Origin of the sequence: Achromobacter sp. Marseille-Q4954 (assembly GCF_943737025.1) — a bacterium.
GTDB classification, from domain to species: Bacteria; Pseudomonadota; Gammaproteobacteria; order Burkholderiales; family Burkholderiaceae_B; genus Achromobacter; species Achromobacter bronchisepticus_A.
On sequence record NZ_CALSFQ010000001.1, the window covers coordinates 1,191,793 to 1,248,845 of the forward strand.

The window sequence follows — 57,053 nt, forward strand, 5'->3', positions numbered from 1 at the left end:
CTCAAGGAATTAAAGCGCACAGAGTTCACGCTAGACGGACGACCAACGACGCTTCTCGATGAGGTTTCAATCGTCAGCGGCGTCTCGGGAGGAAGTATTCTCGCAGCGCACTACGCTGCCTTTGGTGATCAAACCTTAGAGCGATTTGAACCAGACTTTTTGTTGAAGCCCTTCGAGTCGACCCTGCTCAAACAAGTCTTTTATCCAAATAACTTGTTCAACCTCACCTCTCCTTGGTTCGGACGCACGCACATATTGGCACACCGGTTCGACGAACTATACGAAGGCATGACATTTGGTGATGTCCGCAAGAATCCGAAAGCGCCGAGCTTACTGATCACGGCGACGGACCTAACAACCGGCGCACCTTTCGACTTCACCCCAGAGCAGTTTTCGCTAATCTGTTCGGATCTGAACAGTGTGCCATTGTCCTTTGCTGTGGCGTCGTCATCGGCCGTTCCGATCATCCTGTCCCCGATGACGCTACGCAATTTTTCCGACCGATGCGGTAAAGCGCTTTTCCCACCGGATGGCGAAGCATCCAGTAGCACTGATTTTCGTATTCAGCTGCTGCGGCAAAGCACAGATGGCTACCTAGATGCCAAGGCGCGCCCTTACATTCATTTGGTAGATGGCGGGGTCAGTGACAACCTAGGCATACGATTGATGATCGATAGGCTAATGGCTAATGGCTCAATCTATAACTCTTTTTCTGGTGTGCCTCGACATTCGATTCGTCGCATTGTCTTGGTTGCGGTGAACTCTGCCCGCGATCTGGCAACAAGGGTTGACCTTAGTGATGAAGTGCCGTCGACCGGAGAAGTCCTGGAGACGTTGCTCTATGGCGCTGGCGCGCGCGAGACTCAAATAACGCTTTCCTTGCTGGAAAACGACATCAAGCGAATTGCAGCGGAGCTTGATGAAAATCGAAACCAGGAAGACAGTCCATTCTCTCCCGACGTCGAAATCCATCTCATCACTGTCAGCCTGCGGGACCTTGAAGAACCAGACATACGCACTTCACTGCTTCGTGTGCCAACAGCTTTTACGATCGAAGCGCTTGACGTACGTGCTCTTCAAGATGCGGGCGCTGCCGCTCTACGTTCGTCAACTGCATTCCAGGGGCTGAAGCAATCGTTGGACCATTTGGACAAGCGCTGAGGCATGCACATTGAGATGTTGGCATCTCTGGGTATCCCCTGGGGATAGCTTAAAAAGACGTTGCTTGTACGCGCTTAGCTCTTCTTAAGCAGGTCACGCAATCGTTCGATGTGCTTACGGGCCAGTTCTGGTGGCACAACATTTCGTGGCTCTGCCGGTTGAAGTGACGCCGGAGGGGGGGCTGGCTTGACCTGACCAGCCCAAGCATTGAATTCGCCTCGAATAGCGCGCTGAACAATGCCAAACAGATAACCGGCCGGATTACGGATTGATGTGCCTTTACAGCGTGCGTCCCATTCGTCAAGGACGGCTTGGCGCATGGGCTCTTCGACCTGTTGAAGCGCCACCATCACCCCTCCTTGTTGTTCGGGCTTGAGATCGGAGAAACGTTTTGGCCATTGCAGGCTGTTCAGCGCCCGCGCCCGCGCGGTAGTACGTATTTCATTAATACTTTCCTTACGTACTGTACGGTCCTCCTTCGGATTCCGAAGAGAGGCGTTTTGCGCGGGTTTCGCTCCTGCTTCGGATTCCGTAGCCGGTGCATCGGCATTCCGAAGAAAGCGGTCCGAGCCTTCTTCGGAATCGTGGCTGGTGTCGTCCTGTGAATAACTTTCGGTGAGCCAGCCGCCCTTGGTCATGCGTTGTGTAAGCACCTGCAGGCGCGTTGGCAACTCTCGGCCGCTGAGCATCGGGTCTTCGGCAATATCCTTGAGCGTCTGGACACCAACGGCCTGAACTGCCTTTGCTGAATGGCCCAGCGCCTGGCTGACCAAGCCCAGGTAGTCAGGATCCAGTTGCATGGCTTCGAATGGCGTCAAGGGTTCGTCGTGCAACACGTAGAGGTTCCCTTGTATGCGACCTGTCGAGGCATCGCGTCGCCGGCGGACGAGGCTAAGCCAGCGTGTCAGGCGTAGTAGAGTCAGAGCCCGTGCGACGGTTTCATGCGAGGCTTGCGGGCCACAAGGCATGGACGCCAGCCATGGACGCAGTTGCTCGTAGGTAGGGAATGCGGTGAGCCCATCGTCGTTGAGCAGCAAACGAAATACTTGCCAGGCGTTTCGTTCCAGTGGTGTAAGCCGTCGATCAAGAAACAGCGAACGGGGCACGCTTTCGTGCCGGTTGCCGCTGTACAGGAACCCGTCCGTGGGGGTAGGCGCTGGCGCGGTCTGCTGTTGGGCCGCAAGAGTTTTCAACGCGCCATCGAACAGGTCCGACAGCGGAACAGGGCCACGGCGTTGAGACCCATCTTCCACTGCCATGAGCTAAACCAGTCCCTGGTCGATCCAGGACTTGATGGTGGCCCAGATCACCGACAGAGGTAACGCCATACCTTCGGCAAGATCCATGGCGACCGACAGGAGCGAAACCTCACTGTCGCGGTCTACAGTCTGCCGCGCAGTTAGCTCCTTCCAGCGCCGCCACAGCTCTGTATCTTGTGTCTCGTCCAGTACAGGATGCCGGCCTTTTCGCTTCGGCAGGTTGAGGATCTCGCGGCGCAGGGCGACTTCCTGATGGGTCAGGCCGTAGAAGCGGCTGACCATCTCAGTGCTCGCGCCCAGACGCAGCATACGGTCAACGGTCGCGATTTCCTTCTCTACGTCCAAAGCCTGAGTGAGCAGGCGACGTAGCACCTCGCGATTGATGGAGACGGAGCACCAAGACACGGATGCATTGGCCAAAACGCTGATGAGGGCCGGATGCTTGAGTGCGTCCAAGTCGTCATCGCCAAACCCCATCGCCTTACAACGACGCAACTGCCCATTGCGCAGGTCATGGAGGGCCTGAGCTATGACGGCTTGGTTGAGCGGATGGGGGGGCGACATGGCTAGCCTCCTTTGCTCATGCCGTGATCGTCGCCACCGGACTCAAGATCCAGCAGGCGGCGAGCCAGACGCAGCAGTCGGAACAGCTTGACCAGCGCGGTGTCACTCAACCGCTTGGCGAGGTCACCCTTGCCGTGCAGAAGCTGCGGCAGGGACTGAGGGAGACGATCCAACTCCGCGGCAGACCCTTGCCCGCAAAGGGACGCCAAAAGCATCCAGGCCCCCGAGGCGGCTTCAGTTTCACCGGTTTTTTCCGGCAGGCATCGGAATCCAATGCCGTAGTCGCATGGTGCGATACAGTCGACAAGCGAAGCCTCGTTCGCAATTTCTCGCGCAAACTGAGCAATGTGGACGCGAAGATACTCGGGGGCGTCGAGGCCGGGATCGATGTACCAGACATCTGAAATCGGATAGAGCCCACCCGCCTGGACGGGAATCGCCTGCAGCACGTTTTGCTCGAAGTCTGGCGGAAGCGCATCGCCCAACTGCCCCGCGACGAGGCGCTGTATCGATTGCAAACGTTCAGTCGTTGGTGCGCGGGAGACAATGTGATCTTGTAGAAATGCTCCTGCAGCATTGTTTCCGGTCGAAGTCTCGTCATCGGCTGATTTTTGATCGGAGGCTGCCGTGGTAGGTGGTGTCGAATTTTCGGGCGACCGAACTGAAGGTCGAGGGGATGTATCGGGAGCCGTTTTGGGGATTTCAGACGGATGGTCACTTGAGCCGGAAGGCGAGGTTTTCCTTGTCTCACTTGCTTCGCTAAGCACTCCTGTCTCATGCTGTGGGAAGGTGGACGGCTCGCTGATCAAGGCGCGATGGCGGTTCTCGCTCTCATTGAGATCCAGGCTCAGCGTGTCATAGTTGATGCTCAGGAGCTCCGCCATTTGACCGATGAGCTCGTCTTGCACTCGCTGGGCGGAAAACTCGTCCGGCTGAACGTCAAACTGTGCCAGCACGTCTTGAAAGAAATCCTCAAATCCCAAGGTTAGTTTTCGCTCGGCGGCGTAGCGATCCCAGATGCGCTCACTGGCCTTGCGCATTACTGCAATGCGCTCCACCTGATGGCGGCCCAAGCCGCCGTAAAGAACGTTCGGGATAGCCGGAAGGAGATAGTGAACCGCATCTCGCATGCGACTGATGTGCGATTGCTGGACGGGATATCCGTCAGCTGAAAGCCTCCTTGCTAGCTCCGACTGGCTCAACGTGCTGCCAGCCTCCTGTTCGTAGAACTCTCGCGCCTTTTCGACACCGAGGGCTCGTTCGATGAACGTCAGCCCCCCGCGTAGCTCGTTCTCCGCCAGGTGCCCGGTAAGGGCGACTATTTCGCCACGCTCCGGCCAAGGACGGAATTGGCATGAGATGCGATAGAAGCGCTCTTGCTTGGTCTCGGACCACAGCTCGCGCAGGATCGCCAGCCGGGTGTTGCCGCCGTTGCGGATGACATAGTGCTCTTGGCCAGGTCTGCGGGTGATCGCAGGTGGAGCATCGAGGCCCCGTTCGCGGATGGATGCCTTGATGTCCTCGTAGGCCGGGTTGCGTTTGACGCGGGGGTCATGGTCATACGAGCGCAGTTGGTCTAACGTCACCACCATGGGCGTATCGGCGATCGGGTCGCTCAGTGCGGAGGCGCTTGGGCCGTTGCGTGGAAAGCCCGCAGCGAGCAGTTTTTCAGCCATGTCCTTCTGGGTCATTTCAGCCATGGCTGGCTCCCGGAACAGCGGCCCGTAAGTGGTCTACTGCCTCTCGCTCTGCGCGTCGGATTTGAGCACGTGCATTCAATCCCGCGCGATGGTCGCTTGCAGTTGAGCTGGTGTAGATCGGCGAGCAGCCGGTCTTGGTGAATTTCAAGTGGCCACCGGGTGTGCGTTTGACATGCCAGCCTTCAGCCAGTGCAAACTCAATCAACGCTTTCAGCCTCTTGTGACCGCGGGCCAACTCATGCGCGTTCGCCATTGCCGGCCTCCTTTATCTCAGGAGTCTTGCCGGTGACCAATGCGAAGTGCTCTTGCCAAGTTGGTAGCAGTTCGCTGGCTAGGGCTCGCATGGTTTCCAGTGCAGCGGGTGCGACGCGGCCCAAAGGTTGCCGATACTCGACTCGATGCACCGGCAGGCCCCGCGTTGACGCACGCGGATAGGCCTCGATAGCCGGAACATTGGTATCCAGAACGCGCGCACCAGCGTGTCCCAGGAATACATCGCGCAAGGCCTGTTGGATCAGCCTGGCATTCGATGACACGGGGTGAACACGGTTGATCAGCAGATGCAGCGTAGGCGGCTCGATGCCTAGATGACGATAGGGCGCAATATCCTCAATCAGTTGAAGAGTACCCCGACGCAACTCTCGCGCCGCCAGGATCTCGGGTGTGACGGGCGACAGCGCCATGTTCGATGCAAGAATCGCCATCTCCAGCATGACGCTACGCGCGCCCTGGGTGTCGATAAGCACAAGGTCATACCGAGTGGCAAGCGTTGGTAGCAGATGACGTAGGCGCAATCGGCCATCTGGCGCATGCAGCAACAATGTGTTGAGTTCGCCGCGATCATCGTTGGACAGCACCAAGTCCAGTCCGTCAATCACGGTGCGGGAGATCAACTGCTCTGGACGGCGCTCGTTGAAGGCAAGTAGCTCATAGATGCCTCCGACCGCTCGGTGCGCTAGTTCGAAGTACGATGATAGGGTCGGCTGTACATCAAGATCGATCAGCAGCACGCGCAACCCGGCGTCTGCGACCAATCCACCGAGATTGGCTGCGGTGGTTGTCTTGCCGACCCCGCCTTTGGTTGAAATGATGGAGACAACCTGCATGGCTCTCTCCTCAGGCGTCGTGTGTATGTGGGGACGGGGGCACCCGGTTCTTCAGGCGATCGCTGATCCAGATATCGACTTCGACTGAGTCCCAGCCGACCGCCCGTACGCCAAGGCGCAAGGCTTGCGGAAACTGGCCCTTCTTCATGAGGGCATAGATGTGCGCGCGCTTGAAGCCCGACTTGGCTTCGACCTCATCAAGCCGCAAGATGCGGCGTTCGCCTGGCTGCAGTACCGGTGTCTGCGACATGTTGGTCACTCCTTAACGCTCAGTGGCGTTTGTTGGCGTGACCTCTATTCAATAGACATGGCTGCTGAAGTACATTGCAAATGCAATTTCCGGAGTTGCAGATACAAGCTTGCCTAACTGCCACGAACGCGGTTTCGGTGAGAGGGGCCGCGTTCTACTAGCTGGAGTCGCGGAGCTTTCTGCGCGCCAGAGCGAACTTGCCATTCAGCGTACGCTCGGTGATACCCATAGCTCCGCTGTGATGAGCAATCAGGGCTGAGACGACAGCCTCTTGGGTCCTGAAGCATGAGTAGGCCGCTCCTGCTGGTGATTGACCCAGCATCAGATCGAGCATTCCCCCAACTATGTTGAGGTATGTAGACTCAGCCCGTTCGGTGATGGGACATTGGCTGCAAGCAGGGATGCGAGATGCTTGTTTCAGTAGCCCGTCATGGCTTTCTTGTAGCGCCTGCAACTTACGACGGCAGTGTTCTAACTCGGCCTTCAGTGCTTGACGCTCGATCAGCATCGCCTGACCTGTTTCTAGGGTGATAACGGGGTGCACGATTCGCTCCGCCCGGCTGAACAGGAAGCCCGGACGGTGCTCCGGGTAGTGCATCTGCATCCACCTTTTGAGGTCAACGTGTCTGATTGTCAAATCGCTGGTGCCAAGCAGCGACTCGTCATTGAGTGTGATGCCCTCTCGGCCGTACGGGAGATCGCCGTTGACGATCGCATCATAAATGCGATCGTTGCACAGCATTAACTCTTCCCAGCGCGGGCATTCTAGCCTCGTGGGCAGACATCGCAGCGAAGAAATCGCGGACAAAATAGCTTGCTTGTATCTCAGAAGACCTGCCCATCGGATGGCTGCTTCGATGGGGCGATAGAACACCTTAGACCTTGGCGGATCCTTATGCATGCATCAAGCTCCTTTGGGGAGTGCTACATCACTTACTCCTCTGCTACCGACTGCGCGTCGGTCCGATGATGTTGCTGAGTTAATTTCTTCAGGATCCTGCATCTCGATGCCCGAGTGCAGGGCTGCGTTGTATTCGACGAATGGGCAAGCCAGTCATCAATGAAAAGACGATGCCCTGGAGTCGGCGAACGGTGTGTTTTCACAAGTGGTACGTGTCCGCACATGCCAGCGTTATGGAGGCAGCCTGCTCCGGCAAGACCATTTAGGTCTCCTCTGTCCCCCTGGAGGTCTATGTTGGCCGTCGGTGGCTTGTAAAACTGGTCGCTTAGCACCCGGGGCTCTTGGGTGAGACCGAGCGCGAATGCTGTTAGACCAAATTCGACACAGAGAGAATTTCACGACGATGGTGGTGATCGCCTAACGCGACATGATCACATGTGCTGCTCTAAGGTGTCGGGGCATCTTCGCTACGTCTCCCAGTCTCAAGCTGGGCAAGGTTCCATGGGCAAGTGACGTGCTCCACGATGCAGATTCTTCGCTAGGCTACAGATGTCGCGGGCATGTTGTTGCCCGCTGCTTTGCAACACGGTCACAGGCTTAGCGGTTGTCCGTGTTCACGCGGTGCACCTGCTGTCTCTATCCTAGAGCAGAAGCCAGAAAGAGTATCTGTTGCCCTGACCAAGAACTACAGCCGGAGCATGGCCCAAAGTCTTGGTGGTGACTTCGAGGATCGTTCCTTTGCGTAGCACGAGGGGCGATCCGTAAAGCTCAGAGGTCGGGCTCCGGAGACGAGCATCCTCGGTTGACTTCTTTTTGCTCGCGACAACTGGCACCTGATGAGCAGCATCTGGGCATTAAGAAGCTGCCGATGCGACGCGACGTCGTGGGCCAAGGGCCAGGTGAGATTGCATGTGCTAGATGCTCATCGGAACGGCGGCGAGCTTGAAGGGTGACCTGCATGGCGAAGGCACCATCGGTCGGCGTACGGAAGGGCGATCGTTCTCACGTTCTGTGCCACTTCGTTGGCCGTCACTGGCGGTTGATGGAAATTTTTGGAGCGACTTCGTTGACGGTGCGCGAAAACGAGGCTAGAATCGTGGCTTCACTGATTTGCACAGTGAAATGAAAGCGAAGGAAATCAAAGACTTATAAGCTTAGTGCTTGTCTCGTTTCCCGCTCCAAATTCTGGTTTCCAGATTTTTTCTGGAAATCCTTGAGAAAGGGCCCTCCGGGCCCTTTTTTCATTTCTGCTCGAAAATCGGGCATTTCTCCACGCTGCCTGCGGCCATATCGCCCCGCCCCTCTCCGGCACGAATCCCCTAGCCGCCACGCACGCGGCCTATGACATACACGCCCCTTGGCCTGCGCCATTCATCCTGGACGCCAGGACAATTTTCGTGGATTCGAGGAAGTCCACGCCCTGCCCGGCTTGCGTACCATTCATTACGTCCTAGGACAAAGAAAGCGGCGCGGTGGCAGAGTGGTCATGCGGCAGATTGCAAATCTCCTGAGGTTGGTTCGATTCCAGCCCGCGCCTCCAAGACCAGCCTGGCATGTCGGCCCATAGGGTACGGGTGCCGGGACGCAGCCGCCCTGGCGGCACGCCAAGGAGATCGCCTTGATTCAAGTCACCCTGTTCCACGACGGCTGCAATCTCTGCCTGGGCATAGACCGCAGCATGGCCGCCGCCTTCGCGACGCCGCTGCACCGCTACGAATCATTCGACCTCGCGCGGCAGCCCGAGTCCGCCGTCCAGGCCAAGGCGCTCGGCATCACCCGCCTGCCGTCCCTCGTCATCGATGGCCGCGTGCTGCGCCTGGAGGATCACTCCCCCATCGAGCACTACGCCTGACCCCCGCGTGGCCGGATCCGGGCCCGCTGCGACGCACCCGCTCTTGAAGGCCGCTGCCCCGTTGAATCATGCAAGGAGCCCATCATGAGCAAACTCACCACCGCATTCGGCGCCCCCGTTCCGGACGACGACAACACCATGACCGCCGGCCGGCGCGGACCGGCGCTGTTGCAGGACGTCTGGTTCCTGGAAAAGATGGCTCACTTCGACCGCGAAGTAATCCCCGAGCGGCGCATGCACGCCAAGGGCGCCGGCGCCTTCGGCACGTTCACCGTCACCCATGACATCACGCGCTACACCAAGGCCAGGATCTTCAGCCAGGTAGGCAAGCGGACCGAGATGTTCGCCCGCTTCTCCACCGTGGCGGGCGAACGCGGCGCAGCCGACGCCGAACGCGACATCCGCGGCTTCGCGCTCAAGTTCTATACCGAGGAAGGCAACTGGGACCTGGTCGGCAACAACACGCCGGTCTTCTTCGTGCGCGACCCGCTGAAGTTCTCCGACTTGAACCGGGCCGTCAAGCGCGATCCCCGCACCGGCATGCGCAGCCCGCAGAACAACTGGGACTACTGGACCCTGCTGCCCGAGACCCTGCATCAGGTGACGCTCATCATGGGCGACCGCGGCATTCCGAAGAGTTACCGCCACATGCATGGCTTCGGCAGCCATACCTATAGCTTCATCAACGCCGCCCGCGAGCGGTTCTGGGTCAAGTTCACCTTCAAGACCCAGCAGGGCATCCAGAACCTGACGGACGCCGAGGCCGGTCAGGTCATCGCCGCAGACCGCGAGAGCAACCAGCGCGACCTGTACGAAGCGATCGAACGCGGCGAGTTCCCGCTCTGGACCCTGTACGTGCAGATCATGCCCGAGGCCGAGGCCCATACCTACCCGCTCAATCCCTTCGATCTGACCAAGGTCTGGCCGCACCGGGATTATCCGTTGATCGAGGTCGGTGTCCTGGAGCTCAATCGAAACCCAGAGAATTTCTTCGCCGAGGTCGAGCAGGCCGCCTTCAGCCCCGCGGTAATCGTGCCCGGCATCGGCTTCTCGCCCGACAAGATGCTGCAGGGCCGCCTGTTCTCGTATGGGGACACGCAGCGCTATCGCCTGGGCGTGAACTATCCGCAGATACCGGTGAACGCGCCGCGCTGCCCGTTTCACAGCTATCACCGCGACGGGGCCATGCGCGTGGATGGCAACGGCGGCAGCACGCCCGCGTATACGCCCAACAGCCATGGCGCGCTGCAGGCGCAGCCGGACTACTCCGAACCGCCGCTGGACCTTAATGGCGCCGCGGCCCGCTGGGACCACAGGGAAGATGCCGACTACTACTCCCAGCCCGGCAACCTGTTCCGCTTGATGGCGGCAGACGAAAAGCAAAGGCTATTCCAAAACACCGCGCGCGCGATCCGCGGCGCCTCCAGGGAAGTCATCGAGCGCCACATCGCCAACTGCACACGGGCAGACCCGGCCTACGGGCAAGGCGTGCGCGACGCGGTCATGCAGACGGAACAAGACCATCCGCGGGCCGCCCCCTAGCTTCAAAAAACATCAACCAACCCGCCACGGATAGCCGATACACTGAACTCTCCCATAGCCGGTAAAAAACAGGTGCGCGGCGTACAACCGACGCAGCCTCAGCGGAGACACAGGTGCTTGGATCCCAGTTGATTATCCGTACGCTGCATCGCCTGGGCGTCAAGACCATCTTCAGTCTGTCCGGCAATCAGATCATGCCGCTCTACGATGCCTGTATCGACGCAGGCATCCGCATCATCCACGTGCGGCATGAGGCGGCCGCTGTCTTCATGGCGGATGCGTGGTCCCAGATCACCGGCGAACTAGGCGTCGCGATGCTGACCGCAGCGCCGGGCATCACCAATGGCCTGGCGCCGCTCTATTCTGCGGCACAGGCCGAAAGCCCGGTGCTCCTCATTTCCGGCGACTCCCCGGTAGGGGAAGACGGCATGGGCGCGTTCCAGGAACTGGACCAGGTTTCCATCACCCGTTCCTTGACCAAGCTTTCGCTGCGTCCGCGGACCGTGCAGGAACTCTATCCCGCGCTAGACAGCGCGGTCGCGCAAGCGCTTGCTCCCCGGCGCGGTCCAGTCCATCTGGCTCTGCCTTTCGACCTGATGACTGCGGAGACGGGCTTGGCTGAACTGCCCGCCACTACACCCAAGCGTGAGCCCGCCACGATGGACGCAGCCGGCCTGGAACTGCTCGCCGCGTTGGTGAATCCGGCGCAGCGTCCCCTGGTGCTGGCCGGCCCCACCGGCGCACGGCCGCACATGCGCGCAGCTCGCGAAAGGCTGGAAGCAGCGCTAGGCGCGCGCCTCATTCCCATGGAAAGCCCTCGCGGCCTGAAGGACCCTTCCCTGGGATCCCTGGCCGAACTCATTCCGCAAGCGGACCTCATCGTGCTGGCGGGCAAGTGCCTGGACTTCACGCTGGGCTTCGGCGGCGCCGGCGCGCTGGGCAAGACGGCCCGGATCGTGGCGATAGATCCCGACCCCGCGATGCTGGAACGCGCGGCCCGCCTGCTGGGCGACCGCCTGGCCCTGGCCTTGCAGGGCGATCCCTACGCCGTGCTGCCCGCGTTGCGGGCAGCGCCAGCCCCGGCCGAACGCGCCTCGTGGCGCGCGCGGGTGGACGACGCGCTGCGCAACCGGAACACGCTGGGCGCCACGGCTTGCGCCGAGGGTGCGTTGGGGCCGCGCGCGCTGTGTGAGACCGTCCAGACGTTTCTCGCCTCCGCCCCCAACCCGATCCTGGTGTGCGACGGCGGCGAATTCGGCCAGTGGGCGCAGGCTTACTGCCAGGCGCCGGTGCGCATCATCAACGGCATGTCCGGCGCGATCGGCGCGGGCATCTGCTACGCCATCGCCGCCAAGATCGCACAGCCCGACGCCACCGTGGCCGTGCTCATGGGCGATGGCACGGCGGGCTTTCACCTGATGGAGCTGGACACCGCGGCACGCGAACAGGCCGCGATCGTCGCCGTGATCGGCAACGACCTGCGCTGGAACGCGGAACATCTCATCCAGATGCGCACCTACGGCCCGCAAAGGCTGATCGGCTGCCAACTCGCGCCGACCGCGCGCTATCACGAAGTCGCCGCGGCGCTCGGCGGAGCCGGCTACGCCGCGCAGGACCGCGACAGCCTCGCCACCGCGCTGCGCGCGGCGGCGGACAGCGGGCTGCCCGCGTGCATCAACGTATCCCTGGCGGGCGAACCCGCTCCGGTTTTCAGCGCATCAATGCAGTCCGCAACCGGTCATTGACCTCGAAGCATCGAGCCCAGCTGCAGTCCGGTTTCGTCCCTTAGCACGACAGGAGACCCTCATGATGAGACCTACCGGCCTCTGGCCGGGCGCGTTCGCTCGCGCCGCGATTTGCATGCTTGCCACGCTTCCGGGCCTGGCGACCGCCCAATCCTATCCCGCCAAACCCGTCCAGCTCATCGTGCCGTTCAGCGCGGGCGGCGACGCCGACATGGCGGCCCGCAACTTGGCTGCCGCCGCGCAAGGCTTGCTTGGCCAGCCGCTGGTCGTGGTCAATAAGGCCGGGGCGAATGGCGCGATCGGCTCGGCCGCCGTGAAGAACGCCGCGCCCGACGGCTACACCTTGCTGGTCGGCCGGATCGGCTCCCAGGTCCTGCTGCCCGCGCTGCAACCCAAGACCACGCCTTACACCGCAAAGGACTTCACGTACATCGGACTGCTGGAGTTGAACCCCGTGGTCTGCGTGGTGCATCCGGACAGCCCCTACAAAACGATGGGCGATCTGGCGCAGGCCTTGAAGGACCGCCCCGGCAAGCTCAACTACAGCCATTCCGGTCCGGCCACGGTGCAGAACCTTGCACCGCAGCTGTTGCTCAGCAGCCTCGGCCTGAAGCCCGAGGCCGTGGTCAACGTCCCCTACAAGGGCGGCAACGAGGTCGCGCTGGCGGTGCTCAGCAAGGACGCGGACTTCGCCTGCAACAACCTGAGTTCGATGACGGGCATACTCGCCAGCGGCAAGCTGCGCGCCCTGCTGACGACCACGCCCGAACGCCTGGCGCAGTTCCCCGACATACCCACCGCGCGCGAGCTTGGGCTGCCCCAACTTGAGGCGGTCATAGGCTGGAGCGGGCTGTTCGGGCCGCCCGGCATGAGTCGCGAAGCCGTGGACAAATGGGCCGCCGTGCTCAAGCAGATCTCGCAGGATCCGAAGTGGATCGCGGGCAACGCCAACTTCGGCGGCATCCCTCACGTCCTGCCCCCCGCGGAGACGGAAAAATACGTCAGCCAGGGGGCCGCGATCTACGCCGACCTTGTGGCCAAGGCCGGACTGCAGGTCAACTAGCCAGCCCCACCCCCCGTTCCTGGCGGCCCGCCGAGTCCGGCGGACGCCGGGATCGCCTCGCGCAGATAGCCGACGAATGAGGATACGGTCAGCGGCACGCGCGGCGTGTAGGGCCTGACTGCGTACAGCCGTTCCGCATATTCGCCCACCACGCGCCACCCGCGCAGGACCTCGACCAGCTCTCCGCTGCGCAGGGCCTGGTTGGCGCTGAAATCCGGCACCAGCGCGATCCCCAGGGATCCGACAGCCACCTCCCGCAGCACTTCGCTGTTGTTCGCGGTGAAGCTGCCGCGCACCGGAACCGCCACGCGCTTGTCTCCGTCACGCGACTCGAACGACCAGGTCGCGCTGCCGCTGCGCCGCAGGTAGTGCAGGCAATTGTGGGCGGCCAGATCCATCGGCGTCTTGGGCGTGCCATGCTGTGCCAGATACTCCGGGGCCGCAACCAGCACGGAGCGCGTCTCGCAGATGACCGAGGCGACGTGAGTGTCCGGCACGCCGGCCACATGCCGGATGGCCAGGTCGAAGCCTTCGGTAGCCAGGGACGCCAGATGGTCGCTGAGTTCGAGCTGGATCCGCACATCGGGAAAATTCTTCAGGAACCCGGGTATCAGCGGCGCAATGACCTGGCGTCCCAGGGCCACGGGCGCGGTCACCGACAGCACGCCGCGCGGCCCCTCGGACAGGTCCCGCACGGCCGAGAAGCCCTCTTCGATGCGCAGAAAGGCCGCCGCGGTCTGGTCGACCAGGCTCTGCCCCGCCTCCGTCAGGCCGACGCTGCGGGTAGTGCGGCGCACGAGAGGGACGCCAGCCGCCTGCTCCAGTTCCACGATGCGCTGGCTCACCGACGCCTTGCTGATCTGCAGGCGGCGCGCGGCCGCCGTATAGCTGCCGGTATCGGCCAGCACGCCAAGGCAGTGGATATGCGACCACAGATCTTCCAGACGCCTGGTTTTCGTCATGCCCTGCTCCATTGTTCGAAACATCAAACACTGATTCCAGCCCTCTGATCTCGACGGCCGGGCGGCAATGCGCGACATTGCCAGCTCCAGAACACCATGCATGAGCCCAGGAGCCAGCCATGACCGCAAGCAATGCCAGCGCCCAATCCCGCGATGCCGGACACTATATCGGCGGCAGCCTCGTCGACGGGACAGGCAGCCGCCAGCCCGTCTACAACCCGGCCACGGGCGTTGTCGCCAGGCAGGTGGCCCTGGCCACGCCCGACGAGGTGAACCGCGCCGTGGCCAGCGCCAGGGCGGCGTTTCCGCAATGGGCGGACACCCCTCCCATCCGCCGCGCACGCGTGCTGTTCAGGTTTCTTGAACTGATGAACAAGCATCGCGACGAACTTGCGCACTTGATCACTGCCGAGCATGGCAAGGTTTTCAGCGATGCGCAAGGCGAAGTCACGCGCGGCATCGACATCGTCGAGTTCGCCTGCGGCGTCCCCCAGCTGCTGAAGGGCGCCCATACCGAGCAGGTATCCACCGGCATCGACAACTGGACGCTGCGCCAGCCCTTGGGTGTGGTGGCGGGGATCACGCCGTTCAACTTCCCGGTGATGGTGCCCATGTGGATGTTCCCGGTGGCGATCGCGGCGGGCAACACCTTCGTGCTCAAGCCCAGCCCCACCGACCCCAGCGCGTCGCTGCGCATCGCCGAACTGCTGCGCGAAGCCGGCCTGCCCGATGGCGTGTTCAACGTGGTGCAGGGCGACAAGGTGGCGGTGGATGCGCTGCTGGAACACCCGGACGTGAAGGCCATCAGCTTCGTCGGCTCCACGCCCATCGCCAACTACATCTACGAGACCGGTGCGCGCCATGGCAAGCGCGTGCAGGCCCTGGGCGGCGCCAAGAACCACATGGTCGTGATGCCGGACGCCGACATCGACCAGGCGGTCGACGCCCTGATCGGCGCCGGCTACGGTTCGGCCGGCGAGCGCTGCATGGCGATCAGCGTGGCGGTGCTGGTGGGCGACGTGGCCGACCGGCTGCTGCCCAGGCTGATCGAACGCACCAAGACGCTGAAGGTGCTGGACGGCGAGAATCCCGCGGCCGAGATGGGTCCCATCGTGACCCGCGCCGCGCATGAGCGCATCAGCGGCTACATCGATCTCGGCGTGCAGGAAGGCGCGCAACTGCTGGTGGACGGCCGCGGCTTCCAAGGCTCGCAGGCGGGCGCGGGCTGCGGCGACGGCTTCTGGATGGGCGGCACGCTGTTCGACCACGTCACGCCGGACATGCGCATCTACAAGGAAGAGATCTTCGGCCCGGTGCTGGGCTGCGTGCGGGTCAAGGACCTGAAAGAGGCGGTGGATCTCATCAATGCCCATGAATTCGGCAACGGCGTGGCCTGCTTTACCCGCGACGGCAACGTGGCGCGCGAGTTCGGCCGCCGCATCGAGGTGGGCATGGTGGGCATCAACGTGCCCATCCCTGTGCCCATGGCCTGGCATGGCTTCGGCGGCTGGAAGCGCAGCCTGTTCGGCGACATGCACGCCTATGGCGAAGAAGGCGTGCGCTTCTACACGCGTCAGAAGTCGATCATGCAGCGCTGGCCCGAAAGCATCGGCAAGGGCGCCGAGTTCGCCATGCCGACGGCCAAGTAACGGCAGTCCGTCTCACGCAGGCGAGACCCATCCGCGATAGATGGCGCCCGCGCCCGCTATCGCGAGCAGCACGAAGATGGCCCGCTTCAGCAGTTCCGGGGACACCCGGACCCTGAGGCGGGATCCGCCGTACAGGCCGATCAGCGCCACGGGCAGCAGCACGGCGGCTGCGGACAGGATTTCCGGCTGCGCATACAGTCCGGCGGCGCCGAAGGCCGCCGCCCGGATCAGGCCGCTGGCCAGGATGACCACCGAGATCGTGGCGCGGAACTGGTCCAGCGCATCCAGCCGGCGCGACAGATAGATGGTGTAGATCGGCCCGCCGGTGCCGAACAGCGCGCTGAAGATGCCGCCGAACACGCCGAACGGCAAGGCCCAGAAGGTGTTCAGCGGCGCCGACGGCTTGGCCCGCGCGCCTCGCAGCCCCTTGATGCACACGGCCAGCACGAAGCTGCCCAGCAGGATCAGGGGCCAGCGGGCGCCGGCGTTGTGCAGCAGCGTCACACCCAGTCCTATCCCCAGCAGCAACCAGGGAAACAGGCGCTTGAGTTCGACCAGGGAAACGCGCCGCCAATTGCTGCCACCCACCAGGGCGGTACAAGCCAGGTCGAACAGCACCACCAGCGGAACCGCGAACTGCAAGGGCATGAACTGAACCAGCAGCGGCACAGCCACCATGGCCGCGCCGAACCCCGTCATCCCGAAGACGACATAGGCGGCAAGGACGACGGGCGCGGCGTAGGCGAGCGTATCGGACGGCATCATGGGGAATCAGCTCGCGGTGATCTTCTTCTTTTCCACCAGCGCCTTCCACTTGGCGGACTCCCGGGCGATCTCCTCCTTGAGCGCGGCGGCAGGCACGATGGTCGCCGACATCCCCTGGTCAGCCAGATAGCGCTGCATGTTGGGCTGCGCGACCGCCGCCTTGGCATCGGCCAGCAGCCGGTCGACCGAGGCCTGGGGCGTGCCCGCCGGCGCCAGCAAGGCGAACCAGCCCGTGAACTCGAACCCCGGCACGCCGTCCTCGGCCGTGGTCGGCACGTCCGGCAGCAACGCCGAACGTTCCTTCCCCGTCACGGACAGCGCCCGCAGGCGTCCTCCCTTGAGCAGCGGCACGATGGCGTTGATATTGCCCACGGCGACCTCGATCACGCCCGCCATGAGGTCGGTGTAGGCCGGGCCCTCGCCCTTGTACGGGACGTGCATGAGTTCGATCCCCGCCGCGTCGCTGAAGGCTTCGCCCGCCATGTGCGTCTGGCTGCCCACGCCCGCCGACGAGAAGCTGAGCTTGCCCGGCCTGGCGCGCGCGTACTCGATCAGTTCGCGCGTGTTCTTGACCGGCAGGTTGGCATTGACGGTGATGACCATGGGCCCGTTGGCCACCTTGCCGATGGGACTGAAATCCGTCAGCGAATAAGGCAGCTTGCTGTAGATGAACTGGTTGACCGTGAACATGCTGCCCGACGCGAGCAACAGCGTATAGCCGTCCGCCGGCGCGCTGGCGACGGCCTGCGCGCCCACGCTGCCGCCAGCGCCCGCGCGGTTCTCGACGATTACGCTCTGCTTCAGGCCCTTGCCCAATTCGGCCGCCAAGGCGCGGCCCAGCAGGTCGGTGGCCCCGCCCGCCGAAAACGGGACGATCATGCGTATGGCCTTGTCCGCCGGCCAATCGGCCCGCGCCGGCAAGGCGATAAACGGCGTAAGCGCGAGGCCACAGCCCAGCGTCTTGACGATGCGGCGGCGTACATCATTGGGTCGGATTTCGTTCTTCATGGATTTGTCTCCTTCAGTTCGCGGGACGGCGAAGCCCGCCGGCTCGCGGCCGGCTGACGATTCGCCAGGCAGCAACTGACCCTCGGGCCGATGGCTCGATTTTTTGGGGCGTTGCGGTTTTTTTCTGCGGACTACTAGGCTGCTGAACTACAGAACTACCGGACTAAGAACTACTGGCCGGCACAGACTGACTTCAATGCATCGAGCAACAACTGCGTAAGATGGGCCCGCGGGTTCTCTTTCGGCGCCAGGATGCCCAGGCGGCGCGTGACGGTGGGCGAGCCGAACGGAATGACGCGGATACCCGGCGGAAACTCGTTCCTGCCGCGGCAGGCCGGCACCACCGATGCGCCCAGGCCATTGGCCACCATGGCGATCACGCCTTCCAGGTTGTCGATCTCCATGGTCGAACGCACGGTGATGCGCCTGCGCACCATCTCTTCCTGCACCAGATGTCCCACGCGCGCCGAACGATTGAAGCGGACATAAGGATTCTGCTCCAGGATCTCCTGATCGCTGGCGCCCTTGACCGAGCGGTGGGCGATGACAACCAGTTGCTCCTCGACGAACGGCAGGAAATCCAGGCCCGAGCGCGGCGCGTCGGGCTCGGTCACGATCGCCACGTCCAGCTGGCGGTGATAAATGGCGCGCTCCAGGTCGTGCGTGAGCCCCGTGGTGACGTGGACCTCCAGGCCGTGGCCCTGCTTCTGCAGGTGCCGCAGCGCAAGCGGCAGCACGCCGGACACGCAGGTGTGGACGCTGCCGAGCCTGAGCAGTCCCGACGAGGTGCCTTTCTTCAGGGCGGCGTTCATGCTTTCCCAATGCGCGATCAGGTCGCGCGCCCGGTGCACCAGCGCCAACCCCGTGTCCGTGAGTATCGGCGGACGCCGGCTGCGGTCGAAGATCGTGATGCCCAGTTCGTCCTCGAGCGCGCGGACCTGCATGCTCACCGCCGACAGCGACAGGCCGATGGTATTGCCAGCCTCGGCGAAACTGCCGTGGTCTGCAATCGCGATCAGCGTGTAGAGCGTCCGGATGTCCATGCAAGAAGGTTCCTGGTGAAGAGCGGCGTTGCGGAAAAGAGGAGTATGCCGCGCTAGAGGCCGAGCAGCCGCCGCGCGTTCCCTCCCATGACTTTCCCTAGATTATCTTGCCGGATCGGCAAGGTCTCGAACCACTCTTTGTACCCTTGCACCGGGCAGAACGGGAATGAGCTGGCGTAAAGCATCCTGTCCGAGAGAAAGCCGTCGGCCGCCTTCACGTAATCCTCCCAGCCCGGCATGCGGGAGAAGTACATATCGGGCGACAGCCACAGGTTCTGGCGCCGAAAGGCCAGGTGCAGGATCTCGTTGACCCAGGGCCAGCCGCCATGGGCGACCACCACGTTCAGGCCGGGAAAGTCCGCCAGCACCCGGTCGGTCCGTATCGGGTCCGAATAGCTCAAGTCCGGCCCCGCAGTGCCTCCCACCATCATGATCACCGGCACGCCCAGGTCCTCGCAGTGGCCGTAGATCGGATAGAGGCGCCTGTCGTCGGCGTACATGGGAACCGGGTAGGAGCCAGGCTCGATGTTGATCAGCTTGAAACCGTCCCCGACTGCCTGGCTGATGGTCTGGCACGCGCGGCGCCGGTCGGTGGGGTCGATGGAGGCGGCGCCGATGAATCGGCCCGGATGCTCGGCGACGATGCCTCGCACGTCCTCGTTGGATACGCTGCCCAGCACGCCGGCCAGGCGGCCCACGACCACGCCGCGGTCTATCCGCGCGGCGTCCATTTCTTTCAGCAGCAGCGCCATCGATTGCTGCTGCGCCGCGGCCGAGGGCTCGAAACCCACCGTCCGCGTAAAGCCGTCGCGGCGTTCTCCCGCCGAGTACATCAGCGTGTCCAGGAAGCCGCCTACCGGCGGCCGCAGCCTAAAGTCGATGATCATCGCAGTATCTCTGTCAGGTATGAGGTTGCCGCAAGCCGTGCCGCCGCGCCTACATCACTTCGTCCTTGCGGTCGTCCGTCTCGCCGTAGCGATGCAAAGCGGGCGGCTTCAGCCCGGCATAGAGCTTCTCGATGCCCGCGTTGATGGCCTCGGCGTGCTGGGCGAAGAGCGAATTGCCTTCCAGGTCGCTCTCGACGATGAAAGGCCCGAAATTCTCGACCTCGAACAGCCACATGGCCTGGGCAATGCCCAGTTCGTCCAGCCAGTGCACTTCGCGCACACGCTTGATGCCCCGCCCCAGCAAGGCGCCCGTGCCGTAGCCCACGGTGGTCAGGTAGATCGCGCCGCCGGGCGCCAGCACCTGCTTGTAGTCGTCCGCGGGCATGCCGCCCTTGCCGATCAGGATGCGGCAGCCGGTCTCATCCAGCCAGCGCGGTATCCACTTGGAGAATCGGAACGAGGCGGTGGCGGTGACGGCGCCCACGTTGTAGCCGCCGCGGCCGTCTGGCGCGGCCGCCGGCGAGCAATGGAAGTTGACGTTGCTGATGGCGCGCAAGTCCACGGGCAGCGGCAAGCCCTGGTCCAGCACCTTTTTGTACACACCCTCGCGGGCCGTATAGACCACGCCGTTCAAGTACACGGCCGAGCCGAGTTCGAGCCTGGCGATGTCTTCGCGCCTGGCGGGCAGGTCCAGATGAAAGACTTTGATGTCGTCGTCGTTGCTTACCATTCGACCGTCTCCCGGCGCATGTAGGGCGTGAACCACTGGGGATCGGTGCGGTACTCGATCTCCCCGTTGGCATGGATCCGCGCGGTGGCGCGGCGCGAAGACAGGCAAAAGGTGTGCAGGCTGATGGGCATGCCACCGGTGTGGGTGTAGCCGCACTCGATATGGCAGTCCACCACCATGCCGGAACCAACGAAACCCATGGCGCCCATGCCGATGGAATTTCCCAGCCGCATCAGCTCCAGTTCCAATTCCGCCACCTTGGGGTCCGGATTGCGGTCCCCTACCGTGCGCAGACAGGCGGCCTGCTTGCCCAGCTGCATGCAGGTGTCCTTGGAGCCGCCCAGTCCGATGCCGACGATGGCCGGCTGACAGGCCAGCCCGCGCTTGCCGAAGGCGATCAGCGTGTCCAGCACGAAGCGCTTGATGCCGTCTATGCCGTCTCCGGGAAACAGCATGCGGTAGTCGGTGCCGAACAGCCCGCCCTTGTGCACGGTGGTGATGTCTATCCAGTCGCTGTCCGGCTCGAACGACCATTCGATCTCGGGCGCGTTGATGCCGACGTTGTTGTTGTGATCGGTGCGCCAGAGCGGATGCACGCGGTTGGGCCGCAGCGGCACGCTGACCGTGGCCTCGGCCGTGGCGTGGCGCAGCGCGCGTTCCACGGCGACGAAGCCGCTGTCGACCGAGGCGTGGTTGCCCACCTTGACGTAGTAGCGCGGCAGGCCGGTGTCGGCGCACATCGGACGCCGGTCCTGGTCGGCCGCTTCCCAGTTGTCCATCATGGCGTGGATGACGAAACGCGGCAGCTTGCCGGTTTCCTTCTTCTGCAGTTCCTGGATGCCGCGCTTGTAGTCGGCCGGGATTTCGATGGCCGCGCGGCGCATGATCTCCAGCGCCGCCTCTTCAACTTTCTGGACAGGGATGCTCATGATTGGGATGCCTCAGCTCTGGGGGATGCCCGCCTCGCCCTCGATGAGCGATTCGCCGGGTTTTACGATGTCGAAGGAAACCGGAACCATCTCCAGCGCCACCTCGCCGTCCTGCGCGCTCACGCGCGTGTAGCAGCTGGTGTGCAGGTCGCCGGCCTCGGGGAAATCCTCGCGGTAGTGCGCGCCGCGGCTGTTCTCGCGCGCCAGCGCCGAGACCGTGATGACCTTGGAAATGTCGACCAGGCTCTCCAGGTTGAGCCAGTCATGCCAGGTCAGGTTGTAGCGGCGGTCGCCGTCCGCCACGCCGATGTCGCGCAAGGCGGCGCGGTGGCCGGCAATGGCATCCAGGCCATGCGCCATGGCCTCTTGGCGGCGCAACACGCCTACGTCGTCCCACATGGTTTGCGAGAGCGCGTCGCGCAGCTCGTGGATGCGGCCCGCGGGCCGGGAAAACGGGAACTCGGCGCGTTCGATGCCGCGCTCGATGACGCGCTGGTCGGGGTCGCGCCACTGGCCGGACTTCGCGACGTAGGCTGCCATCGCATCGCCCGCGATGCCGCCGAACACCGTGGAATTGGCGACGCCGTTGCCGCCCAGGCGGTTGGCGCCATGCACGCCGCCGCAGTCCTCCCCGGCCGCATACAAGCCCGGCGACGCGGTCGAACCGTCCACATTGAATTCGACCCCGCCCATCAGGTAGTGGGCCGTCGGCACCACTTCCACCTTGCCGCCTGCCAGGTCGAAGCCGCAATCCTTGCACCGATTGACCATGCCGGGAAAGGTCTTGGCCACCTTGTCCGGGCCCAGATGGCTCATCTGGATGTAGACCCCGCCCATCGGCCCCGTGCGTCCCGCACGCATCTCGGCGTAGATGCCGCGGCTGACCACATCGCGCGTCGCCCGTTCGCCGCGCTTGTCGTAATTGGCCATGAAACGCTCGCCGTCGCCGTTGAGCAGATAGCCGCCCGCTCCGCGCAGCCCTTCCTCCAGCACCGTTCCGGTCATGCGCGTATCCGGCCCGCCGAGCAGGCCCGTGGGGTGAAACTGCACCATCTCCATGTCCCGCAGCTTCAAGCCATAGCGCAGCGCCATGGCCAGGCCGTCGCAGGTCTTGTCGCCCGAAGGCGTGTGGTAGCGGTACATGGTCGGGCCCGCCCCCGTTGCCAACAGCACGGCCTTGGCCTGAATAAAGCGGTACGCGCCTGTCCGCATATCGATGAACAACACGCCCGAGATGCCCGAGCCGTCGGCGGCGGGAATCAGTTCGATGGCGCGGTGCTCTTCCAGCTCGTCGACGTCCAGCGCCCGCACCTGCTCCATGAGCCGGTTGATGATCTCGATACCCGTCAGATCGGCCTTGTGCACGGTGCGGTCGAAGCTCTGGCCGGCAAACGCCTTGGAATGCAAGGTGCCGTCGGGATTGCGGTCGAAGAAGCAGCCGATCTCGTTTTCTAGTTCGCGCACCCGCTCGACCGCGCCTTCGACCAGCCGCCACGCCAGGTCCTGGCGCGGCAGCCATTTGCCGCCCTCGATGGTGTCCATGAAATGGCGTTCCACCGAGTCGCCCGCGGCCAGCGCGACGTTGTAGCCGCCCTGGACCATGCGGGTACAGCCGCACTTGCCCAGCAGGCCCTTCACCGTCACCGTCACGCGCAACGACGGATTCGCCTTCTTCGCGTGCAGCGCCGCGAACAGGCCGGCGCCGCCGGTGCCCAGCACAAGAATGTCCGTCTTGATGTTCTCGATCCGCATCTCAGATCACTCCCGCGATGAAAACCAGGCCCGTCGCCATGGAGACCACGAAGCCCCAGCCGATCCAGGCGATGCGCGCGTCCCGCGGCGAACTCCAGGGCAGCAGCTCCAGCGCGAGCAGGCGCAGCCCGAAGAACATGTGCAAGGTCAGCAGCAGCACCAGCCCCCACTCGCCGACCTTCATGGCCGGCATGTCGGCAAGCTTCAGGAATCCGTCCAGCCGCGCTTCGTCCAGCGCCATCGCCAGCACATAGAAATGCGCCGGCAGGAACAGGGCCAGCGCCAGGCCGGAGATGCGATGCCCCAGGAAGGCCCAGTACGCCTGATGGTTGCGCGCCGATCTCATGGCATCAGCCCTCCCACCGCCGCGACGGCGCGCACGCCCAGGATGAACAGCCCCAAGCCGAACGCCAGTCCTACCGCGGACGCCGCGCCGCGGCCCAGCCGCAGCCACTCGATCAGAATGTTGCGCACGCCGATCGGCACGTGGACCGCCACGCTCACGACGAACAAGCCGTAGAAAACGATCCAGAACCAGTTGCCCTGGGTGCGCGAGAGAATCTCGCCCGCGGTCAGGCCGCCGCGCACGGCATAGATGACCAGGCCCACATGCACCAGGACAAAGGGCGCCATCACCATCGCCGTCAGACGCTGGAGCGCGAAAAGACGAGCTTCCATGTCAGCCCCCCTTGAGCAGGCTGAAGATGGCGCTGCGCTTCAATCCGGCAATGCTGCCGGTGGGGCTGAGGCTTACTGGACAGTGCTTCATGCAACTGCCCTGGGTGTGGCAGGAATTGCAGCCGCTGCCGGAGGTGGCCTTGCGCAGCACGTCCTTGGGGTCGGCGTGGCGTTCGTCATTGAACAGCGTCCACGCGCGGTTCAGGGCGGCCGGGCCAAGATAGTCCTTGTCCCAGGACACCACGTCACAGGCTGCATAGCACACGCCGCAGTTGATGCATTCGATGGCCGCGTCTGCCTGCTTGCGCTTCTTGCTTTGCGGCGACACCAGCGCCGGCGGATCGTTGCGCGTGGCCGTGCCGACGAAGGTATTCCCGGCGCGCGCCCACTTCTGGAAGAACTCGCTCATGTCGACGACGAGATCCTTGATCCGCGGCATGTTGCGCATCGGCTCGATCACGATCACGCCGCCTTCCTCGACCCGGCTCACGTGCGTGCGGCAGGTCCAGCGCGGCTTGCCATTGACCGTCATGGCACAGGACCCGCACACGCCGACGCGACAGGCATAGCGGTACGAGAGGCTCGGTTCCTGCGTGCGCTGCACTTCGGTCACCACATCCAGGACCGTCTGGTTCTCCCGCCACGGGACCGAGTAGGTGGAATAGCTTCCGTCTTCGGTTCCCCGAGAGATGCGGACCGTGAGTTGTCGCTGATTCGTGGAGTTCTTCGTATCCATTTTCCGCCCTCGGACGACAGGCTGCGCCCATGAACAGAATTCTGAATCTCGCGTATCGGTGAAGCAATATAGATTTGGTTGATATTTTTTGAAGTTATTTTTTGCCTGCCCAGAGGGGGCGCCGAACGATCCGGCGCCTGCCGCGCCGCCACATCTTCAACGGATGGCGATCACCGGCCGCCTCCAGGCCGCCGCCGGACGGGGATCCGGCCGGGCCGCAGCCCCCCTCAGGCACGTTTTTGAAAATTAGGTATACTTCCGCCTCGCTTGCCGCAACCGCCCCCGGATCGCAACGATCACGGATGGCGCCAGGCAACGAAAATGCGGGAGTAGCTCAGTTGGTAGAGCGCAACCTTGCCAAGGTTGAGGTCGCGAGTTCGAGACTCGTCTCCCGCTCCAAATTTTGATTTCCAGCTTCCTTCACGGAATTCTGAAAATCGTTGAGAAAGGGCCTACGGGCCCTTTTTTCATTGCGGTTTGCGCCGCTTGGAAAATGAGGGAACACGGGCAATGGATACCGCATTGATCCTGCTGGTGCTTGTCGCGGCATGGCAGGTGCTGCGCGTGCGCTACCAGCGCGCCCGCATTGCGCTGCTGGGGCGTCATCTGGGCGGTTTGCAGCTTGAGCGCCACATGGAAACACTGACGCAAGGCTACACACGCGCCATCCGCGAAGACACCGAAACACGCCAGCTACAGGTGCTGGAAACCTTCGCCCAGACCGAACGCGCCGTAGCGGCGCAAGTGCAGTCGCTGGCCGACGCCATGCAAAAGGAAAGTCCACAGGCTACCCGCGTGAGCGCGCTCTCGTTCTGCGTGCCATACATCGAGCGCTTTTTGCCTGCAATGACACGGGATTTTCGTGAACTGCTGCACATCCATGCAGCCGGCTTGCGCCATGTCGTGGACAACGAGAGCCACTGGGACGCAAGAGAACGCGCATACCACCTCTCGGCAGAGTTGTATCTGCTGCAACACAGTTGCCATTGGTTCTGCAAATCCCGCGCCGTGGCCGATGCACGGCTGATGCTGCGGCATCAGGTCGATCACCGGAAAGTCCTGGATTCAGTGTCTGCTGTTACCCGCTCGGCTTATCTGCGATGGCAAGGGGCCGATAAGCACTAGGACCAACTGCGTCTCGTCCGCTCTGGCCCCGCTCAGCGCGCATTCTTAAGCAAGTCATTGAAAAAGGGGCGAATCTTTCGATTCGCCCCTTTTTCATTTGGCCTGGATTCCAACCCGCACAGGCACAACGGGCGCCGCAATCGCGATGCCTGTTGTGCCTTGCCGCGTCCGATCAGAAGCGCACAGCCAGCTTGAGCACGCCCGACTGCTGGCGGTTGCCGCCACCGAACTGCGCGTCGTACGCAATGCCGGCCGTCGTGTTGCGCGTGATCGCCATCTCGGCGCCCAAGCCCAACACTGCGGCGTCGCGCGCGATCGGCACGCCCGTCACCGAGAACGTGCTGCCGCCTTCGAAGGCCAACTGCTGCTTGGGCTTCACATCGCCCATGGCATGGCGCCAGCCCAGCGACGCCGTCAAGCGCCCCGGCGTGCGGTCGGAGCCGAACTCCCAGCCGCCTCGCAGCCCCAGCGTGGTGCTGGTCACGTCATCGGAATTGCTGGACCCGTGCAGGGCCGCCGTGCCGCCCGATTCCTCGAAGCCGCGCGTGCGCAGCTGGTTCCATGCCAGACCGGCAAAGGGTTCGATGGTGTAGGCATCGCCCAGCGGCAGCTTATAGCCGAGTTCGGTGAACACCTGCGTCGACGAGGCGTGGTAGGACGACTCGAGACGCTGGTTCAAGCTGCCGGCCGCCACGTCGCGCTTCGCGTCGATGTCATGCCAGGTGTAGGCTGCGCCGGCCATGAAGCGGATGTGGCCGGGGCCGGCCTGGAAGTTCCGTCCGCCAAACAGGGTCGCCGTATAGCTGTCCACATTGGTGCGCGAAGACGTATCGTCGATCGAGTTGTGGCTGCCGATGTAGCCGACCGCGCCGCCCAGGCGCCAGCCGCCGCCGACCGCGCCATCGCCGCCGACGAAGAGGCCGCCGGACGATTGGCTCAGGCTGGACGCGTCGCCGTCGCCGCCGAACTTGCTCCAGTTACCGAACGCTTGCGCCCACACCGGCGACGCGCCGCTTTGCGGCATGGCGTCGGACGAGGGCGCGCCCAATTGGGCCGTGGGCCGGCCGGCGACCACCGGCGCATCGAGGTTGCCGCGCAGATGGGACAACGGCAGCGTGCGCACGGTGTCGCCCTGGCTCAGCAGCACGCTCGCGGTGCTGGCGTAAGCCTCGCCCGACAGCATCCTCAAGGCCGAACGCGCTTCGTTCGGCGTCATCGCGAGCACGGCCGCCGCCACCTGGCTGGCGCCGGTGTTCTTGCCAGCGGCGATGCCGCTGTCGACCAGGGAGGATCCGCTACCGGTGGACGGCGTTTCATTGCCGGCGGTGGACGAACCGTTGCCATTCGAGGACGAACCGTTGCCCGTCGACGTCGAGCCGTTGCCGTTGCCGTTCGAGGACGAACCATTGCCGGTCGACGTCGAGCCGTTGCCGTTCGAGGACGAACCGTTGCCCGTCGCGGGCGGCTCTTCCTTGTCCAGCGCGCCGCCCACGTTGCTCTCGTTGCCCGAACCGCCGATGCTGCCGATCGGCACATCATTGCGGGTCAGGGTCATGTACGCGTTCTTCGGGTCGTAGCTGAGCGTCGGCGTCAGGAACGCATAGCTGCTCGAAGCGCCGGTGAACTGGCCCTGGATGCCGCCATCCGCCGTCAGGATGTTGTAGGTCGTGCGCGGCGCGTAATTGCCGTCAGGACCCACGTGCGCCACGGTGCCGTCGAGGTAGGCGACGCCGGTGACGTGGATGCGGTCGCTGAGGTTGCTGGCCGGATCGGCATGCACGCGGTAGATGGTGTTCTGGCCAAAGGTCAGGTTGCCGTTGACGGTGAGCGTGCCCATGGGCGTGCCATCATTGCCGGGCGAGATGACCGCGGTGGGATAGAGGTTGGTGGTGCCCACCTGGCCCACGCCTGCCAGCACCACTTCACGGCCGATGTCCATCGGGCCGTTCAGCTTGCCGTCGATTTCCAGGGCGCCGTCAGCGATCAGGATGGGGCCCGTGAGGCCGCTGCTGTCCGCGGTCAGGATGACCGATCCCGGGCCGGTCTTGACGAAGCCCTGCGTGCCCTGCAAGGGGTTGTCGATGGTGTCGACGAATTGGCCCGAAGCATAGGTGCCGTCGCCGACCACGATCGCGGGGGGATTGCCGCCGCTGCCGACCAGGGTGATGGGAGCGCCTTGCAAGCGGTAGCGATCGGTGGCGAACTGGATGCCCGACACGCGCACCGGACCGGCGCTGCCGTCCACGTTCACCGTGCCGGCCGCGCCCGTGAAGATCGCGTAGCCGCCGTCGGGCAGGGCGCCCGTGGCATTGCTCGGACTGTTCCAGTTGGCGCTGGCCGCGCTCCAGGTGCCGTTGCCGCCGCCCGAGCGGGTCGCGGATGCCGCGCCGTTGCCATTCCACAGGTTGGTGGTGCTCGGCCCCAGGATGAGATTGATCTGCTTGTCGCCGGTCAGGTTCTGGATGGTCGCGGCAGGCGCGGAATCGCCCGAGACCGATCCCAGCGTCAGGCCGTTGCCGCTCAGGCTGCCGCCGTAGGACAGGATCCGGTAGTAGCCGGCGTTGACGCCCAGGGTGTTGACCGTGACGTTCAGCGTGGTGTTGTTGATGGCGGCATTGCCGCGCACGGTGATGTTGTCGCCGGTGCCAGGTTGCGTAATGGGCAGCCCCGCGTAGCCGGTCTCGAAATTGAACACCGAGTTGTTCATCGACAGATTGCCGTTGACGACCAGGTTGCCATTGGAGACGCCAGTAGGCGTGCCGACTTCATAGCCTGGCGCCACGCGCGCGCCGGACACATTGAGATCGCCGTTGATCGAGCCAAAGCCCGCGACGGTGCCGTTCGAGTTCGCATTGACGTTGCCGCCCAACGTAACGCCAGAGCCGCCGCCATTGCCGCCGATCACCAGCGTGCCGCCGTTGACATCCACCCCGCCGGGGAAATTGGCCGAGCCGTCGAACACCTGCGTATTGCCCGACGTAACCGTCAGGTCCGCAGCCGCGACGCCACCGCAGTAGGACGCGCTCAGCGCGAGCGTCGCCGTCAGCCATTTCTTCGTGTCGTGTATCAACGTAAATCCTCCATGTTTTGATTAATGAATTTGATATCCAGGGCATTACCGGATCGCTATAAAAGTATTATTAAGTAACCGGGTAAACCCAATGGCCGAAATAAGTTTTCGCGAAAAAAGGAGGCAATTTATACCCCTTTTCTTTCAATACCGAAAATTAATGAATAGATACCATCTTTATTAATTAATTCAGCAACTTGGATACCATCCAAAACCTGAATAATCGAATATGGATACCATCCATTGGCGAAAAATAATTAAAATGGCCAATATCCGATTTATTTATTTTTTCTTGTTGGATACCATCCAAACCGATACAACTGGCGTTCGATTTCCCGACTTCCAAGCCATTCGGGAAACAAATTGACATAACCGGCGCAGGAACGAGGCGCGGCACCGGCCCGCTTCCAGAATTTTCTTATCCGTGAAGCCCGGCCCGGCCCCTACCATCGTTTGCATGATGGCCGCCCCCAGCCTCCCCGACGGATACATGCCGGCAACCACCAGATTGCCGATGATCCTGCTGCACCTGCTCGCGATGGCGCTGCTGGCATGCATACTCATCGGCACGATGCTGTTGATGTACTGGTCGTTCAGCGATGAGGTGTCCAGTTACCGCCGCCGCATGAACGCCGCCGCCGACCGGGCGCAGATATTCTTCGACCAGCGCGAAACGCTGCTGCGGGCCGTGGCGGCCTCGTCGGTGCGCAACACCGACCGCACGCCGGCCCAGCACACGCCCAGGACCTTCGGCCAGACCGGACAGATCAACGTGATCCCGCTGACGAACGGAGCGGACGCCTACGAATGGGCGCTGATTCTCACCCGCCGCAACCGGGCGGACGTAGCCGCCGCCAATGCGCGCATCGTCTACACAACGCTGGCAGACTCCGGCGCGACACGTCTGGCGGTGGACGACACGCGGCGGGACGGTCACCAGATTTCCAGGGAAGCGGAAAAATGGCTCTACGACGCGCTGGCGTCGCATCACGCCACGCCTGATCCGGACGACGGACGCGCGCCAGTCGTCTGGATCAGGCCCCTGACGGACGCCACCGATCATCTGTTTCTCTACACGCCTCTGGACACGGCAGGCCGCGAGCAGACCTGGGTAGGGCTCGAAGTCGACGACATCGCTTCCGTCATCACGGCGCAACATGCCAGCGACGGCGCAAGCTATGCGCTTTACGACAGCGACAGCCGGGTCGCCTTGCACGGCGGCCCCTCGCCTTCCGCCACCGGCTCGATGTCGGCGAGATTGACCCGCGACTCCTTCAGCTTCCAAGGCGCCAGCTGGCTTCCCCACAGCCTGGCGCTGAGCAAGGCGGTCGGCGAAGCCGGCTGGCGACTGATCTACTACGTGCCGACGCAGGACGTGCTGAAACATGGCGCATCCGCCTTCTGGGCTGTGGGCACGATCGCGGCCTGCCTGAGCACGGTGGTCCTGCTGGGCGTACGCCACATCAGGGAGACGCTGATTTCGCCCGCGATCCGGCATCAGACCGCGCTCATCGACAGCCTCGCCCTGAACCGGAAGATCATTGACGTCGCGCCGATCGGGCTCAGCCTGGTTCGCCCCGCCGACGGCACCCAGGTCATATCGAACGAGACGGCACGCCATCTGCTGGGCGCGCACGACAGGTGGCGCGAGGACACGCGCAGCGCTGGAGACCAGGCAGGCCGGCATGAGTATCAGCTTGGCGACGGACGCACCGTCTGCCTGACATACGCCGCGACCAGCTACCAATCCGAGAACGTCGTGATATGCGCCATCAGCGATATTTCCGCGCAGAAGGAAATTGAACACACCTTGCGCAGTGCCAAACTGGCTGCCGACCAGGCGAATGACGCCAAAACCCTGTTCTTCGCCACGATCAGCCACGAAATACGCACCCCTCTGTACGGCATCCTGGGCACGCTGGAGCTGCTTGCGCTCACGCCCATGACGAGCCAGCAGCAGCAATACCTTCAAACCGTCCAGCAATCCTCCTCGACCTTGCTGCGCACCATCAACGACACGCTGGACCTGTCCCGCATGGAGGCCGGCCACGAGGACTTGATCCTTTCGGAGTTCTCGCCCGCGGAGATGCTGGAAAGAGTCGTGGCCAACTATGCTGCTCGCGCCCAGGGCAAGGGGCTACAGATTTTTTCCCTATCCGACACCGGTATGCCGGCAATGGTGAAGGGGGATCCGGTCCGGTTGCAGCAGATCCTCAACAATCTGGTGAGCAACTCGGTCAAGTTCACCGAGGCGGGCCGGGTCGTGCTGCGAGGAACCGCGAGCGTCGTCGATCCTGGCAAGGTGACGCTGCGCTTCCAGGTCGCCGATACCGGCGTCGGCATACGCGCGGAATCGCAAGCCCAGCTATTCGAGCCCTACTTTCGAGCGCATTCCGGGCTGGGCCGGGACGCGACCGGCACTGGCCTGGGCCTGGCCATCAGCCGCCGCCTGGTCGACCTGATGGGAGGCAGCCTGACCGTGGTCAGCGAGGTCGGCCTGGGTACCAGCATCACGTTCACCGTCGTGCTCGACGTAGCCGAAATGGAACCGGCATCGCCCATAGCGCTACGACGCAGCGCCGTCTACGTCAGCGGCGCCATTCCGGAGGTCGTGGCGAACGCATGCGCGTGGCTGAACAATTGGGGCGCCATCGCCATACCCTATCGCGGGCAGAGCCATGGGCAAGATGCCGACAACGCGGTCTTGCTGCAGACCTGGCCGCCCGGACTGACAGAAGCGTCTTGGGCCGGCAGCAGGGTGCGCGTGCTCGCCCCAGGCGCCGACCATGCTTCGATCGCGTCGCGCGGCGGCCGCCTCGGCGTCACCAGTCAGGGCAATCCATTCAGTATCGGAACCGCCGTAGGCATGGCCCAACACGGCCGCGAACAAGTCCTGCCGCCCTCTCCCGGCACGCAACGGCCGTCGCTGGGGCTGCGGATCCTGGTGGTCGAGGACAACGCAATCAACCAGATCATCCTGCGCGAGCAACTCGAGTACTTGGGATGCTCAGCCACCATAGTCTCCAACGGCGGCGAAGCGCTGCAACGCTGGGATCCCGACAAGTACGACGCCGTCATCACCGACATCAATATGCCTGTCCTGGACGGCTACGAGCTGGCCAGAGCCCTGCGCAAACTCGGCTACCCGAGAACCATACTGGGCGTGACGGCCTGCGCGGCGCCCGAAACCATAACCAAGGCGCAGGAAGCCGGCATGAATCAGGTGCTGATCAAGCCCCTGCCCATCCTGGCCCTGACCGCAACCTTGCACGCATACGCCGAAGGCTGACGAAAAAATGCTGTCCAAACTCAAAGTACTGGTACTGGATGATCACGCCTACCAATGCGCCTTGCTGAAAGACATGCTTGAGGAAGCAGGCTTCCCGCACGTCGACACGGCGCTCGACGCGCACGACGCCCTGGACCAGATCTGGAGAGAGAAACATCAACTGGTGCTCATGGATGTGGACATGCCCGGCATGGACGGCGCGCAGTTCATTCATGAACTCGCCTGTCGCGGCCTGAATCCGATACTGGCTATCGTCACGGGATGCTCCCGGCGGATGAGCAACAGCATCGGACTCATGGCAAAAGAGCGCGGATTCGCCGTCATGGCAAGCTTCATCAAGCCGGTTTCCACCGAGCAGATCGGCAGCCTGGCGGCAGGACTGCTGAGAAAGCAGACCGCCCCGGCGCCAGCGCGAACTCCCGCCGGCGCCGATCAGTCTCGACCTCTGCTCGACCGGCGCATGATCGAGAACGCCCTGCGCGACGGCAGTATCCAGGCCTGGTTTCAGCCGAAGAAATCACTCGTTTCCGGCAACATCGTCGGCGCCGAGGCGCTGGTCCGCTGGCAGCACAAAGAACTGGGCCTGATGCTGCCCTCCTCGTTCCTCGCATCGCTGCGCGCCTACGATCTGGACCACGAACTGCTGCTGCGCATGTTGGACGATGGCCTGAGAGCCTATTCCATCTGGCGCGATCAAGGGCACCGCATTCCCATTTCGGTCAATCTTTCGGCCAGCCTGCTGGATCTTCCGCAGTTGCCCGACGAACTCCATGCCATGGTCTCCGGACTCGGCATACCCGCCTCGGACGTAACCTTCGAATTGCTCGAGGACGCGATGCCGACACTCGCCGGGCAGTTCCACATGGGAGCCAGCCGCCTGCGCCTGAAGGGGTTCGGGCTGTCGCAAGATGATTTCGGCAAGGGTTACAGCTCCATGTATAACCTCATCTCCACCCCCTACACCGAGGTGAAGATCGATCGCGCCTTCGTCAACGGCGCCGCGGCCGACGAGTCGCTGGCGGCCGCGCTGGTGGCGTCGATCCAGCTGGGACGACAACTGGGCCTGCAGGTGACCGCCGAAGGCGTGGAAACGCTGGAAGACCTGGAATTGCTACGACGGATCGGCTGCGATGTCGCACAAGGATTCCTTATTTCCGCAGCCGTCAACGTTGCGACCTTCTGCGAGTTGCTGGCCTACGAACCGAATTCCTATTTCGCCCCGCTGTCTCCGCCCCACTAGGGCATGCCGACATCGCTCCGATACCGGATATGCCGCCGAACAGAATAGCCCGCAGCCTGCGCCACCTGAGCATGGCGTGCCTGCGCGCCATGCCGCCCGTCCTGCTTTGCGTCGCCGCGCTCTACTGCGGGCGCCAACAGATCCAACGGCGCCACGCCGACCTGATGCGGCTGGACTTCGCGACCATCGTGCAGACCAACATCTGGCTGTTCGCCTGCACCTTGCTGTTGCTGGCCGCCGGACTCTATGCCGGCGCGCTGCTCTGGTTCTGGTGCCGCCGCCGCATCATCCTGCCGGCGAGAGCGGCGCGGCAGGCGCTGGCCGAGTGCGAGGCGCTCTGCCGAACGATGCTCGCCACGGCGCCTTGCGCGCTATGTGCGCTCTCGCGCGAGAACGGCCGGCTGGTCTTCGGCAACGCCTTGGCGCTGCAATGGTTGGGCGCGGGCGCCGGCCAGGTCTTGCCCGACACACCCGACGCCAGACGCCTCTTGATGCAAGCCCTGCAAGCACGGGAGCCAGGCAACATCGAGGCATTCAAAACCCATGACGGCCGCAGGCTGACGGTAGCCTATGCCCCGACTCGATACCGCCGGCAGGATGTGGTGCTGTGCGCCTTCGCCGACATCAGCGCACGCGCCGACATGGAGCGTCTACTGAAACGCGCAAAGGCTCAGGCAGACAGGCTCTACGAATCCGGGGCGGGCATCCTGTCCGCCATCAACCGCGAAATCCGCACGCCGCTGCATGGGGTATTGGGCACCCTTGAGGTGTTGGGCATGACGGCGCTGAACGAAGAACAGCGCCAACACGTCGACCGCGTCCAGAACGCATCCCTCGCGCTGCAGCAGCTTACGGACGATCTGCTCGACATCGCCCGGATAGAATCAGGCCAGTTCTCCCTGGAAACCGGCGCATTCGATCCCCTCGAGCTGGTCGAAAGCACGGTCGCGGCCCATGCTCCGATAGCAGAACGCAAGGGGTTGATCATCTATGGCTGCCTGGACACCTCGGTACCGAACTGCGTCACCGGCGACGCCGGACGCATCCGGCAGATACTGAACAACCTGCTGAGCAACGCCATCAAGTTCACGGATTCCGGCCACGTCGTCGCCAGGCTGCGTGCGCAGGCCATGCCAGACGCCAGGGTCCGCCTGGACCTGCAGGTTGCCGATAGCGGTATTGGCATCGCCGCAGCCCAGCAGGCCAAACTGTTCGAACCCTTCCATCAGGCCGCTGCCGGAACGCAGGCCGCGCGCGGCGCGGGCCTGGGTCTGGGTCTGTTTCTTTGCGCCCGCCTGGCGGCGCTCATGGGAACCCGTATCCAGGTCATCAGCGAACCTGGGCTGGGCAGCAGCTTCTCCATTTCCTTCATGGTGGACCGGGCGGACGCGTTGGCCTATACGCCACCGCTGTTGCAGGGTCTAAGCGTGCTGGTGCGCAGCGCCCGCAAGGAAGCGGGCGAGAGCGTGGCCCAGTGGCTGCGGCAATGGGGGGCCCAGTCCCGAACCGTCCCCGCAGGCATCGTCGCCAACGGCAACGAGGCTGGCATGTTGGTCGACCTGGCCTTGCACAAGAATGCCGAACATGCGCCCTGGAGAGGGCCGCGCATCGTGGCGGGAAGCGCACGCGGCGGCGGCGGCACGGTCCTGGTAGACCGCCATTCCGCGCGCGAGATCGGCTACGCGGTACAACACCTGATGCAAGGCGGAACAGATCGGCCCCCGCATGCCGCGCTGCCTGCCCACCGCCTCCTGAACCTGCGCGTCCTGGTCGTGGAGAGCGATCTCATCAACCAGGCCACGCTGCAGGATCAGCTCGCGCGCCTGGGCTGCCACGCCACGGTCGCCTCGGACGGGGCCGAAGGACTGGCATTGTGGAACATACAGCCCTACGACCTGGTCATGGCGGACGCCGACATGCCCGGCATGAACGGCTACGCGTTCGCCGCGGCCCTGCGCGCCCAGGGCGCGACGGTCCCCATCCTTGCCCTGGTCACAAGCACGCCCCGCGCAGAGGAACAGCGGTGCGCAGCGGCCGACATGAACGGCTGGCTCGCCAAACCGATAGGCCTGCGCACGCTCAGGCAACGGCTCCAGGCATACGCCGCCGCACCTCCCCGCAAGCCCGACCGGCCGGCTGCCCCGCTACAGAGCACCGCCGAACCGCCGCGGCCCGGCAAGCCGGTGGTTCCCGCCAAGTACAAGGCCGTCTTTCTCGAAACCATGGACAAGGATCTGGTTCGGCTGGAAGCCTCGATGAAGAGCGGCGACAACGCCGATATCCGCGCTTTGCTGCATCGTATACGCGGCGGCCTGGCCGCAGTGCACATGGCCCCTCTGCTGGCCCAGGCCGATGATCTTGCCGCCCTGCACCGCAAGGACGGCCTGGGCGGCGCCATGCCCCAGCAGGTGGCCTCCTTTGTCGCGCAGTTGCGAGACAAGATGCTCGATATCGCGAAAGAGTAAATCAGCGAAGTCAGACTCGCCCCCCTTCTTTGAGAGGCCGCGTTCACTCGGCGCGAGGCCATTGGGAACAATTGAGAATATTCCCATGGCCCATGCAGTGGGTGATTTCTAGAATCATCCACTGCAAACGAATGCATGCCATGCGCGCAAGCGCCGTCGCCATCCTGGCCGGCAACGCGCAGGCATGCGCTACTACCGAAAATGGAATATCTCTCTTGCGGTGGCGTCGGTTTTCGCCCCGCGCGTCAGCCCTCGGCGCTAGTCGGTTATCAACCCGTCTTCTCCGCCGATGGCCGGGTATGCGAATACGCATTGCCTGACCTGCCCGCGGCCGAAGCGACCCGACATTTCATCGATGATCCCGCCGCTCACAGACTGCACGACACGCTGCATCTCTTCCGGCAGGGGCATCAGGGCATTCCCCTGTCATTCAGCTATGCGCTCGATGCCCCGCGCATCGAGTGGTCGGCGCGAAACGTATGCACCGAGCTAGACCTGTCGCTGGAGCGAAGCCGCCTGCACTTAGGCGCGGCCCCCGCCGACGGCGTCGCGGCAGGCCCGAGCTATCCCGCATCGCTGTTCACCTTGAACATACCCATGACGTGGGATCTGCTGCCGGACGCCGAACTGCACAAGAACCGGCATGATTTCAATGCCGGCCTGCGAGTAAGGATCAATCCCACGCTGGTGGAGGGCCGACCAAACACGCACGGCGTGCTGCGCGTCGTGGGCCTGCACCTGAAGATCCCGGAGCGCATCTCAGAACAGCCCATGCTGAATGGCAAGTTCTTTTCCCTGCTGCAACGCGCCCAGGCATTCAAGCTGCCGGTGCTGGTCTCGGATATCAACCATGCCATCGATTTTCACTGGCTGCGGTCGTTTCCAAACCTGATGTTCCAGGGAGATCTGCTATCCCCGCGCATCGGTGCGGACAGCCTGGACTTGTTGCTGACGATGGGCGGCGACAGATGGCGGGACTTCAAGGTTGGAGGCCAGATTCGATAGCCGAGCGGCATTCCGCCAGCATCGGGCTCAGAACGAGAAATTTCTCAGACCTGGACTTAGGTTGAACAAGGATGATGCGTGGGGTCGGATGCACACGAAGCGTCCGCTACACAACCCCGCCTTCAACAACTCTCGAAGGCATTCATTCAACTTCAACTCCAGGTTTTCATCCATGAAACTGAACAAGATCCTGATCGCGCTGGGATTGGCTGGCGCGTTTGCGGGCGTGGCGCATGCGGCTCCCGTCACCAAGACCATCACCCTGACGGCCCAGATCCACGATGCGATTTTCGTTTCCAAGCCCGATGGCTCGACGTGGTACGGCACGGAGGAACTCGACGCGAAGGACTACAAGCAGATGGAGTTTTCCAAGACCCTGCCGATCCGCATCTGGACAAAGATCGCATCGGGCGTCAATGTCCAGTTGGCTAGACCTCTGCAGATGTCCAACGGCCTATACCAGATGACCGATGCCAAAGTTACCATGAGCAACTCCAATGGCTTGGCCCCGGTCGAGGTGAAGTTCGGCACAGAAGGAAAGGTTGCTCAGACCACGAAAGCCGCCGACGGCTCCTACGATGACTTGCATGATCTGAAAATCTTCGTCAAGGCGCCGATCAAAGCTGCCAATTCCACCGCCAGCACCAACGGGAGCTACAGCGGCGATCTGGTCCTGCTGTTCGAGCCCGTCCCGTAAGACTGCATCGCCCCTTCACCCAGGGCCCCGGCCGGGGCTCGTTCTCCCAAAATTGGATTTCCGGGCATGCAAGCTCATCGGGTCCCCTATTGCCTAAAGAAACTGTTGGCCTGCATGCTTGCTGCGGCATCCGCCCAGGTCTTTGCGCAAGCGAAGATCTCCTACGGCATACCCAAAGGATTCAGCGCGGTTGAAATGGACAACAGCGCGAGCTACGTATCGACTTTCAACGGCAAGACGCTGCCGGGATTGATCGCCTATTCCCCGCAGCGCAACCAGCTCACGTTCGACCCCGCGAAGTACGCCGAAAACGGTGTGGCGCTGGAGGAGATAGAGACCATCCGCCAGGTAGTTTCCGGGATCGACTACAAGCAATGCGTCAACGGCTGCGACCTGCGCCTGGCGGAGCACTACGTCACCGTCGACAAGATCCGCCGCACATTGCAGATCAGAACCTCGCGCGACGATTACCTGTCCCCCGCAACCACCTGGGGGCTGATCAACAATCAGTCTCTGGACTTACGCGGTTCGTCCGACAGTTATCGCGCCCTGAACGTCAGTGGCTCGACCTGGCTGGGCCTGCCCATGCGCAGCTTCGGCTATATGAGCTGGTATGGCAGCCGCAACCGCATGCGCGGCCACAGCAGCCGCTATCAAGGCATATCGTCCTACTTCGTGCAAAAAAATTTTCCAGGCACCTATGTCCGGGCGGGCAAGCAGAACAGCCTCGACTATGCCTCGGGCTCGGTCGGCACGCTGCTGTCCCCCAGCTTTGACCAGTTCATCACCCTGGGCAGCCAGGACCATTTGCGCGCGGATCAGGATGCGGGCTCGCTGGTGCTGTATTCCACCGCCGAAGGAAACTACGAGTTCTACCGCGATGGACGCCTCATCCTGAAGCGCCCAGCCATACTTGGGCGCAACGAGATCAGCTTCATCGACCTGCCTGGAGGCTACTACCCGGTGGAAATCCGCTTGGTGGACCGCAACGGCAATCTGGTCAACCGTGAAACACGCGACATCAACAACTTGAACTTTAGCGGCGGCGGGCGCAACTCCTGGCATGTGACGGCAGGCAAGGAAATGGGCACGGACGGCCAACTGTTCCAGGCCGCCGTCAGCCGCAATCTTAGCCAGTTCTATATGAATGCCTCGTTCATCGCCGGCAACCGATCCCGCTGGGCAGGCGAAGTAAACGTCACACGTCCCGGCCAGATCGGCACGACGGGCCTCAACCCCACGTTGGGCCTTCTTGGCGGCGAACGCGGCGTTGGCGGCTACTTCAATATTTCGATGAGCGATCCCGTACTGGGCAGCGCGATGATCAGCCGCTACCAGAACAACAACGTATCGCGCTTTTATTGGGGCGCGCCCAGCACCAGTCTTTCATACAGCAGAAGCTTGGGCAAAGTCGTGGCGCGCTACAACTACAACAAGCACAGCCGCGGCGAAATACAACAAGCCGAGATGAGCTGGAACTACCGCCCCAACGGCCTCTGGTCGACCTTCTCGCTCGGCGTGCAGAAAGGCGGCTACGGCCAGGGCGACGGCGGCTACGCCGTCTACTTCAACATGAGCTGGACCCTGGACAAGACGCAGGCCAGCTTCAGCGCTGCCCGCCAGGGCAGCGATACCCAGCTCAGCGGCGACTACCGCAAGGACTTCCAGGACAGCTACGGCAGTTCGACGGCCGGCGTGACAGTCAACCGGAGCCGCGCAAGCAACAGCGTCAACCTCTACGCCAACCGCTCCGGCACGCGCGGCGACACATCGCTCAACCTGGGTCATAGCGACTACGGCAGCAACGCCGACTTCAGTTACCGCGGCATGCTGGCTGCCAGCGCGGAAGGCGTCGCGCTCGGCCGCTATAGCAGCGGCGGTAGCGCCATGCTGTTGGAGACGCCCAATATCGAGGGCACGGCATACGGTTTCAGCGTGGAAGGCCACCCGGTCGCCGGCGGCAGCACCTACGCAGTTCCTTTGAACAACTATCGCGACCTGCCGTTTGCCCAGGTGTTGAGCAACAACGAGCACATGGACATGAACATCGAAGTCCCGGCGAACGTGGTCCGCGCCCATCCTGGCCAGGTCTATGCGGCAAAGGCCAAGGTGGCCATAAACATGGTCTACAGCGGCATTTTGCTGAATGCATCGGGCAAGCCAGTGGGCGGAAAAATCATCGAGACCGGCGATACCGCCTATCCCAACGGGCTGTTCTCGGTCGCCAGCAAATCCGTGCTGCGCGCAATCACGGTAGAGCAGCCCGACCGGCGCTATGAATGTGACCTGACGAACACCTTCAACGGCAGCTACTACCGCTGCCGCTAATCGGACACCAGAATAGGAGAACACAACCATGCGACGCACCACATTGCCGCTGCTGTTCGGCTTGACACTACTGGCGGCGGCCCATGCGCAAGCGGAAGGCGAACTGATGGTCATGCCGGCCCGCCTGAAGGTCTTTGATGGCCACGAGTACGGCGTGACGCTTAAGAACCTGGGGGACGCGCCGCTTTATTTATCGATATCGCTGATGAAGGTAAAGAACCCCGGCCTCAGCCCCGAAGACAAGATACCCCTGAGCGAGCTCGAACATCCCGGCCTGCTCGCAAGCGCGGACAAGCTGACGCTGGGGCCGGGCCAAAGCCGTGTGGTCAATCTCAAGTCGCTATCCGTGCCCGCGGTGGAGGATATGTATCGCCTGTATGTGGTTCCGGTGAAGGCCATGCAGGTTGAATCGGCGCCCCAGGACAAGATCACGGCACCCATGTCCGTCTCGGTGGGGTATGGCGTCCTGATTCATCACATGCCGCCGCCAGCGCAACAGCGGTCGGCGTGGTCCTATCGTTGCGAAGGCACGGGCGTTACGTTGGAAAACACCGGCAATGTGCACCTGGTCCTTGAGGATATCGCGTCGCCTGACCGCAAGCAGGAGCAGAACCGAGTGGTCTTGTTTCCCGGCGTGTCGCAACGCTTCGAGGGACGGGAGCTGAAGATGCTGATCGGCGACGCGCCGCAGGACTTCAATTGCCCTGGAAAAACATGAGGATCAAGCAAGAGATGCTCAGAATGAACTCCACTCGATTCTTGAAAAGTCGGTTGCGTACACAATTCTTGATCCTGGTGTTGGCACTCGGCGCGACGGCCGCAAGCAACGCCCGGCCGATTCGGCTTAACTTCGTCGATGCCAGTCTTGCCACGGGCTATCGCAATTGCACTTACCAGGACCTGGGGAATCAAACCAGCAAGTTCAGCGTGACCTACGACCTCCGCGATGTCAGTCAGATAGCAGAGGTCATGAAGGCCGTGCCCTCCCTGATCTACGTCTGGACTCGCGGACTCATGATCTATACCTATGTCTCGGCGGAAGGCGGGTTGGAATCAGGCTCCAGCAGCGTAGCCAACAGCGTCTCAATGAATGGTACGAGGTACTCCAGTGTCAGTCTTTATTCGGGGTCGAACTTTATTTACTCGGGCCAAAGCTCCAGAGGAAGCTGGACCAACTATTCAGCACACAGTGCGCGCCTGGAGGTCATTATTCCGAATGGCTACCTGCATGGAAGGCCTGCCATTGGCATACGGACAGCGCTCGTCAGCGGCACCCACCTATGGCGCGATAGCAACATCATCTCCATCGACGCCGCCGATACATCAGGCAACTGCAGAATCATCAACCCAACGAAGCCGCCCCCCTCGGACGCCCAGATCACCATGACGGCGCCGGATTGGAAACTAGGCGAGCTGTCACCGGGAGAATCGTTCCACAATGATAAAGAACAGCTGTGCTTTTCCTACGACGGGCAGAAATGGACAGGATTGCGTTATGCCATCAACGCGACCAATCAGAATGGCCTGTCAGGCGATGGCTCATACCAGTTGCAACACCTGACCTCGCCTTCCGACACAGTACCTTATCGGGTCTTGCTGCAGAACACGGCGACCAGTACGGAAGTCGCGTTGCCCAACACCCGCAATGTGGTTTCCACCTTGGGCAACGGTGGCCGCGAGTGCTTCAATCCCAAGTTCACGGTCAATACGCCGAAGGCAGCAAAAGAAGGCGACTACGGCGACGTGCTCACCTTCACGGTAGTCTCCCAGCCCTAGTCCATGCCATGAGCCTTGATGCCCTCCCCCAAAGGATCGCCCGCGGCGCCGCCTTTCTCCTTTTCGCGCTCGCCCTGCCCTGGCCTCATTACGCCCTGGCGGCCGGCATTCTGCATCTGCCGCGCGCCGAGCTGCGGCTGGAACCCGGCAAGACGCCGAGCGAACTGCTGGCGGAAAACCGCGGCGACAGCCCGCTGTACCTGGACGTGGAGCAGCAGCTGCTGCTCAATCCCGGATCGATGCCGGAAGTGCTGGTGCCGGTTGGCGAAACGGAGCAGCCCGACCTGCTGGTCACCCCCAACCGCCTGATCCTGGCGCCTGGACAAAAGTACCGGATGAACCTGCGCATCTTGAATTCGCCCGCACGCACGCAGGTCTGGCGCATCACCTTTCGGCCGCGGGAGCGGGTGATCCTGAGCCCGGACGAGGCCCATGGCAACGCCGCTCCCCTGGTCATCAACATGGCGTATGGCGTGCTGATCTATCAGATCGCCGAGAGCGCTCAGCCTTGAACCCAATGAGGACACATACATGAACAGAATCGCAGCCCTCATCTGCCTGCTGCTGGCCTTGGGAATGCTGCCAGCGGCGACGCCCGCCGCAACAAATATCGTGGTGACAGGCAAGTCCACGAGCACAATCCGAGCCACCGTCAAGGCGCCCAACAGGCTGCTGGTCACGGACGACAAAGGCGGCTGGTTCGACCAGGGCCTGGCCATGCAGCAGCAGCGCGGTTGGGACTCGCCCTATGAAACCCGGGCGCGCTTGCGCATCGTGTCCTCGAGCGGAGCGTTTCAGGTGCGCATGGACCGGCCGCTGGAGATCCGCAACACCGCCAACGCGGCCCAGATGTTCCGCGACCCGAAGGTCACGCTGGCCTTGGAGGGCGGCGAACAGAAAGCCCTGGCGGTCGGCAAGGATGCCAGATTCCAGAATCCGCCAGCTCTGGCCGCGGGCGATGACTCCATCGGCTACTACGGCCTGGCGATTTCGGCCCTTCCGCCAGCCGGCAATTTCAAGCAAACCGCAGGCAACTATGTCGGCGAGTTGTCGCTGGTGTTTGAACCGGTGGCTCGCGGCCCCTGACGCACGGCACACCATCGGATTTCGAGTAGAAGCAGATGAAACCTTCCCGCCTTCTGTTGTTATTTCTGGGGGCCGCGCTGGTGGCGCCCGCATCAGCGCACATCGACGTGACGCCCAAACTTGCGGTGGTGCAAGACAAGCCGACCATGGTGTACATCGTCAACCGGGGCGATCGTGCCGAGTACGTATCCATCGCCCTGTCGCGCCTGCTCAACCCCGGCGTCGAGACCGAACAGGAACGCCTGGAGCCAGTCGCGCAAACGCAGCAGCCTGTGCTCTACGTATCCCCGTTCAAACTCTCGCTTGCGCCCGGACAGAGCAAGACCATCACGCTCAAGCCGCTGGCCGACGTGGAGCAGGAGCAGGTCTACCGGCTGGACATCAAGCCGGTCGTCAGCCTGCTGGATCGCGGCGAGGCAGGCACCTCCGGCAATGTGGTCGTTACCCTGGCTTTCAGCACCCTGGTCAGGCTGCTGCCGAAAAGCGAAACCTCGGCGCTGTCGCTGCGCTGCGAGCCGGAAGGCACCTGGCTGACCGCGTCAGGCAACGTGCGCTATCAAGTCAAGGACGCCGTGGCCGATGGCCAGCCGGTGGATCCTTTCCACGTCTATCCCGGCACGCCCATCCTGCTGCAAGGCCGCTCAATACAGGTGCCAGGCCAGCCATCCTGCCCGCCTTCCGGGCGTTGAACTCCGGCGTATCCAGGCCCGACGACTGCCGCGGCCATGGCGCCGACGCCACACGCGCAGCGTCCCGACAGTGCTGCATTCGCGCACTTGCGGTAACCTTCAGCCTGAACAAATCTGAGGTGTTGGAAATAACAATGGGTTTTGAAAAACTTGCCGACCTGCGCGAGCAGCTACGGGCACAGGCTCAAAAGGCGGTGCCGGTCCAACCGAAGGCGGCAGGCCGGACAAAGAAGCGGGAGCCTGATCAGGCCAAGGCTACGGCGCGGCCGCAGCAAAAGCGCGAGTCTGGTCAAGCGAAGGCTGCCGCCCGCCCGCAGCAAAAGCGCGAGCCCGTCGACCCCGTGGTCGAGGCCATCTGGCGCCTGCAGAAGCACTTCCCGCAGGCCTTCCCCAAGAATCCCGCGCCGAAGCTGCCGCTCAAGCAGGGCATCCTGGCCGACGCGGCCCAGCATCTGGAAAAGCTGGGCATGACGGAAGAACAGCTCAAGCAAGCCATCGCCACCTGGTGCAAGGGCAGCCGCTACTGGAGCAGCATGGTCGCCGACGCCACCCGCGTCGACCTGCAAGGCCAGCCCGCGGGCACGGTGACGGCGGAGCAAGCCGCCTATGCGCGCCGCCAGGCTTCGCGCCGGCCGGCCGGCAAGGCTCGTCCGGCGAAAAAGGCCGACGCGCCGGCTCCCGCATCCGCTGACGCCCCGGCTGACGCCCCCGCGCCTGAAGCCGCCCCCGAAGCCGCGGCCGTCACAACGCCGGCATCGAGCGATACGCCCTGAGGACACTGTTTGGCTCGGCGAGCGGGGATTTTTCACATCCCCGCCCCGCCAGGCTACACAAGCCCGAAATTCTGTGTATAATCGCTGTCTTTGGTGGACACGGCCTTTCTGAAAACCAAGTCAGAAATTACACCAAAACGCAGTGCCCCCGCGGGAGTAGCTCAGTTGGTAGAGCGCAACCTTGCCAAGGTTGAGGTCGCGAGTTCGAGACTCGTTTCCCGCTCCAATTTATGATCTACAGACGTCCACTGACGTCTGTAAGTCATTGAAAAGAGGAGCTTCGGCTCCTTTTTTCATTCCAGCCAAAGCCACGGAAATCCACCGACAGCCAGCGTTTTTGAGGCCAAAATTAAGGCCAAAGAATGCGGGTGGTGCCGGTTCCGGGTTGTTGCTGGGGTTGGATCGGGATGACCAGCAGCATCGAGCCTAAGTCTCACGACTTAGGAGTTTGATGATGGCACTCTCTGATCTGACCGTGCGGCAAGCCAAGGCCGCCAAGAAAACCTACAGCATCCCCGATACCGACGGCCTCGGCCTGGTGGTCGCCCCTACCGGCGGCAAATCGTGGCACCTGCGTTACTACTGGCTCGGCAAGCAAAAACGCATCTCCCTGGGCAACTATCCCGAGATCGGCCTGCGCGAAGCCCGCACCTTGCGCGACGAAGCCCGGGCACTCCTGGCCCAAGGCATCAACCCCCACGCTGACCGTAAGCAGAAGCGGCACGCGGTCAAGTTGGCCTCGGACTACACGTTCAAGGCTGTCTTCGATGCCTGGTTCGAGCACCGCGCCAAGGAACTCAAGGAAGGCAGGAACAGCACGCTGTCGCAGATCAAGCGGATCTTCGAGAAAGACGTGCTGCCCAGCCTCAAGCAAATGTCGATCTATGACATTCGGCGGCCGCAGCTCCTGGGCGTCCTGGCGCGGATCGAAAAGCGCGAGGCGTTCACCACTGCAGAGAAGGTCCGTACCTGGCTGGGACAGTTGTTCCGCTACGCGCTGGTCATTGTCGAGGGAATGGAGGCCAATCCGGCTACGGACCTGGACGTAGTGGCCGAGCCCAAGCCCGCGGTGACCCACAACCCCTACCTGCATCTGCCTGAGCTTCCCGAGTTCCTCCAGAAGCTCAGGCTCTACAACCCTCGGGGCTGGCAGACCCAGCTTGGTATCCGCCTGCTGTTCCTGACCGGCGTGCGTACCGGAGAGCTGCGGCTCGCGACCCCCGACCAGTTCGACCTCGACCGTGGCCTGTGGATCATCCCGCCGGAAATCGTCAAGCAGCTTCAGGACGAGATGCGCAAGGCGGGCAAGCGTCCGCAGGATGTGCCGCCCTACATCGTGCCGTTGTCCGTCCAGGCCATCGAGATCGTGCGCTACCTGCTCGGGGTGATGCGGCCGGCGCAGCGCCACCTGTTGACACACCGCAGCAACCTCAAGAAGCGCATCAGCGAGAACACGCTCAACGCCGCCTTGAAGCGGATGGGTTACACGGATCGACTGACCGGACACGGTATTCGCGGAACGATCTCGACGGCGCTCAACGAGATCGGTTACCCGAAGATTTGGGTGGATGCCCAGCTTTCGCACTCCGATCCGAACAAGGTAAGTTCGTCCTACAACCACGCCAAGTATGTGGAGCCGCGGCGCCGGATGATGCAGGACTGGGCTGACCGTCTCGACTTGCTCGAACAGGCCCAGGTCGAAGCGGCCAGCGCACACCTCACTATCCACATCGAGGGCGTGCCCGCCATTGCGGAGGAGGACAAGGCTGACGCCATCGTTGCAAGTTCCTCTGCGGCACCCGTTCCGCCGGTAGTGGCTACCCCTATCGTTGTGACGCCGAGCGACGGAGGCATCACCTTCCAACGGTTGTCGCAGGTGCCGCCACCCCCGACACATGCGCCGGAACCCGAGGTGTCCGCCATCCAGCGCGAGCGCGAGGAAATGCTGGCCATTTACGAATCGCCGAGCAGTCTGCCGGTGCCCCTGTTCGGCAAGCTCGCCGGAAAGTCCAAGGACCAGATCAACCGCGAGCTGAAGGCCGGCAAGCTGCTCTCCATCAGCCTGGGCAACCGGGGGCAGCGCGTCCCCGACTGGCAACTGGTGCCGCTCAAGCATAAGCTGGCCCAGGTGCTCATGCACCAGTACCCGCAGGCGGATTCATGGGAGCTTTACCGCATGTTGACCCGGCCACACCCCGACCTGGGTGATCGCGCGGCCATCGACATCGTGACGCCAAGCAATCTGGGCATGGTGGCCCAGGTCATCGCAGGCGGCCAGCCCCATGCGAATGCTCCCGAGGTCGTCCCGCCGCGGCCTATCTCCGAAGAGGTGCGCCAGAGCGTTCGCCGGCTGATGGAGAGCGCTGTGGCTTTGGACGGCGCGTAGTGTTACAGCGCCCGCGAGGGCCTCACGGCCCCCGCGCTACATCTGCACCGCCTGCATGAGTTCGTTCAGTGTGCTGTGGTGCGGGAGCTAAGGACAGGCGCCGATGTCGCCGTCTAGAAATCGAGCAGACGATCATGCATGTCCAGCGGATCGTTGGACGCCTGGCATCTGCACATCAGGGGACGCTCAGCGCGGGCACGCTATCGGGTATTCGATTGGACCGCGCTATCCTTGGCTACCTGCATCGCTCTGCGCTCGAACCGCTCAGAAACCGCGTTGGCTCGTCCTTTGGGTCGCTGCAGATGCGTCACGACCTCGTAGGGACCCTCAGCCAGCGGCCGGGCGGTGATCCCCCATGCATCAGCACGCTTGATGCGCGATTGCGCTGTGATCCCAACGCCATAGCCAGCGCCAACCCATAGCGCCAACATCTCGAACGAGGTCACGTGCTGGATACTCTGCTGGTTCAACGGTGGTAGGGATGATAGTCGCTGATCCAGCGGTGAGCAGCTTTCTGCCGGCCAGCGAAACACGGGGTAGTTCAGAAGCTCGGCGAGCGTGAGTTTTGTCTGGGCAAGTAACGGGGACCGCCATGGCATGGCAACAGCGATGTTCTCAAGCCACAATGGTTGGCTATTCAGAGACGGAGCGCTTACGGCCCGGAGCGACATTCCTGCGTCGTAGCGACCTTCATCAATGCCCGTCACCAGGTCGTCACTTGATGTCTCAAAGAACGCGATAGTGATTTCTGGCTCTTCCGCGCGTTGCAGGGCGAGAAGCGAGGAGAAGCATGAGGATGGCACGCCAGGTGCTATGGCAAGCCTGAGATGGGAAAACTGGCTGGTGGCATCATGCATGCGAGCCCCCAAAAAGTGTTCTGGCCGAGGAGGTGAACTTGCATCGTGGTCAAGAGTGAAGTTTAACGCCGTTATCTTTAACGTGGTTAATTTTGGCAGATTGTTTGACGCTTCTGCTGATGCAGAAATCAACCATTCAGCCAGGCCGTCCTTCTGGTACAAAAACGTATGAATCCGCAGCGGCGACAGCTTTCGGACAGGCCGTGCGCGCTGCGCGCGTCGCACAAGGAGTCGCGCAAGACGAGTTCGCATCTCGGGCAGGCATTTCGCGCTCGCACATGGGCAAGATCGAGCGTGGTGAGCACGTGCCCACGCTGCCCCTCATACTGAAAATTTCAGTAGCACTTAGGATAAGCGCGGCAGAATTGATGGCGGCCACCGAGCGCAATCTTCGTGCCGAAACCGATCTTTGAGGGTGTCTGCCAGCGGGGCTGCGTCAGCCGCTCGCAGACTCACGTAGGCGAACGATGAATCGCTCCAGCGAAGCCGACAAATCGTTGCTGTCAGGTCGCAGCAAGTAAGTCGTGATGACGGCTGAATCGATGGCCAGGGGACGGATCACCACGTCTGGGCGTTGGCAAACCGGAATCTTGCTTGCAGCCAAAAAACCGATGCCGTAGCCGGCACCGACTAAGGTGAGCATCATGTCCAGCGAGGACACCTCCTCGACGACGTTCAACTTGTGCTCAAGCACCTGCAGCAGTCGTGTCAGTTCCCGGCAGTAGCCCTCGCATGCATGGGGATCACACAAGACCAGTGGATGGATCCCGACTTCTTGGAGCGGGACCTTTTTGTGGGCGAGCAGTGCGTGCCGTGCCGGCACGGCGATGACCAATGGATCTCGCCAGATGGGCTCAGCCCGTATGTCGTCGCCGACGTCGGCCGTATGCGCGAATCCGATCATGAAATCCCCGGACCGCAGGCCGCGTAACTGCTCGGCCAGCGGAACCTCGGACAGACGTATCTCGATCTCCGGCTCCTCCGCACGACACCGGGCCAGAAATGCCGACAGGCGAGCATCGATCGCCCCGTCGGAAATTGCGATGCGCAGACTGCCTCGCAAACCCGCTGCCACGGCGTGGGCGCTTTCGCGTGCCTGTTCGAGCACGGTGAACAATCTGCGGACATCTTGAAGAAAGACGACACCCGCCGGCGTCAGCACGGTTCCACGGCGGTTCCGGACGAACAGCACGACCCCTAGCTCGTCCTCCAGTTCTTTGATGGCACGGGACAAGGGGGGCTGTTCGATGTGCAGGCGCTCGGCGGCCCGCGTGAAATGCAACTCTTCAGCCAGGGCCATGAAATAGCGCAGATGTCGTAATTCCATGGTCTCACCCCCCCAATGCCGAACGGGCAATCGCGTGCTACGCCCGTATGTAGGTCCATCCCGCTTGCTGCATGCGCGCCATCTCGATGACGGCAGGCCCGTCCAGTACTTCGAGCGGCTCTCTGTTCTCCCTGCCGATCCGCGAAAGTGTGTTGGGACATACCCAGGTGAGCGTGTCGAGGTCGGAAGGTGCCGTGTCCAGGGCGGCAGCGACGGCTTGCGCGTTCGCGACGATGCGCACATCGGCATCGGGCGCCGCGCGCTTGAGATTGCTTGCATTGTTTCGCGCACGCTCAAAGGCTTCTGCCGTCGGTGCGTGGATGATCACTTTCAATGTAGGGCGTTGGGTGTCTTGGGTCATGGTCGCTCGGCTGTGGCCGTCAGAAAGGTCGTTCACGGGCGCATCTGCTGGGATGCGGATTTCAAGGCGCTTTGCAGCATCTCCTCGATGGAGGGGTGGTAGTACGGCATGGCCAGCAGATCGTTGACCGTCTGCTTTGCCTGGATCGCCCAGGCGATCAGGTGCGCCAGATGCTCGCCTTGCGTCAGGAGCATGCTGGCACCGAGCAAGGCGCCTGAGCCGGGGTCGGCATAGATGCGCAGCAGGTTTTCCGGGGCTCCCAGGATCTTGGAGCGCCCGTTGCCGCTGCCTTCCGCAGTGCCGACGACCGCGCCTTCCTGCATCGCGGCCTCATGGGTCATGCCGACTGCGCACGCATCCGGGTCGGTGAACAGGATCGTGATCGGCACGCGCCGCGATGCCCCTGGCCAGCTTTCCCCGCGCAAGCTCGACAACGCGGCCTGCGCCGCCATCTGGCCCTCGTCCGCGGCCTCGTGCATCAGGGGGCGATCCGGCTGCACGTCGCCTGCGAAGAAAATCGGCACCTGGGAGGACCCGGGGGCCTGCATGGTCGCGGGGTCGATGCTCGGTCGGCCAGCCTGATCCAGGGAGATGCCGGCCGCGGCGAGGTCGAGCGCCTCGGTATTGGGCTGTCGTCCCGTCACGACGAGAAGCCGATCCACCAGGGCCTCGCGCTCGCCGGTGCGCATGCGTACCTGGTCGCCCTCAAGGCTGACTTCGACGGCGGCGCCCAGCCACATCGGCAATTCGGTCTCGAACCTGGCGATCGCTCGCTTCAGGACATCGGGGTCTTGGATACCGCCGATGGTGTCTTTCTGGTCTGCCGCGACCACCTGCACATCCAGCCGAGACAGGGCCAAGCCGAGTTCCAGCCCGATGGCGCCCAGCCCCAGGATCCCCATCCGGGCCGGCAGGACTTCCAGGTCGAACAGGGTATCGGTGGTCAGAACGCGGGAGGCGACACCTTCGAGCGCTTTGGGAACCACCGGGCGGGAGCCCGTCGCCACGATGAAGGCGCCGGCCTCGATCCGTTGTTCGCCCGCCTGCAAGATGCCTGGCGCGACGAAGCGCGCTTCGGCCATGATCAGGCTCTCGCCGGCCGCCTTGCGTGTGCGTTCCGCGGCGGCGCTGGCCAGCGCATCCCTGGTCTGGCGGGCGTGGGACCACAAGGCCTGCGGCCCTTGGGTCGACGGCGTGGCGCTCGCCGCGAGTGCCTTGGCAACCTTCCAGTGCATGCCGGCATGCAGCGCCGCTTTCGAAGGCATGCATCCGACGCGCGCGCAGGTCGTCCCCAATGGCCCCCGATCGATCAGAACCACCTGTTTGCCTGCCGCCTTCAGCGCGTGGAATGCGGTGCTGCCAGCGGTTCCCGCGCCAATGATGGCGATATCTGCTTTCCTTGTCTGCATTGAATATTCCCGTCCACATCAATTAATCGAACATCGAACATCGGACCTCTAGCCAACATTGCGCATGAGCATGAGGGCCGCCACGGCCACGCAGGTGATCGAGAACACCCGCTGGAGCATCTTTGAGGGAATCCTGCGTGCCAGAACGCGGCCAATTGACATGCCCACGAGCGCCGTGAGAACGAATGTCCAGGCGGGTGCGGTAAGCGTCAGGCCGTGACTCCACGCGATGAACACGGTCACCGCGGACAGCAGCGCGATCACCATGAGCGAGGTCGCGACGATGCTGTGCATGCGCAGCTCGCTGAAATGCGCCAGGGCCGGGACGATGATGAATCCGCCGCCCACCCCCAGCATGCCCGTGGCCAAACCGGAGACGACGCCGATGCTTCCCAGCGTGGTCGCGGTTCGCACGTTCCAGACGAAGCGGCCGGTGTCCTTGGAGATCTTGCAGACCCGGCCCTGCTCGTCAGCCGAATCGCCCTGCGGCTGGTTGCCACGGGATGACATGAACATACGGTAAGCCACCACGAGCATGATGGCGACGAAGATCAGGTTCAGCCATCGAGGCGAAAGCCAGTGAGCGAGCTGCACGCCCAGCGGAGCCGTCACGGTACCGGCAGCCGCCAGCATCATCGCTGCCTTGTACCGAACAACGCCCTGGCGCAAGCCCTGCGCAGCCCCCAGGGTCGCCGCAGCGCCCACGGCGAGCAGCGCCACGGGCGCGGCCTGACGGATGTCCATGCCCAGGCCGAATACCAGCGCCGGCACGGCGAAGATGCCGCCGCCGGCCCCAGTCAATCCCAGCACGGCTCCAATGATGAGGCCCAGCACTCCACCCGTCAGCGAGAGCATGGTGAATGATCCTTTGTGCAATTTCCGTTGAACAGCCTGGGATGCGGTCTGAGAGAAGTGGCCATCAGGTTCGGTGCCTCGGCGGCTGGTTCAGCGCGGTCCCAGCACTTCACCCAGTTGCGCCCCTCGCGGCATGCCGTTGTATTTCTTGAGGACCCCGTTGGGGCCGCGCACGACGATGCCGGGCGTCCCCCGGAAGCCGGTGCTCGCCATGAGTGCCAGGTTGTCATCGAGGATCTTGCGCACATCGGCAGGCACGCTCTTGGCTGGCGTAATCCCGCCTTGGCCGAACTGTCGTTCGTTCGTCAACAATGCCGCGCTCCGGTCAGGCGCGCCAAGGATGGCCGCGGCTTTGGCCGGACTGTCATCCTTGATGATGCCCACCAGAATGTGCCGCAATTGGACCTTGCCGGAATCCACCCAAGGGCGTGCAGCTTCCCAAAAGGCGTTGCAATAGGGGCAGTTGGCATCGCTGAAGGTGTAGATGACGCGCGGCGCATCTGCCTTGCCGTCCAGCACCCAGGTAGACGACTGGAGCTGCGACCATTCCTTGTCGCTGATCGGTTTGGCGGCCAGCTTTTCGAGGTCCGCTTCGTCCATCGGCTCGCCCTTGGCGTTCAGGCGAGTTCCCACGATGGCATTGCCGTCGCTCGTGATGTATACGGCAATGGGCCGGTCACCCGCGACGGCGGCGAAGGCGCGCAGACCACCGCCGACCTTGAATTCCTGCGTGACGGTCAGGCCCTGGCCCTCCAGCGCCTTGAGGACGGCCGGCTTGTCCGCCGTCTCTGCCTTGCTGCAGCCGGTGACCGCCATGAAGCTGGCGGCCAAGAGGAACGAAATGTGCGAGCGTTGTGCAAACATGATTACTCCTTGTCTGTCTTGATCTGTTGGGCTGGCGCGAATCGGCGCGACACCGTGTGTTTGAGGCTTGCCATCGTGAGTTCGCCCAGATGGGTATCCACCAGGCGTCCTTGTTCATCGAAGAACAAGGTGGTGGGCAGGCCTCGCGAGGCGACGGCCTGCATGGTCTGGGAAGCGGGGTCGAGCAGCACATCCTTGAGCTGCAGGCGTTCGCTTTCAAGAAAGGCGCGGGCCTGCTGGGCGCTTTCTCCCTGGTTGACCATGACGAAGGCGATACCGGGATACTGCGCTTGCGCCTGCTCGAACACCGGCATCTCGCGACGGCATGGTGGACACCATGAAGCCCAGAGGTTGAGCACGACGGGCCGCCCAGCATAGGAATTGAGGACGACAGGCCGTTCATCGAGCGTTGCGAGCGTCAAGGCCGGCAATGGCGGCGCCGAGCGCTGAAGCAAAGCCAGCACGCCACCGGCCGCAAACCAGGCCAAGAGTCCGGCCGCAACTCCCGCCAGCACAGGCCGGCGCAATGCCTGAACCGCACGGGTGCGCCACCAGATGAGCGTCACCGCGGCCAGGACACCGACCCACCACAAAAAGCCTTGATCGCCAATGGAAATCATGGACATTGGCGACTGCGCGTACTCTTCCCACCACTGCGCGATGTAGCCGAGGCGAGCTGCCACAAGCCCCACAAAAACGGCGTCCAGCAGCATGCCACCGGCCGCCTTGTACGGAGAGTCGGGCAACCGCTTGGCCACCATGCGCGCCACGACCCAGGCCAGCAGGATGGCCAAGAAGACGGCAACCACCTGAACGGAGAATGGACCGATGCTGATCATCAGGAACCAGCCTTGTCCAAGCGCTCCAAGAAGGCGCTGGCATCGATCTCGCCGACGACGCGCAGATCGCGCCGTTCCTTGCCATCCGGACCGACGAGAATGAGAGTAGGCGGTCCCATGACACCCCAATGCTTGAGCAAGGTCTGGTCGGTCGCATCATTGCGCGTCACGTCCGGTCGCACGACCTGCATCCGGGCCAGTCGGGACGCGACGGCCGGGTCGCCGAATACGTTGCGTTCGATCACATGGCAACTGACGCACCAGTCGGCGTAGAAATCGATCAGAGTCCATTGACCGCGTGAGGCGGCCTGTGCCAGATGCGCATCGACGTCCTCGACCGATTTGGCCTGCAGGTAAGCGACGCCGCCTGTCGCCGGTGCTGCCGAAGCCGAATCCCCGCGCAGGTGTGCCAGCGGCTGCAATGCCGATTCGCCGCCAGAGGCCGCGCCGACCAGCATCAGGATGGACCACAAGCCGGCGAAGACAGCGCCGGACCGCAGCGTCCATGCCAGCCGATGCTTTGCTGCCACGGCCTGGCCCCAAGCGATCAGTCCAATCGCCACCGACAAGACCCACGCGCCCCACAGAACCAGGCTGACCGTGCCGGGCAGGACGCGCGTCAGCATCATCACGGCCATGCCCACCATGACGTAGCCGAATGCCACGCGCACGCGGTCCATCCACGCGCCAGGCCGCGGCAGGACCCGGGCACCGAACACGGCGATGGCCAGCAGGGGCAGTCCCATGCCCAAACCCAGCGCGAACAAGGCCATGCCGCCGTAGACCGCGCTGCCGGTCTGCCCGATGTACAGCAATGCGCCCGCCAATGGAGCGGTCATGCAAGGCCCGACCAGAAGCGCCGAGAGGAAGCCCAGCGCCGCCGCGCCGGGGAGGCTCCCGCCCGAGCGCTCTCTGCCAGCGGATTCGACCCGATTGATCAGCGCCGAGGGCATCTGCAGCTCGAACAGACCGAACAAGGAACTCGCCAGGACCAGGAACAAGGCTGCAAACGCTCCGAGCAGCCAAGGCGATTGCAGTGTGGCCTGCAGATTGGCCCCGGCCAGGCCAGCGGCCACACCTACCGCGGCGTAGGTGCCCGCCATCGCCAAGACATAGGACAGGGAGAGGAAGAAAGCCCGCCGCGGCCTGGCCTGGCTGCCGACCACCATGGTGGAGATGATGGGGATCATCGGGAGCGAGCATGGCGTGAAAGCCAGCAGCAACCCGAAGCCGAAGAACAGCAGCGTCCCCCACACGGGCCCCAGCGCTGCAAGCCGCTGCGCTGCGGCTTGATCCTCCGCCACCTCGGTCGGCCCACCCTGGCTGCCTGCATGGGTGGCGGCCACGGCCGAACTCCCCTGGACGGAATCATTGCCGGCCGGGGAGGTACCGGCCACCACAGCCGGCAGTGCCACGTTCATGGTCTGCGGCGGATAGCAGATCCCTGCTTCCGCGCAGCCCTGCCAGTGGAGCGTCAGCGGGCCGGGGGCAGTGGCAGGAAAGCGCAGCTTGAGCGCCTCGCCCGTATAGATTTCCGTGTCGCCAAAGAATTCGTCGTGTTTGGCCGTTCCTGCCGGAAGGCTCAAGCTGACCTCATGGCCCTGGGCATCGACCAACTTGAGGGCATGGCGATAGACGTAGTAGCCATCGGCGATGTGCCCAGCGGCCGAGAACGAATCGCCCTGCTGCTGCGCAGGGTCCAGCTTGAGAACTTCGGCAACGTCCAGAAATTGCCGTTCACTGCTGCCCCAGGAGGAAAAAAGGCCATTCGCCCACGCGCTGCCGACCGCACAACAACACAGGAGAAAGATCGCTACGACGCGCCGATGAAAAGCCAAATCCGAATCCTCCAAGCAAAGCTGCCTGGATCATGCGATGACCCGATTAAGCGAAACTAAAGGTCCCCCGCACGGCCCCTGGGAACCGGGATGCCATCAATGCTTTGCGCTTGGCTCTGATGATCGACCGTGGGCGAGTTCCGCCTGCTCCGTCCGGGCCCGTTCGATCCCGGCCTCGACGACTTTCGCCGCCTCGGAGTCGGGGGGCATCATCCCTAGCAGCTTCTGCCAGTGCGCGATGGCCGCTTGGTAGTCCCGGCGCTGCACCGCAGCAGCGCCGGCCAGAGTCAGAGGCAGGGCTGCATTGGGATCGAGCGACAAGGCCCGCTCAAGCATACGGGTGGGCTCTCCCTCAAAGCCGGAGCCGCGGATTCTGGACAGCGACTCCGCGTATTCCGACAAAGCTTGTGGATCGTTCTGGACAAGTTCATTGGCGCGAGTGAAGGCATTGACGGCTTGCTCATGATCGCCGAAGTAGCGGTAGGAACGCGCCAGCATGAGCCAGCCTCCAGGATCATCGGGGTGCTGGGCCAGTCGTGCCTGCAGTGAGGCCACCATGGCTTGCACATCGGCTTGCGTCGTCATACCCGCGCTGCGAACCTGTGGCGGGTCCACGGCGGCCGGATTCCCCAAGTACGAATAGGTCAGCGCCGTCGCGATCGGCAGCACAATGGCGACAGTGATCGCTGCCCCCCTGCTTCCAGCAGGTGGCCCCAATCTCGACGGCGATGGAGCAGTTTCATCCAGCGCTCGCCGTTGCAGATCGGATCTTGCATCGGCCAATTCATGGGCCGACAGCGTGCCATTGAAGTGGTCTCTCTCCAACTCCGCCCATTGATCGCGCAGTACCGCGGCGTTCACGCTGTCAGGGGCAACCTGGTTGCCCGCACCATGTCCCCCTCGCCAGAGGAGGAAAGAAAGCCATAGCGAGACGCCTCCCACGAGCACCGACGCCAGAACCAGGAAAACGATGCTCATGACTCGTCCAGGGCATTGTGTGGCGGAGCCAGCAGCGCGTCCGCGTGTCTGCGCTCCTCTTCATTGAGGGCAGCATTCTTCGGCTTGCGGTTTCGGCTGCGCAGACTCATGACCAAGACCACAAAGCCCAGGGCAAGCAGCGCGAACGGGCCAAACCAAAGCAGCATCGTTGTCGGCTTCAATGGCGGGCGGTAAAGCACAAAGTCGCCGTATCGTTCGACCATATAGGTTCGGATGTCGTCATCGCTTTTTCCGGCACGGATCTGCTCGCGAATCTGTTGACGCAAGTCGGCGGCGAGATCGGCCTGCGAAGCTGCAATCGACTCGTTCTGGCAAACCAGGCAACGCAACTCGGATGCAATGCCCAGCATGCGGTCCTCGGCCGCCTGGTCGCTGGCCCAGACCGGAGCCGTGAACAAAAAGAAAAACAATGCCAGCCGCCAGAGGATCATTTCTCAAGCTCCTGCACCAGCGGCAGCAGCTCGCTGCGCATTTCACCCGCGTCCATCGGCCCGGTATGCTTGTAGCGAATGATGCCCGCCTTGTCGATCAGATAGGTTTCCGGCACGCCGTACACCCCGAAGTCGATGCCGACAGCCCCGTGCGCATCGGAGATCGTCGTTTCAAAGGCGTTGCCATTGCGTCCTAGCCAGGCGATGGCGTTCTGCGGCGTGTCCTTGTAGTTCATGCCGACCACCGAGACGGCATGCCTGCTGGCCAATTCGGTGATGACGGGATGCTCCTCAAGACAGGGCGCGCACCAGGAAGCCCACACGTTCAGTACCCATACTTTCCCGATCATGCTCTCGGGCGAGAAGGTCTTGTCCGGGGCTTGCAGTTGCGGAAGACTGAAGCGTGGCGCGGGCTTGTTGATCAAGGGCGACGGCACCTCGCTGGGCTTGAGCGTCAGTCCCATCGCGAGAAATGACACCAATACAAAGAATCCGAGCAGCGGCCATAGGAAGCGGTTCATGATGTGGCCTCGGGCAATGGCTGGGCGGCGTGTTGACGGCGAGGCTTCAGGCGGTATCGGCGATCGCTGATGGCCAAGCCGCCGCCAAGCGCCATCAGGATGCAGCCGATCCAGATCCAGTCGACGAACGGCTTGTGGTAGACGCGAACGCTCCAAACGCCCTCTCCGAGCGGTTCGCCGAGCGCCGCGTAGACGTGGCGCAGTCCATTTGCGTCGATCGCCACTTCGGTCATCGGCATCTGCGAGGCCGGGTAGTTGCGCTTCTCCGGATGGAGCCGACGCAAGACCTTGCCGTCGCGCGACAGTTCGATATCGCCTATCTGCGTCACGTAGTTGGGTCCTCGCGCGCTCCTTACGCCGACCAAAGTGAGGTTGTAGCCGCCGATGCTGACGGACTCTCCCTGGGCCAATCGAACGTCTCGCTCGGTCTCATACCCGCTGACGATGGTCACGCCAGTCACGAATACCGCGATGCCCAGATGCGCCATATGCATCCCAAGCCAACTGCGCGGCTGGGCACGCAACCCGCCGCGGGTGGCGC

General features: G+C 63.1%; 52 protein-coding genes and 3 tRNA genes (2 of these 55 only partly in view). 24 read left to right on the forward strand and 31 right to left on the reverse strand.

The window, feature by feature from the left end; genetic code table 11:
• On the forward strand, window positions 1–1,161 hold the 3' portion of the coding sequence (locus tag NGK62_RS05510) for a patatin-like phospholipase family protein (RefSeq protein WP_023098642.1). It extends 240 nt beyond the left edge of the window; 1,161 of the gene's 1,401 nt are visible here — the last part of the coding sequence; the start codon falls outside the window, past its left edge; its stop codon occupies window positions 1,159–1,161.
• Between the two features lie 74 nt (window positions 1,162–1,235).
• Here the strand turns inward: NGK62_RS05510 and NGK62_RS05515 are convergent, their stop codons facing one another.
• From NGK62_RS05515 to NGK62_RS05545, 7 genes are all read right to left on the reverse strand, one after another.
• Window positions 1,236–2,420, reverse strand: a complete 1,185-nt coding sequence (locus tag NGK62_RS05515; protein WP_023098643.1) for an STY4528 family pathogenicity island replication protein — start codon at window positions 2,418–2,420, stop codon at window positions 1,236–1,238.
• A 3-nt stretch (window positions 2,421–2,423) separates the two neighbouring features.
• A complete protein-coding gene (locus NGK62_RS05520; protein WP_023098644.1) occupies window positions 2,424–2,984 on the reverse strand; it encodes a DUF2857 domain-containing protein in 561 nt (186 codons plus the stop codon).
• A gap of 2 nt (window positions 2,985–2,986) precedes the next feature.
• Complete coding sequence (locus NGK62_RS05525) at window positions 2,987–4,684, reverse strand: ParB family protein (RefSeq protein ID WP_023098645.1); 1,698 nt, start codon at window positions 4,682–4,684, stop codon at window positions 2,987–2,989.
• A complete protein-coding gene (locus NGK62_RS05530; protein ID WP_074198446.1) occupies window positions 4,677–4,937 on the reverse strand; it encodes a hypothetical protein in 261 nt (86 codons plus the stop codon). The genes NGK62_RS05525 and NGK62_RS05530 overlap by 8 nt, the downstream gene beginning before the upstream one ends.
• Complete coding sequence (locus NGK62_RS05535; protein ID WP_023098646.1) at window positions 4,921–5,790, reverse strand: ParA family protein; 870 nt, start codon at window positions 5,788–5,790, stop codon at window positions 4,921–4,923. The genes NGK62_RS05530 and NGK62_RS05535 overlap by 17 nt, the downstream gene beginning before the upstream one ends.
• Before the next feature lie 10 nt (window positions 5,791–5,800).
• The gene (locus NGK62_RS05540) at window positions 5,801–6,040 is read right to left on the reverse strand and encodes an AlpA family transcriptional regulator (protein WP_023098647.1); all 240 of its coding nucleotides are present in this window, start codon (window positions 6,038–6,040) and stop codon (window positions 5,801–5,803) included.
• A 157-nt stretch (window positions 6,041–6,197) separates the two neighbouring features.
• Window positions 6,198–6,941, reverse strand: coding sequence for a hypothetical protein (locus NGK62_RS05545; protein ID WP_023098648.1), 744 nt, complete (start codon window positions 6,939–6,941; stop codon window positions 6,198–6,200).
• A gap of 1,466 nt (window positions 6,942–8,407) precedes the next feature.
• Here NGK62_RS05545 and NGK62_RS05550 point away from each other — a divergent pair.
• The 5 genes from NGK62_RS05550 to NGK62_RS05570 all read left to right on the forward strand — a co-directional run bounded on the left by NGK62_RS05550 (window position 8,408) and on the right by NGK62_RS05570 (window position 13,143).
• Window positions 8,408–8,481: transfer RNA gene (locus NGK62_RS05550), tRNA-Cys, on the forward strand.
• A gap of 78 nt (window positions 8,482–8,559) precedes the next feature.
• Complete coding sequence (locus tag NGK62_RS05555; RefSeq protein WP_251877691.1) at window positions 8,560–8,793, forward strand: hypothetical protein; 234 nt, start codon at window positions 8,560–8,562, stop codon at window positions 8,791–8,793.
• Window positions 8,794–8,877: 84 nt separating this feature from the next.
• Window positions 8,878–10,335 carry a catalase gene (locus NGK62_RS05560; RefSeq protein WP_251877693.1) on the forward strand — a complete coding sequence of 486 codons (1,458 nt, stop codon included), beginning with the start codon at window positions 8,878–8,880 and terminating at the stop codon, window positions 10,333–10,335.
• A gap of 113 nt (window positions 10,336–10,448) precedes the next feature.
• Window positions 10,449–12,080, forward strand: a complete 1,632-nt coding sequence (locus NGK62_RS05565; RefSeq protein WP_251877695.1) for a thiamine pyrophosphate-binding protein — start codon at window positions 10,449–10,451, stop codon at window positions 12,078–12,080.
• A gap of 61 nt (window positions 12,081–12,141) precedes the next feature.
• A complete protein-coding gene (locus NGK62_RS05570) occupies window positions 12,142–13,143 on the forward strand; it encodes a Bug family tripartite tricarboxylate transporter substrate binding protein (protein WP_251877697.1) in 1,002 nt (333 codons plus the stop codon).
• Here the strand turns inward: NGK62_RS05570 and NGK62_RS05575 are convergent.
• A complete protein-coding gene (locus NGK62_RS05575; protein WP_059373842.1) occupies window positions 13,140–14,105 on the reverse strand; it encodes a LysR family transcriptional regulator in 966 nt (321 codons plus the stop codon). The two genes, NGK62_RS05570 and NGK62_RS05575, sit on opposite strands and share 4 nt — an antisense overlap.
• 119 nt (window positions 14,106–14,224) lie before the next feature.
• On the opposite strand from NGK62_RS05575, the gene NGK62_RS05580 reads away from it, so the two are divergent.
• Entirely contained in the window at window positions 14,225–15,754 is a 1,530-nt protein-coding gene (locus tag NGK62_RS05580; protein WP_118932873.1) for a CoA-acylating methylmalonate-semialdehyde dehydrogenase, read from the forward strand.
• 12 nt (window positions 15,755–15,766) lie between these two features.
• Here the strand turns inward: NGK62_RS05580 and NGK62_RS05585 are convergent, their stop codons facing one another.
• From NGK62_RS05585 to NGK62_RS05630, 10 genes are all read right to left on the reverse strand, one after another.
• The gene (locus tag NGK62_RS05585; protein WP_353506915.1) at window positions 15,767–16,519 is read right to left on the reverse strand and encodes a sulfite exporter TauE/SafE family protein; all 753 of its coding nucleotides are present in this window, start codon (window positions 16,517–16,519) and stop codon (window positions 15,767–15,769) included.
• A 6-nt stretch (window positions 16,520–16,525) separates the two neighbouring features.
• On the reverse strand, window positions 16,526–17,527 hold the full coding sequence (locus NGK62_RS05590) for a Bug family tripartite tricarboxylate transporter substrate binding protein (RefSeq protein ID WP_059373768.1): 1,002 nt from the start codon (window positions 17,525–17,527) through the stop codon (window positions 16,526–16,528).
• Between the two features lie 170 nt (window positions 17,528–17,697).
• Window positions 17,698–18,570 (reverse strand): LysR family transcriptional regulator, encoded by an 873-nt coding sequence (locus tag NGK62_RS05595; protein WP_251877699.1) that lies wholly within the window; start codon window positions 18,568–18,570, stop codon window positions 17,698–17,700.
• Between the two features lie 53 nt (window positions 18,571–18,623).
• Window positions 18,624–19,457, reverse strand: coding sequence for an amidohydrolase family protein (locus NGK62_RS05600; RefSeq protein WP_251877701.1), 834 nt, complete (start codon window positions 19,455–19,457; stop codon window positions 18,624–18,626).
• Between the two features lie 49 nt (window positions 19,458–19,506).
• The gene (locus NGK62_RS05605; RefSeq protein ID WP_118932875.1) at window positions 19,507–20,187 is read right to left on the reverse strand and encodes a fumarate hydratase C-terminal domain-containing protein; all 681 of its coding nucleotides are present in this window, start codon (window positions 20,185–20,187) and stop codon (window positions 19,507–19,509) included.
• Entirely contained in the window at window positions 20,181–21,116 is a 936-nt protein-coding gene (locus NGK62_RS05610; protein WP_059373764.1) for a fumarate hydratase, read from the reverse strand. Before NGK62_RS05610 ends, NGK62_RS05605 begins: the two co-directional genes overlap by 7 nt.
• A gap of 12 nt (window positions 21,117–21,128) precedes the next feature.
• The gene (locus NGK62_RS05615) at window positions 21,129–22,868 is read right to left on the reverse strand and encodes an L-aspartate oxidase (RefSeq protein WP_118932876.1); all 1,740 of its coding nucleotides are present in this window, start codon (window positions 22,866–22,868) and stop codon (window positions 21,129–21,131) included.
• 1 nt (window position 22,869) lies between these two features.
• Window positions 22,870–23,214, reverse strand: a complete 345-nt coding sequence (locus tag NGK62_RS05620) for a succinate dehydrogenase/fumarate reductase transmembrane subunit (protein ID WP_251877703.1) — start codon at window positions 23,212–23,214, stop codon at window positions 22,870–22,872.
• On the reverse strand, window positions 23,211–23,546 hold the full coding sequence (locus tag NGK62_RS05625) for a succinate dehydrogenase (protein WP_059373761.1): 336 nt from the start codon (window positions 23,544–23,546) through the stop codon (window positions 23,211–23,213). Before NGK62_RS05625 ends, NGK62_RS05620 begins: the two co-directional genes overlap by 4 nt.
• Before the next feature lies 1 nt (window position 23,547).
• Window positions 23,548–24,282 (reverse strand): succinate dehydrogenase/fumarate reductase iron-sulfur subunit, encoded by a 735-nt coding sequence (locus tag NGK62_RS05630; protein ID WP_059373760.1) that lies wholly within the window; start codon window positions 24,280–24,282, stop codon window positions 23,548–23,550.
• 323 nt (window positions 24,283–24,605) lie between these two features.
• Here NGK62_RS05630 and NGK62_RS05635 point away from each other — a divergent pair.
• Together NGK62_RS05635 and NGK62_RS05640 are read left to right on the forward strand one after the other, a co-directional pair.
• Window positions 24,606–24,681 (forward strand) — tRNA-Gly (locus tag NGK62_RS05635).
• Between the two features lie 111 nt (window positions 24,682–24,792).
• Window positions 24,793–25,407 (forward strand): hypothetical protein, encoded by a 615-nt coding sequence (locus tag NGK62_RS05640; RefSeq protein ID WP_251877705.1) that lies wholly within the window; start codon window positions 24,793–24,795, stop codon window positions 25,405–25,407.
• Between the two features lie 172 nt (window positions 25,408–25,579).
• On the opposite strand, the gene NGK62_RS05645 is transcribed toward NGK62_RS05640, so the two are convergent.
• Complete coding sequence (locus tag NGK62_RS05645; protein WP_251877707.1) at window positions 25,580–28,477, reverse strand: autotransporter family protein; 2,898 nt, start codon at window positions 28,475–28,477, stop codon at window positions 25,580–25,582.
• Window positions 28,478–28,967: 490 nt separating this feature from the next.
• Here NGK62_RS05645 and NGK62_RS05650 point away from each other — a divergent pair, with 490 nt between their 5' ends.
• From NGK62_RS05650 to NGK62_RS05715, 14 genes are all read left to right on the forward strand, one after another.
• Complete coding sequence (locus NGK62_RS05650) at window positions 28,968–31,766, forward strand: ATP-binding protein (protein ID WP_251877710.1); 2,799 nt, start codon at window positions 28,968–28,970, stop codon at window positions 31,764–31,766.
• A 7-nt stretch (window positions 31,767–31,773) separates the two neighbouring features.
• Complete coding sequence (locus NGK62_RS05655; protein ID WP_251877712.1) at window positions 31,774–33,006, forward strand: EAL domain-containing response regulator; 1,233 nt, start codon at window positions 31,774–31,776, stop codon at window positions 33,004–33,006.
• Between the two features lie 29 nt (window positions 33,007–33,035).
• The gene (locus NGK62_RS05660; RefSeq protein WP_251877714.1) at window positions 33,036–35,471 is read left to right on the forward strand and encodes a hybrid sensor histidine kinase/response regulator; all 2,436 of its coding nucleotides are present in this window, start codon (window positions 33,036–33,038) and stop codon (window positions 35,469–35,471) included.
• Between the two features lie 201 nt (window positions 35,472–35,672).
• Complete coding sequence (locus NGK62_RS05665; protein ID WP_251877716.1) at window positions 35,673–36,476, forward strand: hypothetical protein; 804 nt, start codon at window positions 35,673–35,675, stop codon at window positions 36,474–36,476.
• Between the two features lie 172 nt (window positions 36,477–36,648).
• A complete protein-coding gene (locus NGK62_RS05670; RefSeq protein ID WP_251877718.1) occupies window positions 36,649–37,173 on the forward strand; it encodes a CS1 type fimbrial major subunit in 525 nt (174 codons plus the stop codon).
• Window positions 37,174–37,239: 66 nt separating this feature from the next.
• Window positions 37,240–39,501 carry a TcfC E-set like domain-containing protein gene (locus NGK62_RS05675; RefSeq protein ID WP_502802951.1) on the forward strand — a complete coding sequence of 754 codons (2,262 nt, stop codon included), beginning with the start codon at window positions 37,240–37,242 and terminating at the stop codon, window positions 39,499–39,501.
• 28 nt (window positions 39,502–39,529) lie between these two features.
• On the forward strand, window positions 39,530–40,219 hold the full coding sequence (locus tag NGK62_RS05680; protein WP_251877723.1) for a fimbrial biogenesis chaperone: 690 nt from the start codon (window positions 39,530–39,532) through the stop codon (window positions 40,217–40,219).
• Complete coding sequence (locus NGK62_RS05685) at window positions 40,216–41,277, forward strand: hypothetical protein (protein ID WP_251877725.1); 1,062 nt, start codon at window positions 40,216–40,218, stop codon at window positions 41,275–41,277. The genes NGK62_RS05680 and NGK62_RS05685 overlap by 4 nt, the downstream gene beginning before the upstream one ends.
• An 8-nt stretch (window positions 41,278–41,285) precedes the next feature.
• Window positions 41,286–41,789, forward strand: coding sequence for a hypothetical protein (locus NGK62_RS05690; protein WP_251877727.1), 504 nt, complete (start codon window positions 41,286–41,288; stop codon window positions 41,787–41,789).
• Between the two features lie 19 nt (window positions 41,790–41,808).
• Window positions 41,809–42,363, forward strand: coding sequence for a hypothetical protein (locus NGK62_RS05695; RefSeq protein ID WP_251877729.1), 555 nt, complete (start codon window positions 41,809–41,811; stop codon window positions 42,361–42,363).
• Between the two features lie 35 nt (window positions 42,364–42,398).
• Window positions 42,399–43,052: a hypothetical protein gene (locus tag NGK62_RS05700; protein WP_251877731.1), complete on the forward strand. Its 654-nt coding sequence runs from the start codon at window positions 42,399–42,401 to the stop codon at window positions 43,050–43,052.
• A gap of 134 nt (window positions 43,053–43,186) precedes the next feature.
• Window positions 43,187–43,825, forward strand: coding sequence for a ProQ/FinO family protein (locus NGK62_RS05705; protein ID WP_251877733.1), 639 nt, complete (start codon window positions 43,187–43,189; stop codon window positions 43,823–43,825).
• A 150-nt stretch (window positions 43,826–43,975) separates the two neighbouring features.
• Window positions 43,976–44,051, forward strand: a tRNA-Gly gene (locus NGK62_RS05710).
• Window positions 44,052–44,279: 228 nt separating this feature from the next.
• Complete coding sequence (locus tag NGK62_RS05715) at window positions 44,280–46,211, forward strand: tyrosine-type recombinase/integrase (RefSeq protein WP_196445952.1); 1,932 nt, start codon at window positions 44,280–44,282, stop codon at window positions 46,209–46,211.
• A 200-nt stretch (window positions 46,212–46,411) separates the two neighbouring features.
• Here the strand turns inward: NGK62_RS05715 and NGK62_RS05720 are convergent, their stop codons facing one another.
• Window positions 46,412–47,068: a substrate-binding domain-containing protein gene (locus NGK62_RS05720; RefSeq protein WP_081651475.1), complete on the reverse strand. Its 657-nt coding sequence runs from the start codon at window positions 47,066–47,068 to the stop codon at window positions 46,412–46,414.
• A 119-nt stretch (window positions 47,069–47,187) separates the two neighbouring features.
• Between NGK62_RS05720 and NGK62_RS05725 the strand changes: the two genes are divergently transcribed.
• Complete coding sequence (locus NGK62_RS05725; protein WP_081651477.1) at window positions 47,188–47,481, forward strand: helix-turn-helix domain-containing protein; 294 nt, start codon at window positions 47,188–47,190, stop codon at window positions 47,479–47,481.
• 23 nt (window positions 47,482–47,504) lie between these two features.
• Here NGK62_RS05725 and NGK62_RS05730 read toward each other — a convergent pair whose 3' ends face one another.
• The 11 genes from NGK62_RS05730 to NGK62_RS05780 all read right to left on the reverse strand — a co-directional run.
• The gene (locus NGK62_RS05730; RefSeq protein WP_029043912.1) at window positions 47,505–48,395 is read right to left on the reverse strand and encodes a LysR family transcriptional regulator; all 891 of its coding nucleotides are present in this window, start codon (window positions 48,393–48,395) and stop codon (window positions 47,505–47,507) included.
• A 37-nt stretch (window positions 48,396–48,432) separates the two neighbouring features.
• Complete coding sequence (locus NGK62_RS05735) at window positions 48,433–48,756, reverse strand: hypothetical protein (protein WP_029043913.1); 324 nt, start codon at window positions 48,754–48,756, stop codon at window positions 48,433–48,435.
• A gap of 32 nt (window positions 48,757–48,788) precedes the next feature.
• Window positions 48,789–50,165, reverse strand: a complete 1,377-nt coding sequence (locus NGK62_RS05740; RefSeq protein ID WP_020204474.1) for a dihydrolipoyl dehydrogenase — start codon at window positions 50,163–50,165, stop codon at window positions 48,789–48,791.
• Window positions 50,166–50,213: 48 nt separating this feature from the next.
• Window positions 50,214–51,020 carry a sulfite exporter TauE/SafE family protein gene (locus tag NGK62_RS05745; protein WP_020204475.1) on the reverse strand — a complete coding sequence of 269 codons (807 nt, stop codon included), beginning with the start codon at window positions 51,018–51,020 and terminating at the stop codon, window positions 50,214–50,216.
• Window positions 51,021–51,110: 90 nt separating this feature from the next.
• A complete protein-coding gene (gene dsbG / locus NGK62_RS05750) occupies window positions 51,111–51,884 on the reverse strand; it encodes a thiol:disulfide interchange protein DsbG (protein ID WP_020204476.1) in 774 nt (257 codons plus the stop codon).
• Between the two features lie 2 nt (window positions 51,885–51,886).
• The gene (locus NGK62_RS05755; protein WP_020204477.1) at window positions 51,887–52,723 is read right to left on the reverse strand and encodes a TlpA disulfide reductase family protein; all 837 of its coding nucleotides are present in this window, start codon (window positions 52,721–52,723) and stop codon (window positions 51,887–51,889) included.
• On the reverse strand, window positions 52,723–54,576 hold the full coding sequence (dsbD, locus tag NGK62_RS05760) for a protein-disulfide reductase DsbD (protein WP_020204478.1): 1,854 nt from the start codon (window positions 54,574–54,576) through the stop codon (window positions 52,723–52,725). The genes NGK62_RS05755 and dsbD overlap by 1 nt, the downstream gene beginning before the upstream one ends.
• Window positions 54,577–54,657: 81 nt before the next feature.
• Window positions 54,658–55,539, reverse strand: a complete 882-nt coding sequence (gene ccmI / locus NGK62_RS05765) for a c-type cytochrome biogenesis protein CcmI (protein ID WP_029043914.1) — start codon at window positions 55,537–55,539, stop codon at window positions 54,658–54,660.
• Window positions 55,536–55,991 (reverse strand): cytochrome c-type biogenesis protein, encoded by a 456-nt coding sequence (locus tag NGK62_RS05770; RefSeq protein WP_020204480.1) that lies wholly within the window; start codon window positions 55,989–55,991, stop codon window positions 55,536–55,538. Before NGK62_RS05770 ends, ccmI begins: the two co-directional genes overlap by 4 nt.
• Window positions 55,988–56,512, reverse strand: a complete 525-nt coding sequence (locus NGK62_RS05775; RefSeq protein ID WP_029043915.1) for a DsbE family thiol:disulfide interchange protein — start codon at window positions 56,510–56,512, stop codon at window positions 55,988–55,990. Before NGK62_RS05775 ends, NGK62_RS05770 begins: the two co-directional genes overlap by 4 nt.
• On the reverse strand, window positions 56,509–57,053 hold the 3' end of the coding sequence (locus NGK62_RS05780) for a heme lyase CcmF/NrfE family subunit (protein WP_020204482.1). The gene runs 1,417 nt beyond the window's last position; 545 of the gene's 1,962 nt are visible here — the last part of the coding sequence; its start codon lies off the right edge, out of view — the gene reads right to left on this strand; it ends in the stop codon at window positions 56,509–56,511. The genes NGK62_RS05775 and NGK62_RS05780 overlap by 4 nt, the downstream gene beginning before the upstream one ends.

Excerpts from the sequence above, each read along its gene's own strand:
- NGK62_RS05595 (WP_251877699.1), bottom strand. The coding sequence starts at position 18,570 with ATGGACATCCGGACGCTCTACACGCTGATCGCGATTGCAGACCACGGC.
- NGK62_RS05530 (WP_074198446.1), bottom strand. The coding sequence starts at position 4,937 with ATGGCGAACGCGCATGAGTTGGCCCGCGGTCACAAGAGGCTGAAAGCG.
- NGK62_RS05755 (WP_020204477.1), bottom strand. The coding sequence starts at position 52,723 with ATGATCAGCATCGGTCCATTCTCCGTTCAGGTGGTTGCCGTCTTCTTG.
- NGK62_RS05545 (WP_023098648.1), bottom strand. The coding sequence starts at position 6,941 with ATGCATAAGGATCCGCCAAGGTCTAAGGTGTTCTATCGCCCCATCGAA.
- NGK62_RS05690 (WP_251877727.1), top strand. The coding sequence starts at position 41,286 with ATGAGCCTTGATGCCCTCCCCCAAAGGATCGCCCGCGGCGCCGCCTTT.
- NGK62_RS05700 (WP_251877731.1), top strand. The coding sequence starts at position 42,399 with ATGAAACCTTCCCGCCTTCTGTTGTTATTTCTGGGGGCCGCGCTGGTG.
- NGK62_RS05630 (WP_059373760.1), bottom strand. The coding sequence starts at position 24,282 with ATGGATACGAAGAACTCCACGAATCAGCGACAACTCACGGTCCGCATC.
- NGK62_RS05740 (WP_020204474.1), bottom strand. The coding sequence starts at position 50,165 with ATGCAGACAAGGAAAGCAGATATCGCCATCATTGGCGCGGGAACCGCT.
- NGK62_RS05590 (WP_059373768.1), bottom strand. The coding sequence starts at position 17,527 with ATGAAGAACGAAATCCGACCCAATGATGTACGCCGCCGCATCGTCAAG.
- NGK62_RS05705 (WP_251877733.1), top strand. The coding sequence starts at position 43,187 with ATGGGTTTTGAAAAACTTGCCGACCTGCGCGAGCAGCTACGGGCACAG.
- NGK62_RS05735 (WP_029043913.1), bottom strand. The coding sequence starts at position 48,756 with ATGACCCAAGACACCCAACGCCCTACATTGAAAGTGATCATCCACGCA.
- NGK62_RS05650 (WP_251877710.1), top strand. The coding sequence starts at position 28,968 with ATGCCGGCAACCACCAGATTGCCGATGATCCTGCTGCACCTGCTCGCG.
- NGK62_RS05655 (WP_251877712.1), top strand. The coding sequence starts at position 31,774 with ATGCTGTCCAAACTCAAAGTACTGGTACTGGATGATCACGCCTACCAA.
- NGK62_RS05730 (WP_029043912.1), bottom strand. The coding sequence starts at position 48,395 with ATGGAATTACGACATCTGCGCTATTTCATGGCCCTGGCTGAAGAGTTG.
- NGK62_RS05515 (WP_023098643.1), bottom strand. The coding sequence starts at position 2,420 with ATGGCAGTGGAAGATGGGTCTCAACGCCGTGGCCCTGTTCCGCTGTCG.
- NGK62_RS05660 (WP_251877714.1), top strand. The coding sequence starts at position 33,036 with ATGCCGCCGAACAGAATAGCCCGCAGCCTGCGCCACCTGAGCATGGCG.
- NGK62_RS05640 (WP_251877705.1), top strand. The coding sequence starts at position 24,793 with ATGGATACCGCATTGATCCTGCTGGTGCTTGTCGCGGCATGGCAGGTG.
- NGK62_RS05615 (WP_118932876.1), bottom strand. The coding sequence starts at position 22,868 with ATGCGGATCGAGAACATCAAGACGGACATTCTTGTGCTGGGCACCGGC.
- NGK62_RS05620 (WP_251877703.1), bottom strand. The coding sequence starts at position 23,214 with ATGAGATCGGCGCGCAACCATCAGGCGTACTGGGCCTTCCTGGGGCAT.
- NGK62_RS05695 (WP_251877729.1), top strand. The coding sequence starts at position 41,809 with ATGAACAGAATCGCAGCCCTCATCTGCCTGCTGCTGGCCTTGGGAATG.
- NGK62_RS05520 (WP_023098644.1), bottom strand. The coding sequence starts at position 2,984 with ATGTCGCCCCCCCATCCGCTCAACCAAGCCGTCATAGCTCAGGCCCTC.
- NGK62_RS05535 (WP_023098646.1), bottom strand. The coding sequence starts at position 5,790 with ATGCAGGTTGTCTCCATCATTTCAACCAAAGGCGGGGTCGGCAAGACA.
- NGK62_RS05600 (WP_251877701.1), bottom strand. The coding sequence starts at position 19,457 with ATGATCATCGACTTTAGGCTGCGGCCGCCGGTAGGCGGCTTCCTGGAC.
- NGK62_RS05580 (WP_118932873.1), top strand. The coding sequence starts at position 14,225 with ATGACCGCAAGCAATGCCAGCGCCCAATCCCGCGATGCCGGACACTAT.
- NGK62_RS05685 (WP_251877725.1), top strand. The coding sequence starts at position 40,216 with ATGAGGATCAAGCAAGAGATGCTCAGAATGAACTCCACTCGATTCTTG.
- NGK62_RS05540 (WP_023098647.1), bottom strand. The coding sequence starts at position 6,040 with ATGTCGCAGACACCGGTACTGCAGCCAGGCGAACGCCGCATCTTGCGG.
- dsbG (WP_020204476.1), bottom strand. The coding sequence starts at position 51,884 with ATGTTTGCACAACGCTCGCACATTTCGTTCCTCTTGGCCGCCAGCTTC.
- NGK62_RS05720 (WP_081651475.1), bottom strand. The coding sequence starts at position 47,068 with ATGCATGATGCCACCAGCCAGTTTTCCCATCTCAGGCTTGCCATAGCA.
- NGK62_RS05775 (WP_029043915.1), bottom strand. The coding sequence starts at position 56,512 with ATGAACCGCTTCCTATGGCCGCTGCTCGGATTCTTTGTATTGGTGTCA.
- NGK62_RS05680 (WP_251877723.1), top strand. The coding sequence starts at position 39,530 with ATGCGACGCACCACATTGCCGCTGCTGTTCGGCTTGACACTACTGGCG.
- NGK62_RS05665 (WP_251877716.1), top strand. The coding sequence starts at position 35,673 with ATGGAATATCTCTCTTGCGGTGGCGTCGGTTTTCGCCCCGCGCGTCAG.
- NGK62_RS05585 (WP_353506915.1), bottom strand. The coding sequence starts at position 16,519 with ATGATGCCGTCCGATACGCTCGCCTACGCCGCGCCCGTCGTCCTTGCC.
- NGK62_RS05605 (WP_118932875.1), bottom strand. The coding sequence starts at position 20,187 with ATGGTAAGCAACGACGACGACATCAAAGTCTTTCATCTGGACCTGCCC.
- ccmI (WP_029043914.1), bottom strand. The coding sequence starts at position 55,539 with ATGAGCATCGTTTTCCTGGTTCTGGCGTCGGTGCTCGTGGGAGGCGTC.
- NGK62_RS05675 (WP_502802951.1), top strand. The coding sequence starts at position 37,240 with ATGCAAGCTCATCGGGTCCCCTATTGCCTAAAGAAACTGTTGGCCTGC.
- NGK62_RS05610 (WP_059373764.1), bottom strand. The coding sequence starts at position 21,116 with ATGAGCATCCCTGTCCAGAAAGTTGAAGAGGCGGCGCTGGAGATCATG.
- NGK62_RS05570 (WP_251877697.1), top strand. The coding sequence starts at position 12,142 with ATGATGAGACCTACCGGCCTCTGGCCGGGCGCGTTCGCTCGCGCCGCG.
- NGK62_RS05560 (WP_251877693.1), top strand. The coding sequence starts at position 8,878 with ATGAGCAAACTCACCACCGCATTCGGCGCCCCCGTTCCGGACGACGAC.
- NGK62_RS05725 (WP_081651477.1), top strand. The coding sequence starts at position 47,188 with ATGCAGAAATCAACCATTCAGCCAGGCCGTCCTTCTGGTACAAAAACG.
- NGK62_RS05715 (WP_196445952.1), top strand. The coding sequence starts at position 44,280 with ATGGCACTCTCTGATCTGACCGTGCGGCAAGCCAAGGCCGCCAAGAAA.
- NGK62_RS05625 (WP_059373761.1), bottom strand. The coding sequence starts at position 23,546 with ATGGAAGCTCGTCTTTTCGCGCTCCAGCGTCTGACGGCGATGGTGATG.
- NGK62_RS05575 (WP_059373842.1), bottom strand. The coding sequence starts at position 14,105 with ATGACGAAAACCAGGCGTCTGGAAGATCTGTGGTCGCATATCCACTGC.
- NGK62_RS05745 (WP_020204475.1), bottom strand. The coding sequence starts at position 51,020 with ATGCTCTCGCTGACGGGTGGAGTGCTGGGCCTCATCATTGGAGCCGTG.
- NGK62_RS05525 (WP_023098645.1), bottom strand. The coding sequence starts at position 4,684 with ATGGCTGAAATGACCCAGAAGGACATGGCTGAAAAACTGCTCGCTGCG.
- NGK62_RS05670 (WP_251877718.1), top strand. The coding sequence starts at position 36,649 with ATGAAACTGAACAAGATCCTGATCGCGCTGGGATTGGCTGGCGCGTTT.
- NGK62_RS05770 (WP_020204480.1), bottom strand. The coding sequence starts at position 55,991 with ATGATCCTCTGGCGGCTGGCATTGTTTTTCTTTTTGTTCACGGCTCCG.